The 52513-nt window shown below is 74.0% G+C and carries 48 protein-coding genes (1 of these 48 only partly in view); 23 read left to right on the forward strand and 25 right to left on the reverse strand.

Annotated features, from left to right (window positions below; all coding sequences use genetic code 11):
* Nucleotides 1-805, forward strand: partial view of a hypothetical protein gene (locus ACZ4M8_RS27035; RefSeq protein ID WP_467611647.1) — the 3' portion only. Its footprint begins 206 nt before the window's first position; the window shows 805 of its 1011 coding nt (coding positions 207-1011); the start codon falls outside the window, past its left edge; its stop codon occupies nucleotides 803-805.
* Between the two features lie 7 nt (nucleotides 806-812).
* Here the strand turns inward: ACZ4M8_RS27035 and ACZ4M8_RS27040 are convergent, their stop codons facing one another.
* Nucleotides 813-1655, reverse strand: a complete 843-nt coding sequence (locus ACZ4M8_RS27040; protein ID WP_467611650.1) for a (2Fe-2S)-binding protein — start codon at nucleotides 1653-1655, stop codon at nucleotides 813-815.
* Between the two features lie 127 nt (nucleotides 1656-1782).
* Between ACZ4M8_RS27040 and ACZ4M8_RS27045 the strand changes: the two genes are divergently transcribed.
* Nucleotides 1783-2550: a GntR family transcriptional regulator gene (locus ACZ4M8_RS27045; protein ID WP_467611653.1), complete on the forward strand. Its 768-nt coding sequence runs from the start codon at nucleotides 1783-1785 to the stop codon at nucleotides 2548-2550.
* 47 nt (nucleotides 2551-2597) lie between these two features.
* Here the strand turns inward: ACZ4M8_RS27045 and ACZ4M8_RS27050 are convergent, their stop codons facing one another.
* The 3 genes from ACZ4M8_RS27050 to ACZ4M8_RS27060 form a co-directional block, all read right to left on the reverse strand.
* Complete coding sequence (locus ACZ4M8_RS27050; RefSeq protein ID WP_467611656.1) at nucleotides 2598-3464, reverse strand: hypothetical protein; 867 nt, start codon at nucleotides 3462-3464, stop codon at nucleotides 2598-2600.
* A gap of 321 nt (nucleotides 3465-3785) precedes the next feature.
* Complete coding sequence (locus tag ACZ4M8_RS27055) at nucleotides 3786-4709, reverse strand: hypothetical protein (RefSeq protein ID WP_467611659.1); 924 nt, start codon at nucleotides 4707-4709, stop codon at nucleotides 3786-3788.
* Nucleotides 4710-5371: 662 nt separating this feature from the next.
* Nucleotides 5372-7027 (reverse strand): PucR family transcriptional regulator, encoded by a 1656-nt coding sequence (locus tag ACZ4M8_RS27060; protein ID WP_467611662.1) that lies wholly within the window; start codon nucleotides 7025-7027, stop codon nucleotides 5372-5374.
* A 314-nt stretch (nucleotides 7028-7341) separates the two neighbouring features.
* On the opposite strand from ACZ4M8_RS27060, the gene ACZ4M8_RS27065 reads away from it, so the two are divergent.
* The 5 genes from ACZ4M8_RS27065 to ACZ4M8_RS27085 all read left to right on the forward strand — a co-directional run bounded on the left by ACZ4M8_RS27065 (nucleotide 7342) and on the right by ACZ4M8_RS27085 (nucleotide 14046).
* Nucleotides 7342-8229, forward strand: a complete 888-nt coding sequence (locus ACZ4M8_RS27065) for an FAD binding domain-containing protein (RefSeq protein ID WP_467611665.1) — start codon at nucleotides 7342-7344, stop codon at nucleotides 8227-8229.
* The gene (locus ACZ4M8_RS27070) at nucleotides 8220-8825 is read left to right on the forward strand and encodes a (2Fe-2S)-binding protein (RefSeq protein ID WP_467611668.1); all 606 of its coding nucleotides are present in this window, start codon (nucleotides 8220-8222) and stop codon (nucleotides 8823-8825) included. Before ACZ4M8_RS27065 ends, ACZ4M8_RS27070 begins: the two co-directional genes overlap by 10 nt.
* Nucleotide 8826: 1 nt before the next feature.
* Nucleotides 8827-11211, forward strand: coding sequence for a xanthine dehydrogenase family protein molybdopterin-binding subunit (locus ACZ4M8_RS27075; RefSeq protein WP_467611671.1), 2385 nt, complete (start codon nucleotides 8827-8829; stop codon nucleotides 11209-11211).
* 162 nt (nucleotides 11212-11373) lie between these two features.
* Complete coding sequence (locus ACZ4M8_RS27080) at nucleotides 11374-12831, forward strand: NCS2 family permease (RefSeq protein WP_467611674.1); 1458 nt, start codon at nucleotides 11374-11376, stop codon at nucleotides 12829-12831.
* Between the two features lie 39 nt (nucleotides 12832-12870).
* Nucleotides 12871-14046 (forward strand): XdhC family protein, encoded by a 1176-nt coding sequence (locus ACZ4M8_RS27085; protein WP_467611677.1) that lies wholly within the window; start codon nucleotides 12871-12873, stop codon nucleotides 14044-14046.
* Nucleotides 14047-14114: 68 nt separating this feature from the next.
* Here ACZ4M8_RS27085 and ACZ4M8_RS27090 read toward each other — a convergent pair whose 3' ends face one another.
* The 5 genes from ACZ4M8_RS27090 to ACZ4M8_RS27110 form a co-directional block, all read right to left on the reverse strand.
* Nucleotides 14115-15338: a beta-ketoacyl-[acyl-carrier-protein] synthase family protein gene (locus ACZ4M8_RS27090; protein ID WP_467611680.1), complete on the reverse strand. Its 1224-nt coding sequence runs from the start codon at nucleotides 15336-15338 to the stop codon at nucleotides 14115-14117.
* Nucleotides 15335-15595 carry an acyl carrier protein gene (locus tag ACZ4M8_RS27095; RefSeq protein WP_467611683.1) on the reverse strand — a complete coding sequence of 87 codons (261 nt, stop codon included), beginning with the start codon at nucleotides 15593-15595 and terminating at the stop codon, nucleotides 15335-15337. Before ACZ4M8_RS27095 ends, ACZ4M8_RS27090 begins: the two co-directional genes overlap by 4 nt.
* Before the next feature lie 11 nt (nucleotides 15596-15606).
* Nucleotides 15607-16740 carry an SDR family oxidoreductase gene (locus ACZ4M8_RS27100; protein ID WP_467611686.1) on the reverse strand — a complete coding sequence of 378 codons (1134 nt, stop codon included), beginning with the start codon at nucleotides 16738-16740 and terminating at the stop codon, nucleotides 15607-15609.
* A gap of 652 nt (nucleotides 16741-17392) precedes the next feature.
* A complete protein-coding gene (locus ACZ4M8_RS27105; RefSeq protein ID WP_467611689.1) occupies nucleotides 17393-17947 on the reverse strand; it encodes a GNAT family N-acetyltransferase in 555 nt (184 codons plus the stop codon).
* A gap of 96 nt (nucleotides 17948-18043) precedes the next feature.
* Nucleotides 18044-18895, reverse strand: coding sequence for a helix-turn-helix transcriptional regulator (locus ACZ4M8_RS27110; RefSeq protein ID WP_467611864.1), 852 nt, complete (start codon nucleotides 18893-18895; stop codon nucleotides 18044-18046).
* Between the two features lie 128 nt (nucleotides 18896-19023).
* Between ACZ4M8_RS27110 and ACZ4M8_RS27115 the strand changes: the two genes are divergently transcribed.
* The gene (locus ACZ4M8_RS27115; protein ID WP_467611692.1) at nucleotides 19024-20721 is read left to right on the forward strand and encodes an AMP-binding protein; all 1698 of its coding nucleotides are present in this window, start codon (nucleotides 19024-19026) and stop codon (nucleotides 20719-20721) included.
* Complete coding sequence (locus tag ACZ4M8_RS27120) at nucleotides 20718-22382, forward strand: AMP-binding protein (RefSeq protein ID WP_467611695.1); 1665 nt, start codon at nucleotides 20718-20720, stop codon at nucleotides 22380-22382. Before ACZ4M8_RS27115 ends, ACZ4M8_RS27120 begins: the two co-directional genes overlap by 4 nt.
* 209 nt (nucleotides 22383-22591) lie before the next feature.
* On the opposite strand, the gene ACZ4M8_RS27125 is transcribed toward ACZ4M8_RS27120, so the two are convergent.
* A complete protein-coding gene (locus ACZ4M8_RS27125; RefSeq protein ID WP_467611698.1) occupies nucleotides 22592-23437 on the reverse strand; it encodes an alpha/beta fold hydrolase in 846 nt (281 codons plus the stop codon).
* A gap of 127 nt (nucleotides 23438-23564) precedes the next feature.
* Between ACZ4M8_RS27125 and ACZ4M8_RS27130 the strand changes: the two genes are divergently transcribed.
* Complete coding sequence (locus tag ACZ4M8_RS27130) at nucleotides 23565-24497, forward strand: LysR family transcriptional regulator (RefSeq protein WP_467611701.1); 933 nt, start codon at nucleotides 23565-23567, stop codon at nucleotides 24495-24497.
* Nucleotides 24498-24644: 147 nt separating this feature from the next.
* Here ACZ4M8_RS27130 and ACZ4M8_RS27135 read toward each other — a convergent pair whose 3' ends face one another.
* From ACZ4M8_RS27135 to ACZ4M8_RS27165, 7 genes are all read right to left on the reverse strand, one after another.
* Nucleotides 24645-25025 (reverse strand): MmcQ/YjbR family DNA-binding protein, encoded by a 381-nt coding sequence (locus ACZ4M8_RS27135; RefSeq protein WP_467611704.1) that lies wholly within the window; start codon nucleotides 25023-25025, stop codon nucleotides 24645-24647.
* Nucleotides 25026-25234: 209 nt separating this feature from the next.
* Nucleotides 25235-25747, reverse strand: coding sequence for a GNAT family N-acetyltransferase (locus ACZ4M8_RS27140; RefSeq protein WP_467611707.1), 513 nt, complete (start codon nucleotides 25745-25747; stop codon nucleotides 25235-25237).
* A gap of 60 nt (nucleotides 25748-25807) precedes the next feature.
* Nucleotides 25808-26533, reverse strand: coding sequence for a hypothetical protein (locus tag ACZ4M8_RS27145; protein ID WP_467611710.1), 726 nt, complete (start codon nucleotides 26531-26533; stop codon nucleotides 25808-25810).
* Between the two features lie 537 nt (nucleotides 26534-27070).
* Nucleotides 27071-28543, reverse strand: coding sequence for a catalase (locus ACZ4M8_RS27150; RefSeq protein WP_467611713.1), 1473 nt, complete (start codon nucleotides 28541-28543; stop codon nucleotides 27071-27073).
* A gap of 207 nt (nucleotides 28544-28750) precedes the next feature.
* On the reverse strand, nucleotides 28751-29866 hold the full coding sequence (locus ACZ4M8_RS27155) for a thiamine pyrophosphate-binding protein (RefSeq protein ID WP_467611716.1): 1116 nt from the start codon (nucleotides 29864-29866) through the stop codon (nucleotides 28751-28753).
* 8 nt (nucleotides 29867-29874) lie between these two features.
* Complete coding sequence (locus ACZ4M8_RS27160; RefSeq protein ID WP_467611719.1) at nucleotides 29875-30771, reverse strand: 2-hydroxy-3-oxopropionate reductase; 897 nt, start codon at nucleotides 30769-30771, stop codon at nucleotides 29875-29877.
* A gap of 52 nt (nucleotides 30772-30823) precedes the next feature.
* Nucleotides 30824-31660: a TIM barrel protein gene (locus tag ACZ4M8_RS27165; RefSeq protein WP_467611722.1), complete on the reverse strand. Its 837-nt coding sequence runs from the start codon at nucleotides 31658-31660 to the stop codon at nucleotides 30824-30826.
* Nucleotides 31661-31829: 169 nt separating this feature from the next.
* Here ACZ4M8_RS27165 and ACZ4M8_RS27170 point away from each other — a divergent pair, with 169 nt between their 5' ends.
* From ACZ4M8_RS27170 to ACZ4M8_RS27205, 8 genes are all read left to right on the forward strand, one after another.
* Nucleotides 31830-32096 carry a YkoF family thiamine-binding protein gene (locus ACZ4M8_RS27170; protein ID WP_467611725.1) on the forward strand — a complete coding sequence of 89 codons (267 nt, stop codon included), beginning with the start codon at nucleotides 31830-31832 and terminating at the stop codon, nucleotides 32094-32096.
* Entirely contained in the window at nucleotides 32093-32473 is a 381-nt protein-coding gene (locus ACZ4M8_RS27175) for a helix-turn-helix domain-containing protein (protein ID WP_467611728.1), read from the forward strand. Before ACZ4M8_RS27170 ends, ACZ4M8_RS27175 begins: the two co-directional genes overlap by 4 nt.
* Nucleotides 32474-32644: 171 nt before the next feature.
* On the forward strand, nucleotides 32645-33166 hold the full coding sequence (gene uraD, locus ACZ4M8_RS27180) for a 2-oxo-4-hydroxy-4-carboxy-5-ureidoimidazoline decarboxylase (protein ID WP_467611731.1): 522 nt from the start codon (nucleotides 32645-32647) through the stop codon (nucleotides 33164-33166).
* The gene (gene uraH / locus ACZ4M8_RS27185; protein WP_467611734.1) at nucleotides 33163-33570 is read left to right on the forward strand and encodes a hydroxyisourate hydrolase; all 408 of its coding nucleotides are present in this window, start codon (nucleotides 33163-33165) and stop codon (nucleotides 33568-33570) included. Before uraD ends, uraH begins: the two co-directional genes overlap by 4 nt.
* Nucleotides 33571-33577: 7 nt before the next feature.
* On the forward strand, nucleotides 33578-34537 hold the full coding sequence (gene pucL / locus ACZ4M8_RS27190) for a factor-independent urate hydroxylase (protein ID WP_467611737.1): 960 nt from the start codon (nucleotides 33578-33580) through the stop codon (nucleotides 34535-34537).
* Between the two features lie 150 nt (nucleotides 34538-34687).
* A complete protein-coding gene (locus tag ACZ4M8_RS27195) occupies nucleotides 34688-36091 on the forward strand; it encodes a nucleobase:cation symporter-2 family protein (protein ID WP_467611740.1) in 1404 nt (467 codons plus the stop codon).
* A 43-nt stretch (nucleotides 36092-36134) separates the two neighbouring features.
* Nucleotides 36135-37544: an 8-oxoguanine deaminase gene (locus tag ACZ4M8_RS27200; protein ID WP_467611742.1), complete on the forward strand. Its 1410-nt coding sequence runs from the start codon at nucleotides 36135-36137 to the stop codon at nucleotides 37542-37544.
* Between the two features lie 416 nt (nucleotides 37545-37960).
* Nucleotides 37961-39502 (forward strand): nucleobase:cation symporter-2 family protein, encoded by a 1542-nt coding sequence (locus tag ACZ4M8_RS27205; RefSeq protein WP_467611745.1) that lies wholly within the window; start codon nucleotides 37961-37963, stop codon nucleotides 39500-39502.
* A 117-nt stretch (nucleotides 39503-39619) separates the two neighbouring features.
* On the opposite strand, the gene ACZ4M8_RS27210 is transcribed toward ACZ4M8_RS27205, so the two are convergent.
* Nucleotides 39620-40489 carry a chitosanase gene (locus tag ACZ4M8_RS27210; RefSeq protein WP_467611748.1) on the reverse strand — a complete coding sequence of 290 codons (870 nt, stop codon included), beginning with the start codon at nucleotides 40487-40489 and terminating at the stop codon, nucleotides 39620-39622.
* Nucleotides 40490-40947: 458 nt separating this feature from the next.
* Between ACZ4M8_RS27210 and ACZ4M8_RS27215 the strand changes: the two genes are divergently transcribed.
* Together ACZ4M8_RS27215 and ACZ4M8_RS27220 are read left to right on the forward strand one after the other, a co-directional pair.
* Nucleotides 40948-41427, forward strand: a complete 480-nt coding sequence (locus tag ACZ4M8_RS27215; protein ID WP_467611751.1) for a hypothetical protein — start codon at nucleotides 40948-40950, stop codon at nucleotides 41425-41427.
* Entirely contained in the window at nucleotides 41424-42935 is a 1512-nt protein-coding gene (locus tag ACZ4M8_RS27220; protein WP_467611754.1) for a WXG100-like domain-containing protein, read from the forward strand. The genes ACZ4M8_RS27215 and ACZ4M8_RS27220 overlap by 4 nt, the downstream gene beginning before the upstream one ends.
* Before the next feature lie 352 nt (nucleotides 42936-43287).
* Here the strand turns inward: ACZ4M8_RS27220 and aceB are convergent, their stop codons facing one another.
* The 3 genes from aceB to ACZ4M8_RS27235 all read right to left on the reverse strand — a co-directional run bounded on the left by aceB (nucleotide 43288) and on the right by ACZ4M8_RS27235 (nucleotide 46273).
* Complete coding sequence (gene aceB, locus ACZ4M8_RS27225) at nucleotides 43288-44931, reverse strand: malate synthase A (protein WP_467611757.1); 1644 nt, start codon at nucleotides 44929-44931, stop codon at nucleotides 43288-43290.
* Nucleotides 44932-45252: 321 nt separating this feature from the next.
* On the reverse strand, nucleotides 45253-45831 hold the full coding sequence (locus ACZ4M8_RS27230) for a nucleotidyltransferase family protein (RefSeq protein WP_467611867.1): 579 nt from the start codon (nucleotides 45829-45831) through the stop codon (nucleotides 45253-45255).
* Nucleotides 45832-46018: 187 nt separating this feature from the next.
* The gene (locus ACZ4M8_RS27235; protein ID WP_467611760.1) at nucleotides 46019-46273 is read right to left on the reverse strand and encodes a hypothetical protein; all 255 of its coding nucleotides are present in this window, start codon (nucleotides 46271-46273) and stop codon (nucleotides 46019-46021) included.
* Between the two features lie 351 nt (nucleotides 46274-46624).
* Here ACZ4M8_RS27235 and ACZ4M8_RS27240 point away from each other — a divergent pair, with 351 nt between their 5' ends.
* Complete coding sequence (locus tag ACZ4M8_RS27240) at nucleotides 46625-46963, forward strand: DUF5955 family protein (protein WP_467611763.1); 339 nt, start codon at nucleotides 46625-46627, stop codon at nucleotides 46961-46963.
* A gap of 135 nt (nucleotides 46964-47098) precedes the next feature.
* Here the strand turns inward: ACZ4M8_RS27240 and ACZ4M8_RS27245 are convergent, their stop codons facing one another.
* The gene (locus tag ACZ4M8_RS27245) at nucleotides 47099-47902 is read right to left on the reverse strand and encodes an IclR family transcriptional regulator (protein WP_467611766.1); all 804 of its coding nucleotides are present in this window, start codon (nucleotides 47900-47902) and stop codon (nucleotides 47099-47101) included.
* A 542-nt stretch (nucleotides 47903-48444) separates the two neighbouring features.
* Between ACZ4M8_RS27245 and allB the strand changes: the two genes are divergently transcribed.
* Nucleotides 48445-49788 carry an allantoinase AllB gene (gene allB, locus ACZ4M8_RS27250; RefSeq protein WP_467611769.1) on the forward strand — a complete coding sequence of 448 codons (1344 nt, stop codon included), beginning with the start codon at nucleotides 48445-48447 and terminating at the stop codon, nucleotides 49786-49788.
* Between the two features lie 74 nt (nucleotides 49789-49862).
* Here allB and ACZ4M8_RS27255 read toward each other — a convergent pair whose 3' ends face one another.
* The 3 genes from ACZ4M8_RS27255 to ACZ4M8_RS27265 all read right to left on the reverse strand — a co-directional run bounded on the left by ACZ4M8_RS27255 (nucleotide 49863) and on the right by ACZ4M8_RS27265 (nucleotide 51571).
* Nucleotides 49863-50147, reverse strand: a complete 285-nt coding sequence (locus ACZ4M8_RS27255; RefSeq protein WP_467611772.1) for a hypothetical protein — start codon at nucleotides 50145-50147, stop codon at nucleotides 49863-49865.
* Nucleotides 50148-50678: 531 nt separating this feature from the next.
* Nucleotides 50679-50876 (reverse strand): DUF6126 family protein, encoded by a 198-nt coding sequence (locus tag ACZ4M8_RS27260; RefSeq protein WP_467611775.1) that lies wholly within the window; start codon nucleotides 50874-50876, stop codon nucleotides 50679-50681.
* 71 nt (nucleotides 50877-50947) lie between these two features.
* Entirely contained in the window at nucleotides 50948-51571 is a 624-nt protein-coding gene (locus ACZ4M8_RS27265) for a helix-turn-helix domain-containing protein (RefSeq protein ID WP_467611778.1), read from the reverse strand.
* 362 nt (nucleotides 51572-51933) lie between these two features.
* Between ACZ4M8_RS27265 and ACZ4M8_RS27270 the strand changes: the two genes are divergently transcribed.
* Entirely contained in the window at nucleotides 51934-52365 is a 432-nt protein-coding gene (locus tag ACZ4M8_RS27270) for a guanyl-specific ribonuclease (RefSeq protein WP_467611781.1), read from the forward strand.
* The last annotated feature ends 148 nt before the right edge of the window (nucleotides 52366-52513 follow it).

Here is a 52513-nt window from a genome sequence, read left to right on the forward strand (position 1 = left end):
CGAACTCACCCGCCGCACCGGCCGCGGTTGGCCCACGCTGCTGCTGCTCGCCACGGCGGCGGGGCTGATCCAGGCGGGCTGGGTGGACCAGTCGCTCTTCAACCACCGGGACTTCGCCGACGGGCCGCTGCCCACCCTCCTGCCCTGGCTCGACGCCGACGCCGGCCAGTTGCTGACCTTCGTCGTCGGCCATGTGGTGTGGAGCTTCGGCGCGCCCGTCGCCGTGGTCGAGTCCTGCGTACCGGACCGCGCCGGACGCCCCTGGCTGGGCCGGTGGGGTACGGCGGTGCTCGCCGCGGTGTACCTGGCCGGGACGGTCTTCTTCACCTACCAGCTGGTCGTCCTGCCGGGCTTCCACGCCCGGCCCGGACAACTGGTGGCCGTCGGGGCGGCGGTGGCGGCGGCCGTCGGCGCCGCCTTCGCGCTGCCGCGGCGGGCCGCGCGGACGACCGGCTCCGCCCCGCCGCCGTGGTGCGCGGGCGGCGTCGCACTGGTGCTGCTCGCGGTCTTCGTCACGCTCAACGACCAGTGGGCGTGGCGCGGGGTGGCCGTCGCGGTGGCCGCGCTGGCGTTGCTCGGGGCGCTCCTGGCGTCCTGGTCGCGCCGCCCGGGGTGGGGCCGCGGCCACCGGCTGGCCGTCGCCGGCGCCGCACTGCTCCTCTACGCCTGCCTCGCGTTCGTGGTGAACCCCGAGAACGTCCCGCAGTCCGTGCTCCTCACCGCGCGCGGCGCCGTCCTGCTGGGCGTGGTGGCGCTGCTGTACGGCGCGGCGCGGCGCGTGGCGCGGGCCCGTACGGCGGGCTGATCCGGGCTCAGGCGGTGGCGGCCAGCCGGGCGACGCGGTCGCTGTCGCAGGTGCGGGGGCAGGTGACGCAGGTGTCCTCGGGGCGCAGCGTGTAGAACATGCAGCAGCTGGCGCGGTCCCGGGTCGGCAGCACCTCGCCGTTCGGCCCGGTCAGCTCGCGGAAGGCGGCGGAGCCGACGAACGGGGCGGTGGCGCCGGGCAGCAGCCGCTGCAGCTCGGCGACGGCGCGCCGCTCCTCGCCGAGCAGGTGCCCGAGGTACCACAGCCCCTCGGCGATCTCGTCGGACGCCATGCCCCACAGGGCGCGCGGACCGCGCCGGGTCCGGCGGCGGAAGCCGTCCAGCACCGGCCCCAGATGTGCGGCCACCGCCTCCCGTACCGCCGCGCGCAGCGCCTCCTCGTCGGGGACCACCCGGGCTCCGGGCAGCTGTGCCGCCGGGTCCTCGGGAAGGCACGCGAACGAGCGAACGCGTACCGCCATCCGGCCCTCGCCGCGGTGGAAGGCGACGTCGGCGGTGGGCAGCGACGGCACCCGGCGGTGCAGGAACCAGGGGACGGTGATCAGCAGGCAGGCGGGCCAGGCGTAGCGGTGCAGGGCGAAGGTGGCCACGACGTCGGGCCGGGCGCGGGTGCCGTAGTCCCGCTGGACCTGCGCGTCGTCCCAGCTCAGGAAGGTCTCCAGGGCCTCGCCGCCCGCGGCCAGGGCCGCGGCGCCCACCCAGCCGTCGCCGTCCGGCAGGGCGGCGTCCGTCTCGGTGACCCGCAGCGACGGGAGCACCTCGGTGAGCCGGGCGTAGGCACCGGAGAAGGGGGACGTGGGGGCGGACGTGGCGAGGGCAGCAGAAGGCATGCGGGGACCACCGAATCGCGATCGTTAGCAGGTAAGGCTTACCTTAGCGGAAGCGTACCCGCGGGGTGCGAACTGGGAACCTTCGCCGTTGACGCCTAAAGTTCTGGGGATGTCAGGAGGCACCCCCATGGAACAGGGCAGAGCGGACCACGGCCCGGCGGCCCGTCCCCGGGTGCCCGCCCAGGCCGGTTCCGCCGCGGACCGGACCGGGCCCGCCGCACCCGGACACACCGCCCCCGGGGCAGCCGCCGCACCGCCGGTGATCCGGCCGCGGCGGCACTCCGTCCGCGGGCAGATCCTCGCGGCGCTGCGGCAGGCGCTCCTCGACGGGGAGCTGACGCCGGGGGAGCTCTACTCCGCGCCCGCCCTCGCCACCCGGTACGGCGTCTCGGCGACCCCGGTCCGGGAGGCGATGCAGCAGCTGGCGGGGGAGGGCGCCGTCGAGGTGGTACCCAACCGCGGTTTCCGGGTCGCCGAGCACAGCGTCCGTGACCTCGCCGAGGTGGCGGAGGTCCGGGCGATGCTGGAGGTCCCGGCGGTGGTCCGGCTGGCGGGCGGGGTGCCGTGCCCGGAGCGGTGGGACGGGCTGCGGCCGCTGGCCGCCGCCGGGGTCGCGGCCGCGGCGCGCGGCGACCGCGCCGGGTACGCCGAGGCGGACCGCGCCTTCCACCACGCCCTGATGTCCCTCACCGGCAACCGCCGGCTGGTCGCGGTCGTCGACGATCTGCTGCGCCGCGCCCGGCGTCCGGCCGGCGGCCCCCGCCCGCGCCCGGCGGAGCTCCAGGCGGACGCCGCGCAGCACGTCGCGCTGCTGGACGCGCTCTGTGCCGGCGAGCCGGAGCGGGCCGGACGTCTCGCCCGGGAACACCTCGCCCCCGGCGGCCGGCGGCACTGAGCCGCACCGCCGCGCGGGCGCCCGGCACCGCCCGCGCGGCGGTGCGGTCAGTCCGTCACCAGCTTCTCCAGCGGCAGCGCGGCGGCGTCCGCGGCCGGACGGGAGAGGTACAGATCGGCGTGGTAGTAGCCGTCGGCCTCCTTGCCGGTGGTCGGCAGGGCCCGCTCGGCCAGCGCCGCGAAGGCCGCCCGCCGCTCGTCGCCGTCCGCGAACCGGCGCTGGCGAAACGTTCGGGCAGGCAGTTTCTCCGTCACCAGCCCGGCGCGCGCCAGCAGTTCGGTCACCGGACGGTACGAGACGGTCCGCAGGACGAACGCGGCGATCCACGGCGGCGCGGTCACCGCGTCGAGGAGATGCCCGAACGTGCGGGCCGTGATGTAGCCGACGCCGCCGGTGACGGTGATCAGGTCGGTGCCGGCCAGCGCGGCGCGCAGTGCGGCGCTGGGCCGTGCGGTCTCCAGGTTCTCCGCGAAACCGGCGTCCAGCAGACCGGCCTCGCGTCCGTAGCGTACGGCCCGGTCCGCCGCGTCGATCCCGGTGAGGTGGACCGCGTCCGCCCGGCGCCGGGCGGCGAAGTACGCCCGGTCGGCCGCGACCTGCTCCGCACCGTCCGGGCCGGGGGCGGTGTAGCGGGCGTAGAGGTCGGTGAGGGTCAGGTGGTGGTTGAGCAGGGCGGCGTTGATGCCGTACGAGCAGCACAGGTCGACGACGCGCAGCGGCGGCCGGTCGGCGCGGCGGCGGCGCAGGGCGTCGGTGGCGGCGCGGAAAAGGGCCTGGCCGTGGTGCGGGATCTGGTAGTCGAGCGGCTGGAGGGTGGTGAAGTAGCGGCGTGGATCAGGGCAGTTGTAAATCGCCTCGAAATCAGCCTTGCCCCAGTCGGACGAGGTGATGGGGCGGGTCGCTTCAGTTGCCACGGATGCCTCCTGAAAGCTCTGCCGAAGGGCGGGGATCCGCACCAGCATCCAGTCCCCGATCCGGCCCGGCACCGTCACTTGCGGCCATTTTCGGCGTTCCGGCCGGAGCGCGGGCCACCTCGGGCGGCCGTTCCGGCGGAGGCGAGGTGCGCTGGCAGCGCGCGTGCGGCGGTCGGCGGCGGCGGCCGTTCCGGCCCCGACACCGTAGGTTTTCGGCCGATGACGGCAGGGGTGGGCATGGCCGGTGTCAGGCGCTTGACGGGGTGCCCGCGCTGCCCCGTGCGGCCCGTCCCGGGCTCCGGGGCGTACCGCACGGGCGGGTCACGCCCGCTCCCCTCCCGGCTCCCCGCGTCCCGCCGCGTCCCCGGCTCCGCCCTCGTCCAGGAGGGCGCGCGGGAAGCGGCCGGTGAGCCAGGTGGGGAGGCCGCCCATGAGACGGAAGAGGCGGGCGGCCTCGGTGAGCAGCCGGGCGGCGTCGGCCTCCGGCGCCGCGTCCGCCAGCGCGACCAGCGCGGGCGCCGTACCGACCAGGAAGCCCAACTCCTCCCGGATCCGCAGCGATTCGGAGAATCCGTGCCGCGCCTCGGCGACCTCGCCGTTGCGCAGGGCCAGTCCGGCGAGATGGCGCCAGGTGGCGGAGAGGAGTAAGGAGTCCCCGGCGGCGGTGGCACCGGCGTGGGCCCGCAGGTAGGCGGCGCGCGCGGACTGCGGGCTGTCCGCGACGTGTTCGGAGAGCAGCCCGCGCCGGAAGTCCAGCAGCGGCCGGCCGGGCGCCCCGGGCGCGAGGAGCGCCGCGGCCCGGCCCAGCGCGGAGCTGGCCTCGTCGGCGCGGTCGCGGACGCCCAACACGGTCGCGGCGTAGGCGAGATGACCGCGTTCGCAGGCGGCGGCGGCGCGCTCGTCGTCGCCGTCGGCCAGCGCCTCGGCGGCGCGCAGCGCGTCCTCCGCCGCCGCCCAGCCCGCGGCGGTGTACATGCAACGCTCCACCAGGAGGGCGGCGCGGTGCAGGGCGGACGGTGCGTGGGTCGCGGCGTACGGGGTGAGCAGCGCCGCCGCGTCGTCCCAGCAGCCGCGGGAGCGCAGCCGCCACACGGCGTGGTCGAGGGGGGTGTCGCCGGGCGCCCGCGCCGCGGGGACCGGGGGCGGGGCCGGGGCCCGGCGGGCCGCTGCCGAAGTCGTGGATCGCGGGGATGCGCTGGGCGCCGGAGCGTCCGGGGATCCCTCGGGTTTCGCGGATTTCGGCATAGCGGTATCCGCCACCTTGCCCTCCCGAGCGCGCCATTGAGCTGGAAATCGAGCGGTAATTGGAAGCCGTGGGCGCATCTCAGCACGGATCCCGCGGCCGGGCCAAGGGTCCGGGTGAATGTTTTCACAAACGCCCCGAACCGCTCCGGCGCCGGGAAACACCCCGCGATCACCGGGCCCCCGGCCCCGGCGCACGTACGGCGCACCCGGCGCACACCACCCCGGCGTCGCCCGATCGTGGTACCCCGAACGGCCGCCCGCCCGCCCGGGGACGGCCGGACGCGGCCACCCGGTGCGCGGCGTTCCCGCCTCCGCGCGGGCCGGTTCCGTAGCGGTGCCGCCGCCGGCCCGGTGCCGTCGCCCCGGCGTGCGCCCCCCAGCGGTGGTACGGATTCCGTGGGGGTGCGGCGGTACGGGGGGAGGTGTGGGGGCGCCGCAGGATCCGGTTCGCGGCATGGCGGTGTCAGGCCGGCTCAGGGGCACAGCGCCCGGTTCGGCGGCCACCGGGCCGCCCCCGAGGCACGGCATCGCGCGTTCGTGGCGGCGGCGGCCCACCCCGGGGAACGGCGGTGTCCGGTCGGTACGAGGCACGCCGGCGCCAGGTCGGTTCACGGCGTGGCGTCCCGCCCGCGCGGTGCCGCCGGGCCGGTGCCCGCGTCCCGTCAGCTCATCCGCAGGGCGAGGAAGAAGTCGAGCTTGTCCTCCAGGCGGGAGAGGTCGCGGCCGGTCAGCTGCTCGATGCGGCCGACGCGGTAGCGCAGGGTGTTGACGTGCAGGTGGAGGCGGGCGGCGCAGCGGGTCCAGGAGCCGTCGCAGTCGAGGAAGGCTTCGAGGGTGGGGATCAGTTCGGCGCGGTGGCGGCGGTCGTAGTCGCGGAGCGGGTCCAGCAGGCGGGCGGTGAAGGCGCGGCGGACGTCGTCGGGGACGAACGGCAGCAGCAGGACGTGCGAGGCGAGTTCCTCGTGGCCGGCGGTGCAGACCCGGCCGGGGCGGGCGGCGGCCACCCGGCGGGCGTGCCGGGCCTCCTCCAGGGCGCCGCGCAGGCCATCGGCGGAGTGCACGGGGGCGCTGACGCCGATCGTCAGCCGGCCGTCGTCGCCCAGCCCGTGGCCGAGCGGTTCCTCGACGGCGGCCAGCAGCGCGGCGGCGCGCAGTCCCTCGCTCCCGCCGTCGTCGGCGGTGGCGGGCAGCGGGACCAGCGCCACGGCCTTGTCGTCGGTGTGCGCCACGGCGATCCGGTCGGACGGCTCCGTACCGGACGTGCCGGGGGCCGCCAGCACCTCCTCCAGCAGAGCCTGCGCCACCGGGCCGCCCGGCTCCGCCGCACCGCCGCGTTCGACGCGGGCCACCACGATCTGCCACTGCGGTGCGGCGCCGGGGCCGGGCAGCAGCACCGGGGCCGCCAGCCGCAGCCGGGCCGCGATCTCGGTGGGCGCGGCGCCGGTCTGGATCAGCTCCAGGACCTCCTGGGCGAGCCGCCGCCGCACCGTGCGCGCGGTGTCCCGCCGCTCGCGCTCCACGGCGATCAGCTGGGTGACGCCCTGGAGCAGGTCGAGCCGTTCGGCGGGCCAGTCCGCGATGTCCGCCTCGACGGCCAGCAGCCAGTCCGACAGCGGCGTCCCGTGCGCGCCGGGGCCCTCCGGCCGTACGGGGAAGAGCGCGTACGCGGTGTCGTCGAGGGTGACGCGGTACGGGCCGCGGCGGCCCTCGCGGCAGGCGGCGAGGTGGGCGCCGGCCAGCCGCGCGCCGACACCCTCGGCGAGGGCGGGCCCCTGCCCGGTCAGGGTGGATCCGGCGATCTGCCGGCCGGTGGGGGAGAGCACCCAGGCGCGCAGGTCGAGGTCGGAGCCGAGGAGGTCGAGGACGACGTCCGGGCCGCCGCCGGCCGGGCCGGACGTCATCAGGCGGCGGTGGCGGTCGACGACGGCGGCGAGATCCCCGGCGCGTTCGGCGGAGACCTGCCGGACGACGTACTCGGTGATGGAGGCGAACGAGACGGCCTCGGCGACGGCGAAGAGCGGCAGCCGGTGGCGGGCGCAGGCCGCGATCAGGTCCTCGGGGACGGGGCCCAGCTCCGCCGTGCCCGCGGCCAGTCCGGCGACGCCCTCGGCGGCCAGGACGCGGACGAAGTTCTCGGCGTCGCCCGGCTCGCGGCGCCAGGCCAGGCCGGTCAGGACCAGTTCGCCGCCGGAGAGGTAGCGGCTGGGGTCGCGCAGGTCGGTGGTCATGACGGCGCGGACCGTACGCTCCAGCTCGTCCTCGCCGCCGAGCAGGCTCAGGCCCAGGGATGCCGTGTCCAGGAGTGCGCGGAGCCGCATGACCTCGCCCGCCGATCTGTGCTGTGGGGTTGCCGTGACATACCGCGAGGTGTGGCGACCCCGCCTTTCGTTCGAATCTACAAGACATGCCGTGCGGCCAGCCAACCGCTTCATGGTTTCGGTGACTGCACCCCCGGGGCGGTGCCGCGTTGACTGGCAACTGACGGCATGAACAGGACATGAACAGCTCGCCGGCGGCGCGACCGGTGGTGATCCCACCGTGGGTGGCGAGCGAGAGTCTTCTGTGAGATTCCCGTACTTTGCCCTACTTCGCCCTATTCCTGTATCGCCACTATTCCCGGAAGAGAGCCGTGATGGACTTCCTTCGCCCCGCCACCTGGGAGGAGGCGCTCGCCGCAAAGGCCGCGCACCCCTCGGCGGTCCCCCTCGCGGGCGGCACGGACGTGATGGTCGAGATCAACTTCGACCACCGCCGCCCCGCGTACCTGCTCGACCTCGGACGCATCGCCGACCTGGCGGAGTGGGAGACCGGCGAGCGGACCGTACGCCTGGGGGCGTCCGTGCCGTACACGAAGATCATGGAGAATCTCCGCGCCGAGCTGCCCGCACTGGCGCTCGCCGCGCACACCGTGGCCTCCCCGCAGATCCGCAACCGCGGCGGCGTCGGCGGCAACCTCGGCACCGCCTCCCCGGCGGGCGACGCCCACCCCGCGCTGCTGGCCTCCGGCGCCGAGGTCGAGGCGGAGTCGGTACGAGGCCGCCGGATGATCCCGATCGACACCTTCTACCGCGGCGTCAAACGCAACGCCCTGGAGCCGGACGAGCTGATCCGCGCCGTCCACATCCCCCGGGCCACCGGCCCGCAGCAGTTCTCCAAGGTCGGCACCCGCAACGCCATGGTCATCGCGGTCTGCGCGTTCGGCCTGGCGCTGCACCCGCACGCCCGCACCGTCCGCACCGGCATCGGCTCCGCCGCGCCCACCCCCGTACGCGCCACGGCCGCCGAGGAGTTCCTCGCCGCGGCGCTGGCGGAGGCCGGGCTGTGGGAGTCGGGCGGTCCGCTCCCGCCGTCGCTGGTGAGGGAGTTCGGGCAGCTGGCGGCCGGTGCCTGCAACCCCATCGACGACGTCCGCGGCAGCGCCGCCTACCGCCGCCACGCGGTGGGCGTCATGGCCCGCCGCACCCTCGGCTGGACCTGGGAGTCCTACCGCGGACAGGAAAGGAGCACCCGGTGCGCGTGAACATCACCGTCAACGGCCGCCCGCAGCAGGCCGACGACGTCTGGGAGGGCGAGAGCCTGCTGTACGTACTGCGTGAGCGGCTGGGCCTGCCCGGCTCCAAGAACGCCTGTGAGCAGGGTGAATGCGGTTCCTGCACGGTCCGCCTCGACGGTGTGCCGGTCTGTTCCTGCCTGGTCGCCGCAGGCCAGGCCGAGGGCCGCGAGGTCGTCACCGTCGAGGGGCTGGCGGACTTCGCCGAGGAGCGCGCCGGACACGGCGGCGCCCCCGCGGCGGCCGGTACCCCGGGCGCCGGCGGCACCGACCCGGACGCCGCGCGCCGGTGGCAGGCGAAGCCCGCGCCCGGCGACGGCGCCCGGCTCGCCCCCGTCCAGCAGGCGTTCATCGACGCCGGGGCCGTCCAGTGCGGTTTCTGCACCCCGGGCCTGCTGGTCGCCGCCGACGAACTGCTGGAACGCACCGCCGAGCCCTCCGACGCCGACATCCGCGAGGCGCTGTCCGGCAACCTCTGCCGCTGCACCGGCTACGAGAAGATCCTCGACGCGGTCCGCCTCGCAGCCGCCCGCGCCGCCGCCCCGACCAGCGGAAAGGAGGTCTGACATGGCCCAGGTCACCCGCACCCCCACCGGACTCACCCAGGGCTCCACCGCCCCGGCGGGCATCGGCGCCTCCACGCTCCGCCCGGACGGCACGCTGAAGGTCACCGGCGAGTTCGCGTACGCCTCCGACATGTGGCACGAGGACATGCTCTGGGGCCACACCCTGCGCTCCACCGTCGCGCACGCCGAGATCGTCTCCCTCGACACCTCCGAGGCGCTGGCCACCCCCGGCGTGTACGCGGTGCTCACCTACGACGATCTGCCCACCGAGGTCAGGCACTACGGGCTGGAGGTCCAGGACACGCCGGTCCTCGCCGACGGCAAGGTCCGCCACCACGGCGAGCCGGTCGCGCTGATCGCCGCCGACCACCCGGAGACCGCCCGCCGCGCCGCCGCCAAGATCAAGGTCGAGTACGCGGAGCTGCCGGTCGTCACCGACGAGGCGTCCGCGACCGCCGAGGGCGCCCCGCTCGTCCACGCACACCGCACGGATCACCACGCCCCCCACGTCCCGCACCCGAACATCGTCCACCGCCAGCCCGTCATCCGCGGCGACGCGGACGCCGCGGCCCGGCGCGCCGATGTCGTCATCACCGGCGACTACACGTTCGGCATGCAGGACCAGGCGTTCCTCGGCCCGGAGTCCGGGCTCGCGGTGCCCGCCGAGGACGGCGGGGTGGACCTCTACGTCGCCACCCAGTGGCTCCACGCCGACCTGCGGCAGATCGCCCCCGTCCTCGGACTGCCCGAGGAGAAGGTCCGGATGACGCTCTCCGGCGTCGGCGGCGCCTTCGGCGGCCGCGAGGACCTGTCGATGCAGATCCACGGCTGTCTGCTGGCGCTCCGCACCGGCAAACCCGTCAAGATCGTCTACAACCGCTTCGAGTCCTTCTTCGGCCACGTCCACCGCCACCCCGCCAAACTCCACTACGAGCACGGCGCCACCGAGGACGGCAAGCTCACCCACGTCAAGTGCCGCATCGTCCTGGACGGCGGCGCCTACGCCTCCTCCTCCCCGGCGGTCGTCGGCAACGCCGCCTCCCTCGCCGTCGGCCCGTACGCCGTCGACGACGTGGCGATCGAGGCGCTCGCGCTCTACTCCAACAACCCGCCCTGCGGCGCGATGCGCGGCTTCGGCGCCGTCCAGGCGTGCTTCGCGTACGAGGCGCAGATGGACAAGGTGGCGGCGGCGCTCGGTATGGACCCGGTGGAGTTCCGGCGGATCAACGCCATGGAGCAGGGCACGCTGATGCCGACCGGGCAGCCCGTCGACTCCCCGGCGCCCGTCGCCGAACTGCTGCGCCGTGTCAAGGCGATGCCGCTGCCGCCGGAGCAGCAGTGGGAGACCACCGAGGGCGCCGACATCCGGGCGCTGCCCGGCGGACTGTCCAACACCACCCACGGCGAGGACGTGGTGCGCGGTGTCGGCTACGCCGTCGGCATCAAGAACGTCGGCTTCTCCGAAGGGTTCGACGACTACTCGACGGCCCGGGTGCGGCTGGAGGTGGCCGGCGGTGAACCGGTCGTCACCGTGCACACCGCGATGGCGGAGGTCGGCCAGGGCGGCGTCACCGTCCACGCGCAGATCGCCCGGACCGAACTCGGCGTCCGGCAGGTGACGATCCACCCCGCCGACACCCAGGTCGGCTCGGCCGGTTCGACCTCCGCCTCCCGGCAGACGTACATGACCGGCGGCGCGGTCAAGCACACCTGCGAGGCGGTACGGGAGAAGGTGCTCCAGCTGGGCCGGGAGCGGTTCGGGACGTACCACCCGGCGTGGGCGAGTGCCGAACTCCTGCTGGAGGGCGGCAAGGTCACCACCGACGGCGGTGAGGTGCTCGCGGACCTCGCGGACGTCCTGGGCGAGGAGGCCGTCGATCTGGAGCTGGAGTTCCGGCACCGGCCCACCGAACCGTTCGACCTGCGCACCGGCCAGGGCCGCGGCCACGTCCAGTACTCGTTCGCCGCGCACCGCGCCGTCGTCGAGGTGGACACCGCCCTCGGTCTGGTCAAGGTCGTCGAACTGGCCTGTGCGCAGGACGTCGGCAAGGCGCTCAACCCGCTGTCGGTGGTCGGCCAGATCCAGGGCGGCACCACCCAGGGCCTGGGCGTCGCCGTGATGGAGGAGATCCTCGTCGACCCGGTGACCGCGAAGGTCCGCAACCCCTCCTTCACCGACTACCTCATCCCCACCATCCTGGACACCCCGACCATCCCGGTCGACGTCCTCGAACTCGCCGACGACGCCGCCCCGTACGGGCTGCGCGGTATCGGCGAGGCCCCGACCCTCTCGTCCACCCCGGCCGTCCTCGCGGCCATCCGGGACGCGACGGGCCTGGAGCTGAACAGGACACCGGTGCGGCCCGAACACCTCACCGGCACCTGAGCCACCGGGCCGGGCGTGCGCCGCACCCCGGCCCGGTCGCCGTCCGCGCCGTGCCGGACGGCCCCCTTTCCGTCTCGGGCCGTCCCCCGGGTCGTGCAGCCGATGTTCCGTCCCGGGCCCGCCCAGGCGCGGGCTCCCTCAGCACCTTGGGAGCCAGGCACCATGACCCATCAGTCCACCCGGCCACCGACGACGGCGGACGACGCGGGCCGCGGCTCGCGTCAGCCCGCCGGACGCGCGTGGCTCGACCGGTACTTCCACCTCACCGACCGGGGGTCGACGCCCGCCCGCGAAATACGCGGCGGCCTGACGACGTTCATGGCGATGTGTTACATCCTGCTGCTCAACCCGCTGATCCTCGGCACGCCCGACGTCACGGGCCACGCGCCGCCGCACGCCGCGGTGGTCACCGCGACGGCGCTGGGCGCCGCGCTGTGCACGCTGCTGATGGGGTTCGTCGGCAAGGTGCCGCTCGCCCTCGCCGCCGGGCTGAACGTCTCGGCGGCGCTGACCACGCAGGTCGTCCCGCACCTGACGTGGCCTCAGGCGATGGGCATGTGTGTGCTCTACGGCGTGGTGATCATGCTGCTGGTGGTCACCGGCCTCCGTGAAATGATCATGAACGCGATTCCGCAGGCCCTCAAGCACGCCATCACCATGGGCATCGGCATGTTCGTCGCCCTCCTCGGACTGGTGAAGGCCGGATTCGTCGGCAAGGGCGAGGGCGGTCCGCTCACCCTCGGACTCACCGGCCACCTCTCCGGCTGGCCGGTGCTCTTCTTCTGCCTCACGTTGCTGCTGATCTTCATGCTCCAGGCCCGCAAGGTGCCCGGCGCCATCCTCATCGGCATCGTCACCGGCAGCGTCGTCTCCGTCGCCGTCACCAAGGCCGCCCATCTGACCGACAAGGACTGGCAGGGCACCGCCCCCGCCCTGCACGGCAGCGCCGTCGCCGCCCCCGACTTCGGGCTCTTCGGCCACGTCGAGTTCGGCGGCTGGCAGTCCCTGGGCGGCCTCGGCGTCGGCATGATCGTCTTCACGCTGGTGCTCGCCGGGTTCTTCGACGCGATGGCCACCATCATCGGCGTCGGCACCGAGGCGCGCCTCGCCGACGACCAGGGGCGGATGCCGGGCCTGTCCCGCGCGCTCTTCGTGGACGGCGCCGGCGGCGCGATCGGCGGGCTGACCGGCGGCTCGGGCCAGACCGTCTTCATCGAGTCGGCGAGCGGCGTCGGCGAGGGCGCCAGGACCGGCCTGTCCGCGGTGGTCACCGGCCTGCTCTTCGCCGCCTGCCTCTTCTTCACCCCGCTCACCCAGCTGGTCCCGGCGCAGGTCGCCTCGGCCGCCCTCGTCGTGATCGGCTCGATGATGATGAGCGCCGCCGCCCACGTCGACTGGAGCGACCGGGCGACGGCCGTCCCGGTGTTCCTCACCGTCGCCCTGATGCCGTTCACGTACCAGATCACCGCGGGCGTCGGCGCCGGCGTCCTGTCCTACACCGCCATCCGCGCGGCACAGGGCAGAGGACGTGAGGTCGGGGGCTTCATGTGGGCGCTGACCGTGGTCTTCGTCGTCTACTTCGCCCTCCACCCGATCGAGAACTGGCTCGGCGTCGGATAGCCTCCGCCCGCCACCCGTCCCGTCCCTGAGGAGAACGAGATGCTGGACATCGCCGACGACCTGCACCGGTGGGTCGAGCAGCGGCGCGACTTCGCGGTGGCCACCGTCGTGGCCACCCACGGCAGCGCCCCGCGCCGCCCCGGAGCCGCGCTCGCGGTCGACACCGACGGCACGGCCCTCGGCTCGGTCTCCGGCGGATGCGTGGAGGGCGCGGTCTACGAGCTGTGCCAGGAGGCGCTGGCGAGCGGCGAGACGGTCCGCGAAACCTTCGGCTACAGCGACGAGGACGCCTTCGCCGTGGGCCTGACCTGCGGCGGAACGATCGACATCCTCATCACACCGGTCCGCGCCGCCGACCGGGAGGGCGCCGGGGCCCCGGGCGGCGCGGGCCCGGCGGACACCGACGCGGTCGCCGGGGCGCTGGCCGCCGCCGCGAGCGGGCAGGCGGCGGCCCTCACCCGCGTGGTGCAGGGCCCGCCCGCCCTCCTGGGCCGCGCCCTGCTGGTACGCCCCGACGGCACCGTCACCGGCACCCTCGGCGGCCACCGCGAACTGGACCGCACCGCCGCCGCCGAGGCACGGGCGCTGCTGGAGGCGGGGCGCACCGCCACCGTCGGGATCGGCGCGGACGGCTCGCGGTGCGGGGAGCCGGTGACGCTGCTGGTGGAGAGCGCGGTGCCGGCGCCGCGGATGCTGGTCTTCGGCGCCATCGACTTCGCCGCCGCGCTGGTCAGGGTCGGCAAGTTCCTCGGCTACCACGTCACGGTCTGCGACGCCCGCCCGGTCTTCGCCACGGAAGGCCGCTTCCCCGACGCCGACGAGATCGTCGTCGACTGGCCGCACCGCTACCTCGACTCCCAGGACCTGGACGCCCGCGCGGTGCTCTGCGTCCTCACGCACGACGCCAAGTTCGACGTCCCGCTGCTGGAGCGCGCGCTGCGGCTGCCGGTGGCGTACGTCGGCGCGATGGGCTCACGCCGTACCCACCTCGACCGGCTGGCGCGGCTGCGCGACGCCGGGCTGACGGAGCTGGAACTGCACCGGCTGCGCTCCCCGATCGGCCTCGACCTCGGCGCCCGTACCCCGGAGGAGACCGCGCTCTCCATCGCCGCCGAGATCGTCGCCGACCGCCGCGGCGGCAGCGGCGTCCCCCTCACCGGCGCGCACACCCCCATCCACCGGGACCCGCCGCCGCGGATGGGTTCGGTCGCCTGACCGGATGCGCCACAACGGCCGTCGCCCCGCCTGACCGGAGGGGCGACGGCCGTTCCCGGCGGGGAGGATCAGGCGGTGGTGAACGCGGACACCGCGTTCTGACCGCCGAACCCGAACGAGTTGCTGAGGGCGGCCCGCATCCGCGTGGGGCGGGGCGCCTTGTGCACGACGTCCAGATCGATCTCCGGGTCGAGGGTGTCGAGGTTGGCGGTGGGCGGGATGGTCTGGTGCCGGAGTGTGAGGACCGTCGCCGCCGCCTCGATGCCGCCGGCGCCGCCGAGGGAGTGCCCCAGCACGCTCTTGACGGCGGTGACGGGCGGCGGCGTGCCGAACACGGTGCGCAGGGCGAGGTGTTCGGCCCGGTCGTTCAGCTCCGTCGAGGTGCCGTGCGCGTTGACGTGGTCGATGTCGGCGGGGCCGAGACCGGCGTCGTCCAGCGCCTGCCGGATCGCCTGGGCGGCGCCCCGGCCCTCCGGGTGCGGTGCCGTGACGTTGTGCGCGTCGGTGGACATCCCGCAGCCCGCCAGCCGGGCGTGGACCTTCGCCCGCCGGGCCGCCGCGTGCTCGGCGCGCTCCAGCACCAGGATCCCGGCGCCCTCCCCGAGGACGAATCCGTCCCGGTCCCGGTCGAACGGCCGGGATGCGCCCGCGGGGTCGTGGTTGCGCCCCGACAGCGTGCGCATCTGCTGGAAGCAGGCGACCGTGACCGGGGCGGTGCCCGATTCGGAGCCGCCGGCCAGCACGATGTCGCAGGTGCCGCTGCGCAGCAGGTCCCGCGCGATGCTCAGGGCCGTCGTCCCGGAGGCGCAGGCGGTGGAGACCGCCAGGCTCGGGCCGCGGATGCCGAGGTCGAGGGCGACCTCGGCGGGCACCATGTTGGGCACGCTGCGGACGACGGCGAGCGGGGATATCCGCTCGGCCCGGTCGTCGTTGAGTCGGCCGAACTCCCGGTGGTACTGCTGGAGGCTGTTGCAGCCGACGCCGAGGACGACACCGACGCGGGTCGCGTCCCACTCCTCGGTGTTCAGCCCGGCGTCCGCGACCGCCTCCCGCGCGGCGACGAGCGCGAGATGGGCATGGCTGTCCAGCCGCCAGGCGAGCGCCCGGCCGAGGACCTTGCCCGGCTCGAAACCGGGCACCCGGCAGGTGAAGTTGATGTTCAGCTTCTCCAGCCGGGGGTCGGTGGCGGCGGTCGGCCGGCCGTCCAGGAGCCCCTGCCAGGTCGCTTCGGTGCCGACGCCGGCCGGGGTGACCAGGCCCGTGCCGGTGACGGCGATCGCGTCGCGGCTCATGCCACGGCCTCGGTGTCCGCCGCGCCCGCGGTGGACCGCTCCGCGTCGAGCAGATCGGCGGCCTGGGCGAGGGTGGCGTCGGCGGTCAGGCCCTCCAGCTCTATGCCGGTCTGCTCCAGGACGACGACCTGGAGTTCGGCGAGGGTGAGCGAGTCGAGACCGAGCTCGGAGAAGGTCGCGGTGGGGGACAGCTCGTCCCGGTCCTGACCCAGTTCCTCGACGAGCATGTCGGCGAGCTTGTCGTAGGTGGTGGACATGGTGGGCTCCTTCAGGGGGTGGGGGTGAGAGCGGCGGAGGGGGCACTGCGCAGCACCGCGGAGAGATAGGCGCGGTCCGGCTCGGGGGGTTCGGGGAGGGCGTGGTCCAGGGCGTCGAGCAGCGCGGTCCGGTCGTAGGAGCGGTGCAGCTCGGTGTACGGGTGGATGCCGCCCAGCAGGTGGGTGAGTTGCCGCACACCCTCCTCGGAGGTGGGGGCGGGGGCGTCGGGCCGCAGCCGCACGTCCAGCCAGGGGCACAGGTCGCGCATCGCGGCCAGGCAGTCGGCCACCGGGGTCTCCCGCGGATGCGTGACGTGGAAGGTCTCGACGAGCCGCGTCGCGGGCCGCCGGGCGACGCGTACGGAGGCTTCCGCCGCGTACTCGACCTGGAGGAGGTTCATCCGGGCGTCGGTGCGGCCGGGGACCTCGACGCGCATCGGGTTGTCGGCGGTGGCGCCGGGGACGAGCCGGGAGGGGCCGAGCCGGGCGAGCAGCGCCAGCCGGGCGCCCACCTCGGCGAGGGGGTGCAGCGGGGCCTTGCGGGGCAGCGCCCGGTCGGTGGTGAGGACGCTGGGCCGCAGCACCGTCACGGGGTGGTGGTGGTCGTGGGCCCAGGCGCGGAGCGCCTGTTCGGCGTCGTGCTTGGACTGCTCGTAGGGGGTGCGGAAGCCGTGGCTGTCGTCGAGGTCGTCCTCCAGGACCGTCCCCTCCAGGCGCCCGCCGGCCACGTACGAGGTGCTGGTGTACAGGACGCGGGGGAGCGGTCCGGGGGCGGCGGCCGAGGCCAGTTCGAGGATGCGGCGGGTGCCTTCGGTGTTGACCCGGGTGACCTGGTCCAAGGGCGCCGCGAGGTCGATGACGGCGGCGTTGTGCCAGATCGTGTCGGCCCGGGAGGCCAGGTCGCGGTGGGTTTCGGGGCTGAGGCCGAGAAGCGGCTCGGTGACGTCGGCACGGACCAGCCGGACCCGGCTGTGCAGATCGTCGGGGAGGGGTTCGCCGGTGGCGCGCAGGGCGTCCTCCAGGCGGCGCCGGCCCGCCGCGCCGTCCTGGCGCACGAGGGCTATCACCTCGCCCGGATACCGGAGGAGTCGTATGAGCAGGTGGGAGCCGAAGAATCCGGTGGCTCCGGTCAGTACGGTCAGCACGGGGGAGCGTCCTTGGGTGGAGCCTCCTGCCGCGTGCGGGCAGGAGTTCGGAATGTGGGGAAGGGACGACCTCGCCGCCGTGGGGCGGCGGCACGCGGAGGACGGGGATCCGGGCGGGCCCGGCGCCGGGGAGGCCCGGTCAGAGAGCGGGCGGGTGGCGCCGACCGGTACGTCGCGCCGGACACCGCGGGGATGTGGCGGGGTGCGTCGGCCACCGCGCCGCGCTGGACGGCGTCCGGCCGTCACGTACGCGGGAGTTCAGGGGGATATTGGTGTGTGGGGCGGTTGTCACCGGCTGTGCGGTCGGCCTGTCGGCCGTACGGCACGGGCGGGTGTGCCGCCGCCGGAGTGGGCCGTTCCCGTGAGGTCCGGCAGGCGCTCCGCCGTGCCACGCGGCAGCGGGGAGCGCGCCGTTCACAGCCGCGACGAGAAGTAGACCCAGCAACATACGGGCGAGAGTCCTCTCGTCTCGACGGGGCGACGGACGGCCGTCACTCTAACACGCTGTAATGAAATGGCTACTAACTGTCTTATTTCTTCTCGGAATTCCCTTCCGCGAGTGTCGGCAGCCCCTGGCAAAGCGTCATGAGTCTCACGGGAAGCGGCATTTCGGGCGGGGAATCGCGGCGGGGGTCCGTCGTCCCGGACGCCGTCACCGGACCCATTCGGTGCGCAATACAGCCATCACCAGGACGTCGTGCCAGGCGCCGTCCCACCGCAGCGCCTGCCGCATCCGCCCCTCCACCGTGAAGCCGCAGCGTTCGTACGCGCGCCGGGCACGGTGGTTGTGGGCGAAGACCTCCAACTGGACGCGGTGCAGCCGGACCCGGTCGAAGGCGTGGCCCAGCAGCAGCCGGATCGCCTCGCTGCCCAGCCCGCGGTCGGTGGCCCCGTCGACCAGGAGGATGCGCAGCGTCGCGTGGGCGTTGTACGGATCGACGTCCATCAGCGCGACGTCCCCGAGGAAACGGCCGCTCTCCCGGTCCTCGACGGCGAGGTCGAGCCGCCCGGCCCGGTCGGCGGCCCCGGCGCACCACGCCTCGATCTCCTCACGGGTGAAGTCGCGGTGGCTGCCCGTCAGCCGGCGGATCTCCGGGTCCCGCGTCGCGTCCAGATAGGCGGCGGCGTGCCGGACGTCCAGCGGTACGAGCCGGATCCGGTCACCGGTCAGGGTGGGCTTCCCGTCCAGGGCGGAGGTATCGATCATGCGGGGATGATGACGGCGCCGCCCGGACCCGGCAACGGTGTTTCCCCGGCCGGGGCGGTGTCGTCCCTGGTAGGGCGGGTCCGTGGCCGCCCGCCCCTACGGCAGCAGCCCCGATCGCCGCGCCGCGATGACCGCCTGCATCCGGGAGTGCGCGCCCAGCTTCCGCATGGCCGAGCGCAGATAGCTCTTGACGGTCTCCGGGCGCAGTCCCAGGCGCCGCGCGGCCTCGGCGTTGGCGGCGCCCGCCGCGACGCACACCAGGACGTCCACCTCACGCGGTGACAGCGACGGCGGCTCGGCCGCCGCGGACGGCGCGGGCTCCCCGCCCGGCGCGAGGGCGCGGTCCGCCGGAGCGACGCGGTCCGGTGAGGCGGCGGCGAGCCGTCCGCAGGCCGTCAGCAGCTCCTGGCGCAGCAGCGGATCGGTGACCCGCTGGGCCAGCGCCCGCAGATCGCCGTGGGCCTCGCGGACCTCCTCCCAGCGCGCGGGGCCCGCGGCCGGCTGCCGCGCCGCCGCCAGCAGCCGCGCCGCCTCGTCCTGGAGCAGCAGCGCCTCCTCCAGCTCCCGCGCCGCGTCCATCACCGCCGACAGCGGGCCGTCCCCCAGCCGCACCGGGGTGCGCAGCGCGCCGTACAGGACCCCCCGCACCCGGCGCCGCACCACCACCGGCGCCGCCACCACCGACCGCAGCCCCTCGGTGGCGACCACCGCGTCGTACTCGTGGCTGATCACCGCGGAGGCGTGGTAATCGGTGACCGTGAACGGGCGGCGCAGTGCGACCGCCTTGCCGCCCACGCCGTTGCCGTGGTGGATGTCGAGGCCGCGCAGCGCGGCGGTCGCCGTACCGGCCAGGGAGTTGAGCCGGTAGCGTCCCTGACCTGCCTGTAGCCCGCCGAAGGCCACCGGCAGCCCGCTGTAGCGCCGCAGCCGCGCGAGAGCCGCCCCCAGATCCGCGGTCGTGTCCGCCCCCGGCTCGCCGTACACCCGTAACCTCCGCTTCCCCCCGTACGGGGGTGGTGAGACATGCGTCACTGATTACACGATGTCAACCAGGTGCGGGGCAATGAGGAGGACACATGTCGGACAGTACGCAGGAGGGCCGCTCGCCGGACGCGACCGAGGAGTTCCGGGCCGCCCGGGATCTGCTGGTGCGCTTCGGTGACGACTACGAGGGCGCCCGCGCGCACTTCCGCTGGCCCCGGCCCGCGCACTTCAACTGGGCGCTCGACTGGTTCGACGTCATCGCCCGCGGCAACGACCGCACCGCCTTGCACATCGTCGAGGAGGACGGCACCGAGGACCGCGTCAGCTTCGAGGAGATGCGCCGCCGCTCCGACCGCACGGCCTGCTGGCTCGCGGCCCGCGGGGTCCGCCCCGGCGACCGCATCGTGGTGATGCTCGGCAACCAGACCGAACTGTGGGAGATCGCGCTCGCCGCGATGAAGCTGCGCGCCGTGGTGATCCCCGCGACGCCGCTGCTCGGCCCCGCCGACCTCACCGACCGCATCACCCGCGGCCGGGCCCGTTTCGTCGTCGCGCGCACCGAGGACACCGCCAAGTTCGAGAAGGTGCCCGGCTCCTACACCCGGATCGCGGTCGGCGGCGCCCCCGCGGGCTGGCTGGCGTACGAGGACACCGCCGGTGCCCCGGACACCTTCCGGCCGACCGGCCCGACCCGCGCCGACGACTCGCTGATGCTGTACTTCACCTCCGGCACCACCGCCCGCCCCAAGCTCGTCGAGCACACCCACACCTCGTACCCGGTCGGGCATCTGGCGACGATGTACTGGATCGGGCTGCGCCCGGGGGATGTGCACCTGAACATCTCGTCACCCGGCTGGGCCAAGCACGCCTGGTCCAATCTCTTCGCGCCGTGGAACGCCGAGGCGACGGTCTTCATCCACAACTACACCCGCTTCGACGCGGGCCGGCTGATGGCGGAGATGGACCGCGCCGGGGTGACCAGCTTCTGCGCACCGCCGACGGTGTGGCGGATGCTCATCCAGGCCGACCTGTCGGTGCTGCGGAACCCGCCGCGGGAGATCGTCGCGGCCGGCGAACCGCTCAACCCAGAGATCATCGAGCAGGTCCGCGCCGCCTGGGGCGTGACCATCCGCGACGGCTTCGGGCAGACCGAGACCGCCGTCCAGGTCGCCAACACCCCGGGCCAGGAGGTCGTGCCGGGCTCGATGGGCCGCCCGCTGCCCGGCTACGACGTGGTGCTGCTCGACCCGGCCACCGGCGCCCCCGCCGACGAGGGCGAGATCGCGCTCGCGCTGGCCCCGGCGCCGGTCGGCCTGATGGCCTGCTACCACGGTGACCCCGAGCGCACCGCCGAGGCGATGGCCGGCGGCTACTACCGCACCGGCGACATCGGCTCCCGCGACGCCGGTGGCCGGATCACCTACGTCGGCCGCGCCGACGACGTGTTCAAGGCGTCCGACTACAAGATCTCCCCGTTCGAGCTGGAGAGCGCGCTCCTGGAGCACGAGGCGGTCGCCGAGGCGGCCGTCGTCCCGGCGCCCGATCCGCTGCGGCTCGCCGTCCCCAAGGCGTACATCGTGCTGGCCGAGGGGTGGGAGCCGGGCCCGGAGACGGCGAAGGAGCTGTTCGCGCACTCCCGCGAGGTGCTCGCCCCGTACAAGCGCATCCGGCGGCTGGAGTTCGCCGAACTGCCCAAGACCGTCTCCGGCAAGATCCGCCGTATCGAGCTGCGCGAACGCACCGCGCAGGGGGACGGCGGCGCCGAATACCGGGAGGAGAACCACCGATGACCCCACCCGCCACGGAGACCGCGGCCGCCCCGTCACCGGACGGCACGGCGCCCGCCCACGACCGTGGCGACACCGCGCGGCCGCTGATCGACCGCACCATCGGCGCCGACCTCACCCGCACCGCCGCCCGCCACGGCGACCGGGAGGCGCTGGTCGACGTCCCGTCCGGACGGCGCTGGACCTACACCGAGCTGGAGCTGGCCGTCGACGAGGTGGCGCTCGGCCTGCTCGCCCACGGCATCGGCAACGGCGACCGGGTCGGCATCTGGTCGCCCAACTGCCCCGAGTGGGTCCTCCTGCAGTACGCCACCGCCCGCATCGGCGCCGTCCTCGTCAACGTCAACCCGGCCTACCGCACCCATGAACTCGGCTACGTCCTGCGGCAGTCGGGCACCCGACTGCTGGTCGCCGCGACCGGCCACCGGACCAGCGACTACCGGGCGATGGCCGCCGAGGTGCGCGGCGACTGCCCCGCGCTGGAGACGGTGGTGCACATCGGCGACCCGGGCTGGGACGACCTGCTGGCGTCCGGCGCCGCCGTGTCCCGGGAGCGGCTGGCCGCCCGCGCCGCCGAGGTGGCCGCCGGGGACCCGGTCAACATCCAGTACACCTCCGGCACCACCGGCTTCCCCAAGGGCGCGACCCTCTCCCACCGCAACATCCTCAACAACGGCTACTGGGTGGGCGAGACCGTCGGCTACACCGAGCACGACCGGATCTGTCTGCCGGTCCCCTTCTACCACTGCTTCGGCATGGTGATGGGCAATCTCGGCGCCACCTCGCACGGCGCCTGCGTCGTCATCCCCGCCCCGTCCTTCGAGGCGGAGGCCACGCTCCGCGCCGTCCAGGACGAGCGCTGCACCTCGCTCTACGGCGTCCCGACGATGTTCATCGCCGAGCTGGAACACCCCGGCTTCGCCACGTACGACCTCTCCTCGCTCCGTACCGGGATCATGGCGGGCTCGCCGTGCCCGGAGGAGATCATGAAGCGGGTGGTCGCCGAGATGCACATGGCGGAGGTGTCCATCTGCTACGGCATGACGGAGACCTCGCCGGTCTCCACCCAGACCCGCCGCGACGACGATCTGGCGCACCGGACGGCGACGGCGGGCCGGGTGCTGCCGCACATCGAGGTCAAGATCGCCGACCCGGCGAACGGCGCGACCGTCCCGCGCGGCGCGACCGGTGAACTGTGCACCCGCGGCTACAGCGTGATGCTCGGCTACTGGGAGGACCCCGGACGCACCGCGGAGGTCATCGACGCGGAGGGCTGGATGCACACCGGCGATCTGGCGGTGATGAACGACGACGGCTACGTCCGGATCGTCGGCCGCATCAAGGACATGATCATCCGGGGCGGTGAGAACGTCTATCCGCGCGAGATCGAGGAGTTCCTGCACGGCCACCCGAAGATCTCCGACGTGCAGGTGGTCGGCGTCCCCGACGCGAAGTACGGCGAGACCGTCGCCGCCTGCGTCATCCTCCGCGACGGCGCCGAACCGCTCACCCTCGACGAGCTGACCGCGTACTGCCGCACCCGCCTCGCCCACTTCAAGATCCCGCAACGGCTGGAGCTGGTCGAGGACTTCCCCATGACGGTCAGCGGCAAGGTCCGCAAGGTGGAACTGCGGGAGAGGCTGGCGGGGGAGGGGACTCGCTGATCCTTCCGGGGTGAGACGCGCGGACGGCGGAGGCGGACGAGGCCGCGGACCGGCTCCGTGCCGGGGCGCGGATCCGCGCGACGGTGACGCCGAGCACCCGCACGGGTGCCGCGCTCAGCACGGCCGGCGGGACGAGCCGCCCGCCGCCACCGGCCGCGCGCCGGCCCCGCCCGGGTGCCGGGAACCCTTCCAGGTCCCCAGGTGCCGGCTCACGAGGCGAGGGCCGTGGCCAGCTCGTCCGGCCGGGCCGCGAACGGAGTGTGGCCGCCGGGCAGGGTGCGCACGGTGAACGGGTTGCCGGGGAAGGCCCGGTCGGCCTCCGCGATCATCAGGTCCTGCGCGGCCGGTGCCAGCGCCCGGTCCTCGGCGCAGCGCAGGAAAGTCCGTGGAACGCGCCCCCACCGCGCCGCGGTCAGGGTGACCGGAGCCGTCGGGATCGCCAGGGGCAGATCCGGGCTCAGCGCGGACCGCCACCGGTCGAAGCGGTCGGGCGGGGTGTCGTGGTAGTGAGTTTCCCGCAGTTCGTCGAGGTAGGCGGGGTCCGGCGAGAGCGGATTGATCCGTACGGCGCCCAGGGCCTCCGGGTCGCCGAGGGTGAGGTTCCGGCCCAGCGCGGTGGCGTTCTCGGGTGAGCCGAGGTAGTCGGAGAACCGCGGTCGCCCGCCCGGGACGAACGCGGACAGGTAGACGATCCGGTCCACCAGCTCGGGCGCCCGCTCCGCGGCCAGCGACGCGGGGCCGCCGCCCGCGCTGTGCGCGACGAGCACGACGGTGCGACGGCGACGCACCCGGCGCAGGACGCTCAGTACCGCCTCGGCGCAGTCGTCCATCGTCAGGGTCGCGAGCGGCGACTTCTCGGTCAGCAGGCCCGGCTGGCCGGGCAGCAGGTATCCGGTGGGCAGGGGGGCGTCGAAGCCGTGCCCCGGCAGGTCGACGGCCACGCTCGTGGCGCCCGTTCCGGCCAGCGCGCGCTGCGTCGCCGCCCACTGTCCGGAGCCGTGCCAGGCACCGTGCACGAGAACGAAGACGGTTCCGGTCGGAGAGAGGTTCTTCATGGCCCCATCCCAGACCGGAACCCCAGCGCCGTCCCCTCACAGATCTGACAAGTGACCTGGCGATATCTTCGAGGTATTACCGGCAGTCGACGGGACCGACGGAACCGACGGGGCGGAGGGGCGGGGCATGGAAGCGCGGCACCTGCGGTACGCGGTCGCTCTCGCCGAGCACGCACACTTCGGCCGGGCGGCCGGCGCGCTGGGCATCGCGCAGCCGCCGCTTTCCAAGCAGATCGCCGACCTGGAACGCGAGGTCGGGGCCCGGCTGTTCGACCGCACCCGTCAGGGGGTGTTCCCGACCGCCGCCGGTGAGGCGTTCCTCGCGCGGGCACGCCGGGCGCTCGACGAGATCGCGGCGGCCACGGCCGACGCGGGCCGGGCCGCGCGCGGTGAGACGGGGCGTCTGCGCCTCGGTTTCATCGCCTCGGCACTGCTCGACCCGCTGCCCGGCGTCCTGAGCCGGTTCGGCCGCGAACGGCCCGACGTACGACTGGAACTGCACGAGATGGCGACCGGCCGCAGCAGCCCGGCTCTCATCGCCGGGGAGCTGGACGTGGCCCTCACCCTCGGCCCGCCGCGGGGCGCCGGGGCCGAGCGTCTCGTGTCCGTCCCCGTAGGACGCGACCACATGATCGCCGTGGTGAGTACGGCGCATCCGTACGCGGGTCAACGCTCGGTGAGCGCCGGGCAGTTGCGGCGGCAGCCGCTGATCGTGTCGGCCGGTGAGGACGAGCCCGCGGTGGGCGCCGGACTGCGCACCCTGCTGGGCGCGGACTCACCGGCTCTCGGCGGCGCGACCGTCGCGAGGGATGTGCACACGATCATCGGCCTCGCCGCCTCGGGCGTGGGCGTCGGCCTGGGGCCGTCCCGTATGAGGGCGGTCCCGCATCCGGGAGTGCGGTTCTGTGACGTGACCCCGCGCACGCCCCTGCCCGATCTCGTCCTGTCCTTCGCGGCCGGCGATCACTCCCCGGTGCTGCGCGCCTTCCTCGACACCCTCCGGAAGAACTGCCCCGACGTCGGGGCCGCACTCGACGGCCGGCTCCGGTCCCCGACGTGAGGCGGGCCGGTCATCCCCACGTACGCACGTGCCGGGCCTTCGGCCGGACGTACCGCCGGTCCGGGTACGGGGCGGCTCCCGCCCGGCCCGGCCGGTGGTGTCGCCGTCGGCGGGGGCGGCCGGGGGCTGACGCCGGCCGCCGGACCGTCAGCCGCGGCGGGGCCGGTCCCGGTCGAGGCGGAGCCGCTGGGCGCGTGGCAGGCCCGCGACGACCAGGTCGTAGGAGTCCTCGATCATCTCCCGCACCAGCCGGTCGGGGAGCGCGCCGGTGAGCGTGACGGTGTTCCAGTGCCGCTTGTTGAGGTGGTAGCCGGGGACGATCTCCGGGTGGGCGGCGCGGAGCTGCGGGGCGAGTTCGGGATCGCACTTGAGGCTGACGGAGAGCGGCTCGGCCGTCAGGTTCGTCAGCGCGAAGATCTTGCCGCCGACCTTGAAGACGGAGAGATCCGGACTGCTCGGGAAGGGGAACTCCTCGCCCGCACCGTTCTGTTCCAGGCAGACGGCGCGCAGCGCCTCGGCGTCGATCATGGCGGCATTATGCCGGGCGGGGGACGGCGGCCTTCGGACCGGGCGGGGGACGGCGGCGGGGCGAGCCGGGGACGTCGCCCGCGGCCACCCGGGCCGGGGCCGTGGCGAGGGGCGCCTCCCGCTCCCGGGCCCGCTCGGACCGGACCCGACCCGCGCGGCGGGGGCACGCGCCCGCCCCGCCGCCCGCCTGCCGCCCCGGCCCGTACCGCTCAGCCGCCCGCCGTCTCCCGTCGCATGCACAGCCGGGGCCAGCGGTCGAGTCCCAGCTCCGCCTCGTGGGCGCGGATGGCGCGCAGGCCGGGCGTCAGGTCCGCGTCAGGGAGCGGGCGGAAGCCGAGCCGGGTGTAGTAGGGCGCGTTCCACGGCACGTCGCGGAAGGTCGTCAGGGTCAGCGGGCGGTCGCCGCCGTCGTGTGCGGCCCGGTCGATGAGCGCCCGGCCGATACGGCGGCGGGCGTACGCGGGCGCCACCGACACCTGCTCGATGTGGGTGGCACCGTCGACCGGCTCCCACATCAGGTAGCCGGCGGGGCCGCCGGTGTCGTCCGCGGCGTCCGCGACGAGCAGCCGCCCGGCGCGCAGACTCGCCGCGAGGACGGGGAGGGCGGGCGGTTCGTCGTCCGCCACGGCGGCCATCCCCACGTCGTGGAAGGGGGCGCCGGCGGCGCGTTCCAGGGCACGCAGGGCGGGAAGTTCGGTCTCGTGGGCCGGCCGGATGATCACCCGCGGAGTCTGCGACGGCAGGCCCCGCTCCCGCAACCGGATTCCCGGGCGCCCGCCTCCTCACCCGGGCCCCTGCGCCCCCGTCCGGATCAGTTCGTCGGCGGCGTCGTTGACCGGTTGCGGGGTGCCCGTGAGGTCCATGACGAAGAGCGGGATGTGCAGGTCGTCGGCGCGGCAGCGGGCGTCGTGGGCGTAGCCGGCGAGGGAGAAGAAGACGGCGATCGCCGAGTCCTGGAGGCCGTTGAGCCAGACGCACTCGATCTCGCGCAGCGCCGTGGACCGCGTCGTCGGGTCGACCTGCGCGACGACGCCGGTGCCGCGCAGGTCCACCCCGGACGCCGTCCGCTCCTGCGCGCGGCGGACGTCGGTGAAGCCCAGCCACTTCAGGTACTGGGCGGCGGCGGTGACGCAGTCGCGGGCGGTGCGGATGGTGACCGGCCGGAACGCCGGGCGCAGCACCTGGGGCGGGGCGGCCGGGGCGGTACCGCGGCCTGCGGGGCCGGTGCCGCGCGGCGGTGCGGGCGGGGCGGGCACCACGGGGACGCGGACGACGGTGCCGCAGACACAGCCGGACTCCGGCGCCGGCCACTCGTCCTGGCGTCCGCAGACCTCGCAGCGCACCGCCACCCAGGACCCCTGCCAGGTGCGGTGCACGATCTCGACGGGGGCGCCGCCGCGCAGCACCGGCACCGTCAGCGGCGCTCCGCACGCGCAGGGGAAGGTCGGCGGGGTGAAGGCGTTCTCGCGGCGGCACGTGGGGCACCGCACCGGCACGCTGTCGGCCATGGTCGCTCCTGGCGGTCTGTCGGCGGACGGCGGTCTCCCGGCGCCGTCCGCCTGCTGTTTTCTGCCATCGTGCCCTCGAACGGGCCGTCCGGGGGCCAATTCGCGCCGATCACCGCCGGTCGGCCGGGACATCGGGGGAGCGTGCGGTGGCCGCCGGGCCGTGACCCGGGCGCAGGGGGCGCGTACGCGGGCGCGTGCGGTGCGCCGGGCCCGGCCGCGTACGCCGCCCGGGGCCGGGCGCGCGGACGGCCCGGATCCGTGACCGTGCGGATCCGGGCCGTACGCGGGTGGTTCCCGTCCGGCGACGCGCGTTTCGGGCGCGACAGGACAGCGCGGCGCCGGACGGAGCTTCGGGGGGTGCGGGGGAAACAGGGGCGGGAGAGGCGGGCTCCGCGGTGGGGAGGGCGCACCTGCCGGGTGCGCGTGCCCACCGCACCGGGCTCCCCCAAGGCCGCGGAGCGCCGCACTTCCCCTCCGTACCGGCCGGCCACCCCTCAGCGGACCGGCCGGTACGGATGCGCGGGGAGCGACCTCCCGTCAGTCCTCGCGCAGTTCGCGGACCTTCGCCTCGACGCGCTTGCCGTACTCGGGGTCGGCGGCGTGGAAGTGGGCGAGGTTCTTCTCGATCACGTCCTCGCGGCTGACCTGCGCGAGGCCGCCCGCGATGTTGGCGATCAGGCGCTGCTTCTCCTCCTCGGACATCAGGCGGTACAACTCACCCGCCTGGAAGAAGTCGTCGTCCTTGGAGTGGGCCGGCGCCGCGTGGGTGCCGAGGTGGCCGGCCACGGCGAGCGGCGCCGCGAGCGGCCGGTCGCTCTGCACGGGGCCGCCGTACGAGTTGGGCTCGTAGTTCTTCGCGTGGCGGTCGTAGGCGTTGGTGGCCATCAGACCGTCGCGCCCGTAGTTGTCGGCGACGGTCGCCTTCGGGGCGTTGACCGGCAGCTGGGTGTGGTTGACGCCCAGGCGGTAGCGGTGCGCGTCGGCGTAGGCGAACAGGCGGCCCTGGAGCATCTTGTCGGGCGACGGGCCGATGCCGGGTACGAAGTTGTTCGGCGAGAAGGCGGACTGCTCGACCTCGGCGAAGACGTTGTCGGGGTTGCGGTCCAGCACCATGCGGCCGACCCGCTGGAGGGGGTAGTCCTTGTGCGGCCACACCTTGGTGAGGTCGAACGGGTTGAAGCGGTAGTCCGCCGCCTCGGCGACCGGCATCAGCTGTACGTACAGCGTCCAGGACGGGTACACCCCGCGCTCGATGGACTGGAGCAGATCGGTCTGGTGGCTGTTCGGGTCGGTACCGGACAGCTCGGCGCCCTGCTCGGCGCTGAGGCAGCGGATGCCCTGGTTCGTCTTGAAGTGGTACTTGACGAAGAAGGACTCGCCCTCGGCGTTCGTCCACTGGTAGGTGTGCGAGCCGTAGCCGTTCATGTGGCGGTAGGACGCGGGGATGCCGCGGTCGCCCATCAGCCAGGTGATCTGGTGGGTGGCCTCGGGGGCGTGGGCCCAGAAGTCCCAGACGTTGTCCGGCTCCTGCTTGCCGGTGAACGGGTCGCGCTTCTGCGAGTGGATGAAGTCCGGGAACTTCAGCGGGTCCTTGATGAAGAAGACCGGGGTGTTGTTGCCGACGAGGTCGTAGTTGCCCTCCTCGGTGTAGAACTTCACGGCGAAGCCGCGGGGGTCGCGGGCGGCGTCCGGACCGCCGAGGTTGTCGGCGACGGTCGAGAAGCGGATGAACAGCTCGGTGCGCTTCCCGACGGCGCTGAGGAAGTCGGCGCGGGTGAAGCCGGTGACGTCGTCGGTCACCTCGAAGTGGCCGTAGGCGCCGGAGCCCCGGGCGTGCACGACGCGCTCCGGGATGCGCTCGCGGTTGAACCGCGCGAGCTTCTCCAGCAGGTGCTGGTCCTGGAGGACGATCGGGCCGCCGACGCCGGCGGTGGAGGAGTTCTGGTTGTCGGCGACGGGGGCGCCGGACTCCGTGGTGAGAACGCGCGCGGTCGGCGTGGGCTTCGTCATGATGACCTTCCGTACGAGAGCGCGGAAGTGGGCTTCCGCATGTCGGGAGCGTAGGAACCGCCCCGACCAAACGTCAACAGTTTGTTGAAACAAGTGCGGGTAAAGAACCCCGGGTGGAGAAAGGGGTGTTCCGGACGGCGGCCGCGCCTGGGCGCGACAGGACAGGTGTCGGCGCGGACGCCGTCCGGAAGTCTCGGTCCCGGGCCGTCAGCCCGGGGTGGTACGGAGCGGCCCGCCGGGGCCGCACGCGGCGTACCCGGCCCGGACCAGGACCGGCCGCCGCGTGGAGACCGCTTCCTTACGGGCCCAGGTGAGCGCGGAGCGCAACTCCCCGGGCCCGGCGGCGGTGCGGCCCGCGCAGCCGTAGGCCGCGACGAGCTTCACCTGGTCGGTGTGGGCCGGATCCTCGTCCGCCCCGGCCGGGCCGTGACCCGGCAGGGCCAGCAGCACCAGCGGGACGCCGCGGTGCGCCGCGAGGGCCAACTCACCGGCGAGCGCCGGGAAGCCGTACGGATCGTCGAGGAGCACCACCACGTCCGCCCCGTCCGCACCGGGCGGCTCCGCCGCGTCCAGCGCCGTACGGACACCGATCGCGGTGGGGATCTCCCACCCCGGCGGGCCGCCGCCGGCGGCCACCGCCCGCAGCCGCCCGCCCCCGGCCGCCGCGTACGCCGCGGCCGGCGCCCCCACGAGAAAGGTGTCCGCCCCGTCCGCCAGCCAGCCGGCGATCTCCGGGTGCGCCGGGGGCGGCGGAGGTACGGGCGGTGCGGGCGGTCGCGCCGGGCCGGGCGGTGCGGGCGGCCGGTCGCCGGAGCCGTCGGCGGGGACGGTGGCCGCGGCCACCGCCGCCGGCAACTCGATCAGCACCGGGCCCGCGCTCCCCTCCCGCGCGGTCCACAGCGCCTCCCGGAAGGCCCAGGCCAGCCGGGCGGGCTGCTCGACCCGGACCGCCCACTTGACCAGCGGCCGGGCCGGCCGCACCAGATCCGGCGCACTGCCCGCGCCGGTCGTCCCGCCGGTGCCGACGAGGCAGACCAGCGGCACCTCGTCGGCCAGGGCCACGCCCAGCGCCGGGAGGACCCAGGCGGCACCGGCGTCGGCCGGTACCGCCGCGAGTGCCGCCCGGCCCCGGACGCGGGACCAGCCGATCGCCATGTGCGGCGCGCTCTCCGCGTGCCGTGCCGTGACCCGGGCGATGCCCTCCCCGTCCAGCGCCGCGTAGAGCGGACCGAGCGCGGCGCCGGGGCAGCCGAAGACGGTGTCGCAGCCCGCGTGGCGCAGGGCGCGGACCGCCGCGCGCACGGCGGTGACGCGCCGGGGCACGCCGCCCATCAGGCGCCGGCGGGGTGCCCGGAGAGCCGCTCCACGCCGCGCAGCAGGGCGGAGTGGTCGAGCCCGCCGTCACCCTGGGCGCGCAGCGAGGCCACGAGGCCCGCGACGACCGAGCCGACCGGCAGCGCCGCCCCGACGTTGCGGGCCGCGTCGGTGACGATGCCCATGTCCTTGTGGTGCAGGTCGATACGGAAGCCGGGCGCGAAGTCGCGCTTCTTGAAGTTCTCCTTCTTCCGTGCCAGGACCGTGGAGCCGGCCAGTCCGCCGCCGAGGACGTCGAGGGCCGCGCCGAGGTCGACGCCGGACTTCTCCAGGAAGACCACGGCCTCCGCGCACGCCTGGATGTTGACGGCGACGATCAGCTGGTTGGCGGCCTTGACGGTCTGGCCCGAGCCGTGCGGACCGCACAGCACGATGGTCCGGCCCAGCGCCTCGAAGAGCGGCCTGGCCGCGTCGAAGTCGGCCTGCCGGCCGCCGACCATGATCGACAGTACGGCCTCGATGGCCCCCGCCTCACCGCCGGAGACCGGGGCGTCGAGCACCCGGATGCCCTTGGCGGCGGCGTTCGCGGCCAGATCGATGCTGGTCTGCGGGGTGATCGAGGACATGTCGATCAGCAGCGCGCCGTGCCGGGCGTTCTCCAGGATGCCGTCCGGGCCGTACGCGACGGCCTCGACCTGCGGGGAAGCCGGGACCATCGTGATCACCACATCGGCCTCGCGGACCGCGTCGGCGACCGACGCCGCGGCGGTGCCGCCGGCCGCGGCCAGCCGGTCGAGCTTGTCGGCCTCCAGGGTGTAGCCGGTGACCTCGTAGCCGGCCTTGATCAGGTTCTCGGCCATGGGTGAGCCCATGATGCCGAGGCCGATCCACGCGATCTTGGGAAGGTTGCTCATCGTGAAGCCTCTTTCGCAGTCGGCGGGGGCTGGGATGCGGCGGTGGGCGGGGTCAGTGCGCGGCGCGCAGCGGCGCGGGCAGCCAGCCGAACGCGCCCGCGGAGGGACCGTCGCCCGGCTTGTACTCCAGCCCGACGTAGCCGCCGTAGCCGTTCTTCCGCAGCCGGGCGAGGAGTCCGGCGAGGTCGAGGTCGCCGGTGCCGGGGGCGCCGCGGCCGGGGTTGTCGGCGATCTGCACGTGCGCGGTCACGCCGGTGTACCGGTCGATGACCTCGTCGAGGTCCTCACCGTTCATGGACAGGTGGTAGAGGTCCATCAGGAAGCGGGCGTTGTCCAGACCGGTCGCGGCGTTGACCGCCTCGACGACCTCCACCGCCCTGGGCGCGGAGACGATCGGGCAGTGCGGCGACTCGGGGGCGTTGAGCGCCTCGATCAGCAGGGTGCCGTCCGGGCCGACCGCCCGCGCCGCGAGGGCGAGGTTCTCCAGCGCCAGCGCGTCCTGTGCGGCCGGGTCGACGCCCTCGACGCGGTTGCCGTACAGCGCGTTGAAGGTGGTGCAGCCGAGCGAGCGGCCGAACTCCACCGCCACCGGGACGTTCGCCCGGAACCGTTCGGACTCCTCGCCGGGGATCGACAGGGCGCCGCGGTCCGGCCCCGGCAGCTGTCCGGCGTAGAAGTTCAGGCCGGTCAGGGCGGTGCCGGCGTCCCGCAGGGCGTGGCGCAGGGCGTCCAGTTCGGACTGCGGGGGGACCGGGGCGCCGGTCCACGGCCACCACAGCTCCACCGCCGTGAACCCCGCGGCCCGCGCGGCCGCCGGGCGCTCCAGCAGCGGGAGTTCGGTGAACAGAATCGACAGGTTGACGTTGAAGCGTGTGTCCGTGAATCCCATGAGGCCCGGCGCTCCTTCCGGCTGAGGTGGGGAGTCGATCCGGACAGATTCCGAATCGTGGAATATTCTTTCTGCTTAACGGAACAGTGCCTGGCGGCCGTGGCGGCTGTCAAGAGGGGGCCGGGGCATTTTCTGGTGGTGGCGGCGGTGCCCGCGTAGGTTGAGCGGCGTGCGATTGAGAGTGGAGTTCACGACCGAACCGTTCGATCTCGACGAGGCGCCCGCCCACGCGGTGGTGGCGCGGGAGATCGTCACGGGCGCCGGGCTGGACGCCGTCGACGTCGGCCCGTTCGGCAACACCGCCGAGGGCGACGCCGGGCGGGTCCTCGACGCGGTGGCCGCCCTGCTGCGCGACACCCTGGAGGCGGGCGCCACCCGCGTCTCCCTCCAGGTCAACGTGGTCGGCGACGCCGGGCCCGAGGGGGGCGCCAGGTGACGGACCCCGCGGACCACCCCTTCGTCCGGGCGGTCAAGCCGTTGGTGGACGCGATGGGCGGGCAGATGGTCGCCCCCCATCTCGCCCGGGGGGACGACGTCGTGCTCACCTGGGAGGGGGAGGACCGGGTCGCCGTACGGCTGCCGCACCTGGCGGAATCCCTCGATCATCTGCTGGCCGAGCTGGAGCGCCGCCACGGTGTGCCGCTGGCCGATCTCGACCGCAGGACCAAGCAGTCCGTCGTCCGCATCCTGGAGGCGCGCGGCGCCTTCTCCGTCCGGCACGGCGTGGAGACCGTCGCCGGCGCGCTGGGCGTCAGCCGCTTCACCGTCTACAACTACCTGAACAGGGAGAACGCCGCGAAACAGGAGGAGTGATCCCCCAACGGCCGCGCCAGGGCGGCCGATCGGTGCCGAGCCGTCGTCCCAGGATCCGGGCGGCGGCTTTTCCGTTGCCGACTTTTCAACAAAGTGTTGACGTGATGTTGCCGGAGGTCTTAGCTGTTCCCCAGCCAAGCAGCCATCAGCATCAGGCCACGGAGGCTTCCCGTGTCTTCGAGTACGACCCCGGGCCTTACCCGGTTCAACGCTGCCGACGACGGTACGGCTCTCGCCGCACTGCACGAGGTCTGCGCCAGCAGGGCATGGGGGAGCGCACTCGCCGCCCGTCGCCCCTACGCCACCCCCGACGCCCTGTACGCGGCGAGCGACGCCGCCACGGCGGAGCTGACCGCGGACGATCTGGCGGAGGCGATGGCGGGGCACCCGCCCATCGGCCGGCCGAAGCCCGGCGACCCCACCTCCTCGCGCGAGCAGAGCGGTATGGCCTCCGCCTCCGCCGCGCTCAAGGCGGAGATGCTCGAACTCAACCTCGCCTACCAGGAGAAGTTCGGGCACACCTTCCTCATCTGCGCCTCCGGACGCACCGGGGAGGAGATGCGGGACGCCGTCCGCGACCGTCTCGGCAACCCGCCGGAGAAGGAACGCGAGATCGTCCGGGAAGAGCTGGGAAAGATCAACCGCATCCGTCTGCACCGTATGACGCAGACCGCCGAAGGAGACAGCGCATGAGCAGCAGCGAGACGGCCGCACCGACGTCGGTGTCCACCCACATCCTGGACACCAGCGTGGGCCGCCCCGCCGAGGGCGTCGCCCTCACGCTCGCCGTGCGCTCCGGACGCGACGGCGACTGGCACGCCCACGGTGCCTCCGCGACCGACGCCGACGGACGCTGCAAGGACCTTCCGGCACTGCCGGAGGGCACCACCCACGTACGACTCGACTTCGCGGTCGAGGGGTACTTCGAGTCCCGCACCCGTCAGCAAGCCGAGGAACAGCAGGACGCCCCCCGCGTAAGGGACAGCGATGCGTTCTTCCCGGAAGTGGCGATCACCTTCGCCGTGAAGCCGGGCGAGCACTACCACGTACCGCTGCTGCTCAACCCGTTCGGCTACTCCGTATACCGAGGGAGCTAGCACCGACATGACCGCCCAACCGCACCGCCCCGCCCGCCCTGTGATGCTCGGCCAGAACCAGTACGGCAAAGCGGAGAACCGCGTCGTCAAAATCACCCGGGACGGCGACACCCACCACATCAAGGACCTGAACGTCTCCGTCGCCCTCTCCGGCGACCTCGAAGAGGTCCACCTCTCCGGCTCGAACGCCAACTGCCTGCCCACCGACACCACCAAGAACACGGTGTACGCCTTCGCCAAGGAACACGGCATCGAGTCGGCGGAGCAGTTCGGCATCCACCTCGCCCGCCACTTCGTCACCAGCCAGGAACCGATCAAGCGGGCCCGCATCCGCATCGAGGAGTACGCCTGGGAGCGGATCGCCACCTCCGACGGCAACTCCCGCTTCATCGGCGCCGACGACGTCAAGCACTCCTTCGTCCGCAAGGGCCAGGAGACCCGCCTGACGGAGATCACCTACGACGGGGAGAGCTGGAGCGTCATCTCCGGGCTCAAGGACCTCATCGTCATGAACTCCACCCACTCGGAGTTCTGGGGCTACATCAAGGACAAGTACACGACCCTCAAGGAGGACTACGACCGCATCCTCGCCACCGAGGTCTCCAGCCGCTGGCGGTTCAACTGGACCGGCGACGACCAGCGGATGCCGCACTGGGAGCGCTCCTACGCCCAGGTCAAGAAGCACATGCTGGAGGCGTTCGCGGAGACCTACAGCCTCTCCCTCCAGCAGACCCTGTTCCAGATGGGGTCCCGCATCATCAACAACCGTTCCGAGATCGACGAGATCCGCTTCTCGCTCCCGAACAAGCACCACTTCAAGGTGGACCTGGAGCCGTTCGGTCTCAAGAACGAAGCCGCCGACGGCGCCGTCTACTACGCGGCGGACCGCCCGTACGGCCTGATCGAAGCCACTGTTCTGCGCGACGGTGTCGAAGCCCTGATCCCCCAGGATCTGACGAACCTCTGACGGCTTGGACGCAGCGCCGTGCCCAGGGACGTGTCCGTGCACCCCCGCCCGCACCCTGTCCGGGCGTACGGCACGCGGTCGCGGACACGCCCCGGCGCCCCTCCCCACGCCCAGGGGGGAGGGGCCGCGAATCCTTGAGGGGACCCACCCATGGCACAGCTCCCGCACGATCGGCACCACCCCGCCCCGCAGGTCCACCCCGTGGACGAGAAACCGGGCCCCAAGCGGCTGATTCCCGCCGCCCTCCAGCACATCGCCGCGATGTACGCGGGCGTCGTCACGCCCCCGCTCATCATCGGCCAGGCCGCCGGGCTGGACGCCGCCGGCCGCACCCGCCTCATCGCCGCCGGACTGCTCATCGCCGGCTGCGCCACGCTCCTGCAGACCCTCGGCATCCGTAAGGCCGTCGGCAACCGCCTGCCCTTCGTCAACGCCGCCAGCTCCGCCGGCATCACCCCGATGCTCGCCATCGCGGAGACCACCGCCGAAGGGCATCAACTTCCCGCCATCTACGGGGCGGTGATGGTCGCCGGAGTCTTCTGCCTCGCCGTCGGACCGTTCTTCGGCAAACTGCTCCGCTTCTTCCCGCCGCTGGTCACCGGCGTGGTCATCACCCTCATCGGCGTCACCCTGATGCCGGTACCGGTCGGCTGGGCCCAGGGCGGCGACAAGAGCGCCCCCGGCTTCGGCGACATGAAGAACCTCGCCCTCGCCGCCTTCACCCTCCTGGTGATCCTGCTCATCCAGCGCTTCGCCAAGGGCTTCGGCAAACAGGTCGCCCTCCTGCTCGGCCTGGTCATCGGCACCCTCGCGGCGATCCCGTTCGGTATGGCGAGCTTCGACGGACTGCGCTCGGCGCCCATCGCCGCGCTGCCCACCCCCTTCGCGTTCGGCCCGCCGGAGTTCCAGCCCGCCGCGATCCTCTCGCTCTGCATCGTGATGCTCGTACTGATGACGGAGTCCGCCGCCGGGATGCTCGCGCTCGGCGAGATCTGCGACCGCCGCTGCGACGGTGACACCCTCACCCGCGGCCTGCGCACCGACGGCCTCGCCACCCTCCTGGGGCCGGTCTTCGGCGGCTTCGCCACCAGCGCCTTCGCCCAGAACGTCGGCGTCGTCTCCCTGACCCGGGTCCGCAGCCGTTACGTGGTCGCCGCCGCCGGCGGCACCCTCCTCGTCCTCGGCGCGTTCCCCGTCCTCGGCGCCGTCGTCTCCCTCGTCCCGATGCCGGTCCTCGGCGGCGCGGGCATCGTCCTCTTCGGCTCGATCGCCGTCAGCGGGATCCGCACCCTCGCCGAAGCCGGGCTCGACGACAGCTCCAACATCATCCTGGTGGCCGTCTCGCTCGGCGCCGGCATCATCCCGCTCGCCGCGCCGACCTTCTACGCCGGCTTCCCCGCCTGGGCGCAGACCGTCCTCGGCTCCGGCATCAGCGCCGGCGCCCTGGTCGCCGTCCTGCTCAACCTGTTCTTCCACCATCTCGGCACCCGGAGCACCTCACGGACAGCGGTACTGTCAGCCGCCCCGTCCGGCTCCGGCACTCAAATCCCGTAGGGCCCTGCCGTGCCCGACCGCCGTAGCGAAAGCAGGAAGTCCCATGACAGCACCGGCAGCACCGGCAACCCCTGACAGCGTGACCGAGCGGTTCGTCATCGAGAACTGCGCCGTCGCGACCGTCGACGCCCACGACACCGTCCATCCCACCGGCTACGTCGTGATCGCCGGCTCCACCATCGAGGCGGTGGGCGCGGGCCCGGCGCCCGAGGACCTCGCGCACGTCACCCGCCGTATCGACGGCACCGGCCACCTGCTCACCCCCGGGCTGGTCAACACCCACCACCACTTCTACCAGTGGCTCACCCGCGGTCTGGCCACCGATCACAACCTCTTCGACTGGCTGGTCGCGCTCTACCCGACGTGGGCCCGGATCGACGCGCCGATGCTGGCCGCCGCCACCCAGGGCTCCCTCGGCATGATGGTCCGCGGCGGCGTCACCACCGCCTGCGACCACCACTACGTCTTCCCCCGCGGCGCCGGCGACCTCGTCGCCGCGGAGCTGGAGGCGGCAGCCGCGATCGGCGCCCGCCTCACCCTGGCCCGCGGCTCGATGGACCGCGGCGAGAAGGACGGCGGACTGCCGCCGGACTTCGCCGTCGAGACCACCGAAGGCGCCCTGACCGCCACCGAGGAGGCGATCGACACCCACCACGACGCCTCCTTCGGCGCCATGGTCCACATCGCCGCCGCCCCCTGCTCACCCTTCTCCGTCTCCACCGAACTCCTGCGGCAGAGCGCCGAGCTGGCGCGCCGTAAGGGCGTACGGCTGCACACCCACGGCTCGGAGACGGTGGAGGAGGAGAAGTTCTGCCACGAGCTGTTCGGCATGGGGCCCACGGCCTACTTCGAGACCACCGGCTGGCTCGGCGACGACGTGTGGATGGCCCACTGCGTCCACATGAACGACGACGACATCGACGCCTTCGCCCGCACCGGCACCGGCGTCGCCCACTGCCCGTCGTCCAACGCCCGCCTCGCCGCCGGTATCGCCCGCGTCCCCGACATGCTCGCCGCCGGTGTCCCCGTCGGCCTCGGCGTGGACGGCACCGCCTCCAACGAGTCCGGTGAACTCCACACCGAGCTGCGCAACGCCCTGCTCATCAACCGGCTCGGCGCCCACAAGGAAGCCGCGCTCACCGCCCGCAAGGCCCTGCGGCTGGGCACCCACGGCGGCGCCCGGGTGCTGGGCCGCGCCGCCGAACTCGGCTCGCTGGAGCCCGGCAAACTCGCCGACCTGGTGCTCTGGAAGCTCGACGGGCTCGCCCACTCCTCCATCGCCGACCCGGTCACCGCGCTGGTCTTCGGCGCGGCGGCACCCGTGACCCTCTCCCTCGTGGGCGGCCGCCCGGTCGTCGAGGACGGGCGCCTCACCCGCGTCGACGAGGACACCGTCGCCCGCGCCGCCCGCGACGAGGCCCGGCGGCTGGCCCGGATCGCCGCCGGGGACTGACCGGCACCCCACCCGCGGCGCCGCCGGTCCTTTGCGGCGCCGCCCACCGACCCGGCCGGGAGGGACGGCTCCCGGCCGGGCTCGCGGAGCCCCCGAGGTTTTCCGTGAGCGCCGGACCCCGGGGACGCGGGGCGCACCCCGCGTCCCCGGGCCGCCGGACCACCGCCCCGGCGGCCGTGCCGCCACGAGCACCGCACCGCCGCCCCGCTTCCCCCGCACTCCGCCCACCGGCGCCCCGCATCCCGTACCCCGCCCACCGGCGTCCCGTGCCGCACCGCCGCCCCTCCGCGCGGCCGTTCCCGCACACCCCCACCGCGCCCTTATCCCGGCGCGCGCACCACCCGCACCACGCCCTCCGTGACAGCAAAGCGCGGCTGCTCCACAAGAGCCGCGCGGAAATCGACAGGAGGCCCGCAGTGGCCGCAATCCCCGAGCGGACGCCCGAGGACCGGAGCGTCCATCCGGTCGACGAACTCCTCCCGCCCGTCAAGATGTTCACCAGCGGCCTGCAGCACGTGGCCGCCATGTACGCGGGGGTGGTCGCCCCGCCGATGATCGTCGGCCCGGCCTGCGGGCTGGGCCCCACCGAGACGGCGTTCCTGGTCGGAGCCAGTCTCTTCACCGCGGGCATCGCCACGCTCCTGCAGACCCTCGGCTTCTGGAGGATCGGCGCCCGGCTGCCCTTCGTCAACGGGGTGTCGTTCGCCGGGGTCACCCCGATGGTCGCCATCGGCAAGGCGCAGGGACCGGGGCACGCGCTGCCGGTCATCTTCGGCGCGATCATCGTCGCCGGGGTGCTGGGCTTCCTCCTCGCCCCCTACTTCTCGAAGCTGGTCCGCTTCTTCCCGCCGGTGGTCACCGGCACCGTCATCACCCTCATCGGGATCTCCCTGCTGCCGGTCGCCTTCACCTGGGCGCAGGGCGGCGACGCCTCGTCACCGGACCACGGTTCACTCACCCACATCGCGATGGCGGCGGTGACGTTCGTGATCGTGCTGGTGCTGCGGCGGGTGCTGCGCGGCTTCCTGCGGCAGATCTCCATCCTGCTCGGCCTCCTCGCCGGCACGCTGCTGGCGATCCCCGCCGGACTCACCGACTTCTCGGTGCTCACCGCCTCCGCGCCGGTCGGCTTCCCGACGCCGTTCCACTTCGGCGCCCCGCGGTTCGACACCGCGGCCGTCGTCTCGATGTGCATCGTGATGCTGGTCTGCATGACCGAGTCGACGGCCGACATGCTCGCCCTCGGCCGGATCGTCGGCCGCCCCGCCGACGAGCGGACCATCGAGGGCGGGCTGCGCGCCGACACCCTCGGAACCGCCCTCAGCCCGCTCTTCAACTCCTTCGCCACCAGCGCCTTCGCCCAGAACATCGGGCTGGTGGCGATGACGAAGGTCCGCAGCCGCTTCGTGGTGGCGGTCAGCGGTGTGATCCTGCTGGTCCTCGGGCTGAGCCCGGTGGCCGCCTCGGTGATCTCGCTGGTGCCGCTGCCGGTGCTGGGCGGCGCGGGCATCGTGCTGTTCGGCTCGGTCGCCGCCAGCGGCATCCAGACGCTCGCCACGGCGGCGCTGGAGAAGGGCGAGAACGCGCTGATCGTCGCCGCCGCCGTCGGCATCGGTCTGATCCCCATCGCCGCGCCGGACTTCTACCACGCCTTCCCCAAGGACCTCCTCGTCGTCCTGGACTCCGGCATCAGCACCGGCGCCCTGATCGCCCTCGTCCTCAACCTGGCCTTCAACCACCTCGGGCGGCGGCCGGCCACGGAGACGGCCACGGAGACGGAGGATACGGAGGCCGGGGGCGGGGACGGCGGGCCCCCGCCCGCTCCGGCGGATCCCGCGGCGGACCCCCCGGCCACCGCCGCCCCGCAGCCCGCGCCCGGCGCCGCCCCGGCCGTCCCGCCGCAGGCCGCCCGCCGCTCACCCGACGGCGCGCCCCCGCTGCCGGACCGCCGCCGCTAGACCGCACCGGCGGCCCGCGCCCGCACGCACCGGCGGCCCGCGCCGGACCCGGCCGGGACCGGATCCGCCGCGGGCCGCCACCCGCTTCCCCTCGGGGTTTCCCCCTCCCGCACCGGCTCAGCCGATGTGGAAGTCCTCGCCGTAGACCTTCCACTTCAACGGCGTGTGCAGATCGAGATTGCCGTCCTTGAGGAAGACCCGCTGCGCGGTGTCGACGCGGCTGGTGTCGCTGTGCGCCTCCTCCTGCTCCATCGCCCACACCCGGGCGTCCAGGAACGCGTTGAGGTACTTCTTCTCGTCACCGCCCTGCGACGGCGGCTTCGCCTTCTTCAGCGCCCGCTCGCGGATGCTGGAGAAGCTGGTGTCCTCGTCGCCGTCGCCGTGCATGACGATCGCGTCGTAGTACGCGAACTGCCCCAGCACGCCGATCTTGTCGGCCTTGCCCTGCTTGACCGCCGGGTTGAAGTAGACCCGGTCCCGCTCGTCGTTCTGCGCCTTCTGGAAGTCGGGGTCCTGCGCCGCCTTCTTCCAGTCCTTGACGTACGCGTTGCCGAGCCCCTCGTGGGAGTCGGAACCGTCGACCTTGCGCAGCGCCGGCAGGTACTTCGCCAGGATGTTGCCGGGCTTGCGCTTGGCGTACAGCTCGACGAGTTCGAGCATGTCGTGGGTGCCGGAGCAGAAGCCGATGATGCCCGCGGTGTAGCCGCGGCCGTCACCGATGTCCTCGATGTACTTGTACTGGTCCTTCCAGTCCAGCGAGGAATTCTCCGCACTGGAGACCAGCTTCATCGCGATCTCTTTCTTCGCCGGGTCGTCGAGCCCCGTCGCCGCACGCGAGGGGTGCGCGGAGTGCGGGGCGGATGCCGACCCGCCGCCCGGGATGGCCGTCGCCGCGACTGCGGTCGCGGGAACGGCGAGCAGTGCCACGCCGAGGATGACGCGGGTGGATATTTTGGTCACACGTGACCCTATCGACTGGGAGCGCATACGATCCTCCGGTTCCGGAGTGGGCTGTGGGGGGTTCCCCAATCGTTAGGAAGCTTTCCTACCAGAGTTGAGGGGTGGCGTATACCCGTCGCGCATACCCGTTCGGGCGCTGATTCCCTTGCGCGTAAGGGGAGTTACGGGGTAAGCGCCGTGGTGCGGGAGCGGCCGGAAGGGCCGCCCCGGGGCGCCCACCAGGGAGAACGGGGCCGCCCGGGGGCGCGGCGAGTGCCGCCCCGACGCGAGCCTGATGCCGTGGTGCCGCTTCGGGGCCGGGCGGGCCGGGAGCCGCGCCGTGCCCCGCGCGGGGCGGGCGTCAACGGTGCGCCAAGGGGCGGCCGGTCCGCGTACGGAGGCTGTCAAGGGCTCCGGTGCCCGGCGCGCCCGGTGGTGGACTGCGGGTGACCGGGCCGGTGCCGTGATCCGACGGCGGCGGCCGACACCTGCCACGAAGGACACCCATGCCGCCGGAGCACGGAAAAGAGCCTCAGCCCGCCGTACCGGGGCCCGCCGGCGGCTACCGGAACGCCCCGGTCTCGGCCCCGTCTTCGGATCTGGCGCCGCCCGGCCCGCCCGCCCCGCCGGACGGCCAGGGGCTGCTGGCGGTCGACTTCACCGCACTGCTCGCCGCGATCGAGGCCGCCGGATCCGCCGCCGGACAGGCGCAACTGGCCGCGACGCGGGCGGACGACGCCACGGCCCGCTCCGGACCCGCGCCCTGGGGCGACGACCCCGCGCTGGGCCAGACCTTCGGCGCCGCCTTCGCCACGCCCCGCGACGACCTCGTCCGCACGATCGGCCAACTCCCCGCCGTCCTGCGGAACCTGGCGGACGATCTGGCCGCCACGCGCGCCGCCTTCGGCCGCGCCGAGGACACCGCGCTGGAGTCCGTCGCCCTCCTCGGGCGCCGCCTCGCCGACCTGACCGGACCCCTCTCGTGATCGACGCGCACCACGTACCGCCGGAGCTCCAGAACCTCCTCCTCATCGTCGTCGGAAACAAATGGCCCACCGGGGACGAGACGGCCCTGCGCGCCGAGGCCGCCGCCTGGCGCGAGGTGGCCGGATCGCTCGACGGGTGCGCCCGCGACGTGAACCGGGCATGGCGGGCCGTGGACGCCGGACTGGAGGGCGCGAGCCGCGCGGGCATCGACGCGTTCCTGGCCACCCTGGTCGGGCGGCCCGGAGCCGAGGAGAACGCGGTGCTTGTGCGCGCGATCCGCTGCTGCGACGGCGCGGCCGACACGCTGGACGCCCTGGCGAACGAGATCGAGACGCTCCGCATCGAGATCCTCGGGGCCCTGATCGTCCTCGCCGTCCAACTGCTCGTGGACGCGGCGCTCTTCCTCTTCGGCGGCGCCGAAGCCGCAGCCGTCGAGATCGCCGCCGTCCGGGTGCTCTGCCTGGCCTTCCTGCGCGGGGCGGCCGTACGGGTCCTGACCCGGGTCGCCGAATCGGTGCTGGCACAGGAGGGGTTCGCGCTGCTGGCGCAGGTCATCGAGGTGGCGCAGGGTCACCGCACCACGCTGGACGGGCAGCAGCTGGCGACCGCGGCGGTCAACGGCGCGGTCGGCGGCGCCGTGGGCTTCGGCGCGGGCGTGGCCGGTGGCGCCCTCGGCCACCAGCTGGGCAAGGGGCTCCGCACGGCCGGGTGGGGCAGCGCCGCCCGCGGCGCCGCCGGTCTGGTCCGGCAGGGCGGCTACGGTGCGGTGGCCGGTATGGCGGAAGGCGCCGCGCAGGACGCCGTGTTCGGCCTGTCCGGCGACTGGATCTCCGGCGCGGCCAACGGTGCGTTCAACGGTGCCTGGGGCGCCCGGCACGCGGCGATGAACCCGAAGAACCTCGGCTCCCTCTCCCCGGCGGACCACCTGGAGGGCGCACTCGACGGACTGCTGCGGCGGCCGAGGGGCGGAAGCGGGCACGGGAGCGGCGCCGAGGGCGGTGCAGGGGAGCCGCCGCCGGCCGATGCGCCGGGGCTGCCCCCGGAGCCGTCGCCGGGCCCGACGTCAGGCGTGACACCGCCGACGGCCGCAACGGCCTCTTCCGGGGGCCCGCCCACCACCTCGCCGTCCGGCTCTTCACCCTCCGGCCCGCCGTCCACGTCCATGTCCACGTCCTCGTCCATATCTACGTACACGGCCACGTCCACGGCGTCGTCTTCGCTGCCTTCGTCGTCCGAGCCGACTTCCTCGTCCGGGCTGTCCCTGTCGCCCTCGCCGGCCCCGTCCTCCTCCTCTTCCTCGTCCTCCGGGGCGTCCTCCTGGCACGGTGACGGGGGCGCCGGCGCGGGGGAGCGGGCCGACGGACCCACCGGGCTGGAGGGGCCCGAGGTGTGGCAGGACGGTACGGGGTGGCAGGGCGTCGCGCCCGGAACGGGCCACGAGGAAGGCCCCGGGCCGATGGCCTCGTTCACGCCGGAGCGGAATCCCTGGGCCGAACTGTCCGGATGAGCAGGGCGACGGCGCCGGCCGCCCGGCCGGGCCGGGCGGCTCTCACCTCAATGGTGCGATGAGCTGCCGCGATCCGATATGATCATGGTGCAGGTTCGCCCCCGGGAACGCGGGCGGAACGTGCGTCTGTGGTCCAAGGAAAGATGCCCACCTGCCGGTGGGAGATGCAGGTGCAAGGCCTGCCGGGCGCTCTGGACGAGGTCCCTTCCCCTCACGGGGAGGGGACCTTTTTCGTGCGCGCGCCCGGTTTCGTGCGCGCGCCCGGATCACCGCCGCCCCCGCCGCCCGGAAAGGGCGTACGGGGGCGGCGGCGCGACGTCGGCCCGGCGGCCCGGACTGCCAAGCGGCGGACTCAGCCCTCCAGCAGGGCGTACGCCGGGAGGGTCAGGAAGTCGGCGTAGTCGGCGTCCAGGGAGACCTGGAGCAGCAGGTCGTGGGCCTGCTGCCAGCGGCCGGAGGTGAACGCCTCCTCGCCGACCTCGGCGCGGATGTCGGCCAGCGCGGTGGCGGCGACGGAGCGCACCAGCTCGGCGGTGACCTTCTCGCCCGCGTGGCCGTCCTCCTCGAAGACGACGCCCGCGTCGACCCACTGCCAGATCTGCGACCGGGAGATCTCGGCGGTCGCGGCGTCCTCCATCAGACCGAAGATCGCGACGGCGCCCAGGCCCCGCAGCCACGCCTCGATGTAGCGGGTGCCGACCTGCACCGCGTCGACCAGCCCCTGGTACGTCGGCTTCGCCTCCAGCGAGTCGATCGCGATCAGATCGGCCGCCTTGACGTCGACGTCCTCGCGCAGCCGCTCCTTCTGGTTCGGCCGGTCGCCGAGGACCGCGTCGAAGGAGGCGCGGGCGATCGGCACCAGGTCGGGGTGGGCGACCCAGGAGCCGTCGAAACCGTCCCCGGCCTCCCGGTCCTTGTCGTTCGCGACCTTCGCCAGCGCCTTCTCGTTGGCCTCCGGGTCGCGGCGGTTGGGGATGAACGCGGCCATCCCGCCGATCGCGTGCGCACCGCGCTTGTGGCAGGTGCGGACGAGGAGTTCGGTGTACGCGCGCATGAACGGCGCGGTCATCGTCACCGCGTTGCGGTCCGGCAGCACGAACTCGGCGCCGCCGTCCCGGAAGTTCTTGACGATGGAGAAGAGGTAGTCCCAGCGGCCGGCGTTCAGCCCCGAGGCGTGGTCGCGCAGCTCGTAGAGGATCTCCTCCATCTCGTACGCGGCGGTGATCGTCTCGATGAGGACGGTGGCGCGGACGGTGCCCTGGGGGATGCCGACGTAGTCCTGGGCGAAGACGAAGATGTCGTTCCAGAGGCGGGCCTCCAGGTGCGACTCGGTCTTGGGCAGGTAGAAGTACGGGCCCTTGCCGAGGTCCAGCAGGCGCTGGGCGTTGCGGAAGAAGTACAGGCCGAAGTCGACCAGCGCACCGGGGACGGGCGTGCCGTCGACCGTCAGATGCCGCTCGTCGAGGTGCCAGCCGCGCGGCCGCATGACGACGGTCGCCAGCTCCGCGGCGTCCTTGAGGGCGTACGACTTGCCCGAGCGGGGGTCGGTGAAGTCGATGCGGCGCTCGTAGGCGTCGGTGAGGTTGAGCTGGCCGCCGATGACGTTCTCCCAGGTGGGAGCGGAGGCGTCCTCGAAGTCGGCGAGCCAGACCTTGGCGCCGGAGTTCAGCGCGTTGATGGTCATCTTGCGGTCGGTCGGGCCGGTGATCTCCACCCGGCGGTCGGTGAGCGCTGCGGGCGCCGGGGCGACCCGCCAGGTGTCGTCGGCGCGGAGGTGCGCGGTCTCGGGCAGGAAGTCGAGGGTGGAGGTCCGGGCGATCTCGGCGCGGCGTTCGGCGCGCCGGGCGAGCAGCTCGTCACGGCGCGGGGTGAACCGGTGGTGCAGCTCGGCCAGGAAGGCGAGCGCGGCGTCGGTGAGGACCTCGTCCTGACGCGCGGGGGCGTGGGCGGGGTCGACGTCGGCGAGGGCCAGCGGGGACGGCGCTGGTGCGGACATGAGCTGTCACTCCATTCAGCGGCGGTGCCGAGCGGCCGCCGGGGCAACGCGCGGCACGGGGTGCCGCAGGGTCGGACGTACGGTCGCGGGCGCCGTTCGGGATCAGGGCGCTTCTGACCAGTGGAGACTAGTTTCCTTATCGCGGAAGTTCAATCGTTTGTTGATGTCGAGATTCTCGGGGTCGGCAGAAGTGGCCCCTCGGTGGCTCCCGGTGCCACCCCGTGCACGGGGCGTGGGGGAGCGGCGGAACGGTCCGCTCCGCGCCGGCGCCCCCCGGGAGGCGCGGCACACCGCCCCAACTCCCCTTTTCCCGGTCGCCGTTCAGTCGAGGAGGCGCAGATCTTCCGGGGTGTCGATGTCGTACGCCGCGGCGACGTCCCCGCACTCGACGAGAGTCAGCTCACTCCGGTGAGCGCGCAGATAGTCCCGCGCGCCGCGGTCCCCCTCGGCGCGCGCCGCGATCCGCGCCCACCTCTCCGCGCCGAAGAGCACCGGATGTCCCCGCCGCCCCCCGTACGCGGCTGCCGCCAGCGCCCCCGGACCGTCGTACGCCGCCGCCACCCGCGCCACCGCCTCCGGCCCGATACCCGGCTGGTCCACCAGCGCGACCAGCGCCGCGCCGCACCCCGAACCGGCGAGCCCGGCAAGACCGGTCCGCAGCGAGGAGCCCATCCCCGAGGCCCAGTCCGGGTTGGTGTGCACGGCGCATCCGGCGAGGTCGGCGCGGGCGCGCACCTCGGACGCCGCGGCGCCCAGGACGAGGTGGACGGGGCCGCAGCCGCCCTCCCGCAGCACCCGCACCGCATGCTCCACCAGCGGCCGGCCCCGGAACTCCAGCAGCGCCTTGGGTCGCCCGCCCAGCCGCCGCCCGCCCCCGGCTGCCAGCAGCAACCCCGCCACCTGCCCGGGGCGGGGCGGGTGTCCCGGAGGCGGCGCGGGGGCGGAGGGGCGCGGTGTCGGTGTCATGGGGAGTGCATACCCCATGCCGCGGCCCGGCGGTCCGGGTGCGCCGCCGGGCCGGACGGCGTGCGGGGTGGCGCGCCACGGAGACGGCGCGGCACCGGTGGCACGCCGGGCCCCTTGCGTGTCAGCCCGCGTCGCCCGCCGTACGCTGCCGGGGGATCCACGGCCGCAGCGCGCCGCGGATGCCGTGCGTGCGCTGCTCGGCGAGGCGGCGCTCGGTGACGTAGCGGTGCATGTGCTCGATGGTGATCTCCGAGGCGTCCGCGAGCCCGTAGGCCCGGCAGATCAGCTGGACCACGCTGGTGTGGCGCCGGTCGGGGGCCGGGCCCCGGACCTGCTCCGGGTCGGGGTCGCCGTACGGGTCGCGTTGAGCGTCCATCGCGTTCTCCGATTCTGGATATACCGGATATGCCCGGAAGGGAGACTGCTCCGCCCCGACGCCCCGTACGCCTGTCCCGGCGGACGCTCACGCGGAAGGCGGTGCGGGGGAGCAGATGTACGGAGAGTGGCCCGGACCCCTACGGGGAACCCCGATCGGCTCTCCGGGGCGCACCGCGCGGGCCGTGCGCCGTGCGCGACGGTGCGCGGCGGGAGGGCCGGGCGCCCGTCACGCCCGCCGGACGGGTGCGGTCCGCTCCGCGTCTCCGCCGGAAGCGGATCGTGTCCCGCGTATGGCGCATTCACCGCACCGTGGCGTTAACTGTCCGCCATTGTCGAAGGCTCAACTTCCTTGGAGGGCGCCGTCGTCGTGGAGCACGGGCAAGGGGGACGCGGAGGCCCCGGCGCGACCGGGACCGATCCGCGAAGGCGTGAACTGCACACCGCGGTGCTCCGGCTCCGCCGCGAACTGGCCCTGCTGTCCTACGAATTACCGGACCGCGCGGTGGCCGACGACGAACTGGCCGCCCTGGCGGCGATGGTCCGCGAAGGGCTCCCGGAAGTGCCCCGGCTGCGCCGCTCGCTGCTGCTGATCACCGGAGCCGTCGGGTCGGTCAGCGCTCTGTCCCCCGCGCTGGCCGACGTCCGCGCGGGCGTGGAACGGTTCGGCGGGCCACCGGGGCGCGGCTGAGGCACCGGCCCGCGCACCGGCTGGCACGGTCCGCGCCCGGAAAGAACGACCGGCCCCGGGGTGGATGCCCCGGGGCCGGTGCGTGTCCCCGCCGCGAGCGCCCCGGCGGACCGGGACCGCGGCGGAGCGCAGACGTCAGGCCGGTGTCTGGTTGGCCAGCGCCACCGACAGTTGGGCGGCGACGTCCTGGAGGACCGGCACGATCTTCTCCGTGGACGCCTCGGTGACCCGGCCGGTCGGCCCGGAGATGGAGATCGCCGCGGAGGTGGGGGAGTCGGGGACCGGTACGGCGAAGCAGCGGACGCCGATCTCCTGCTCGTTGTCGTCGACCGCGTAGCCCAGGCGCCGGACCTCGGCGAGCGCGTCGAGGAAGGCGTCCGGGTCGGTGATCGTCTTCTCCGTCGCCGCGGGCATGCCCGTCCGCCCGAGCAGGGCGCGGACCTCCTCCGGCGGGTGGCCGGCGAGCAGCGCCTTGCCGACGCCGGTGGAGTGCGGCAGCACCCGCCGCCCGACCTCGGTGAACATCCGCACGGCGTGCCGTGAGGGGACCTGTGCGACGTAGACGATCTCGTCGCCGTCGAGCAGCGCCATGTTGGCGGTCTCGCCGGTCTCCTCGACCAGCCGGGCCAGGAACGGCCGGGCCCAGGTGCCCAGCAGGCGCGAGGCGCTCTCGCCCAGCCGGATCAGCCGGGGGCCGAGCGCGTACCGGCGATTGGGCTGCTGGCGGACGTAACCGCAGGCCACGAGGGTGCGCATCAGGCGGTGGATGGTGGGCAGCGGGAGGCCGCTGCTGGCGGACAGCTCGCTGAGGCCGACCTCGCCCCCGGCGTCGGCCATCCGCTCCAGCAGGTCGAAGGCGCGCTCTAGGGACTGGACGCCGCCGCTCGCGCCCGCGGGCTTGGCATCGGCGGCGGAAGTGCTGGCGCTGGACGGCGGCACGTCGCTTTCCTTTCGGGGCGGAGGGGTCGGTCTCGGCTGGTACGGGCGCCGGGCCCGACCGGAGCAGCCTACCGGTCCCGTTTCCCGGACACACGGTGTATCGCACAGTCGTTCGCGCCGGTCAGCGCCTCGGTCGCGGAACTCCGGCCCGATCGGTGATCTCGGTATCCGGGATCCCTTGACCTGACCAGTGGCCATAGCTACGTTCTGCTACGCGAAACTTATTATCCATTTCGTGGAATCATCCAGTCCCGGGAGCGGGCTTTTCCGGCCGCCGCGCCGCAAGCGCCGGCTCCGCGGCCTCCCGCCCCGTCCCGGCGTCCGGCGTCCGGCCCGTCCGGGAGCCGCGGGGGCCCGGCGCCCCGGCCGGAAGGGTCTTGACGGGCCGGTACCGGGCCGTGAAACTCATTCAACAGTCTGTTGAAGACCTGGTGAGACGCCCTGCGCGGCCCGGTCGCCCGCGGTGCGGGACCGCCGCGCGGACCCGTTCCCGTACGGCGGCCACGAAGCCACGAGAGCACGAGAGACGAGGAGGGGACCGGGTGTCCGAAGGAGAGCTGGTGCTGCGGAGCACGCGCGTCATCACCCCCGAGGGGACGCGCGCCGCGTCCGTCGCCGTCAGCGGCGGGACGATCACGGCGGTCCTGCCGTACGACGCCGCCGTACCCGAGGGCACGCGGGTCGAGGACTTCGGCGACGACGTCCTGCTGCCCGGTCTGGTGGACACCCACGTCCACGTCAACGACCCCGGGCGCACCGAGTGGGAGGGCTTCTGGACCGCCACCCGCGCGGCCGCGGCGGGCGGTATCACCACGCTCGTGGACATGCCCCTCAACAGCCTCCCGCCCACCACCACCGTCGCCCACCTCGACACCAAGCGCGAGGTCGCCGCCGCCAAGGCCCATGTCGACGTCGGCTTCTGGGGCGGCGCGATCCCCGGCAACGTCAAGGACCTGCGCCCGCTCCACGACGCCGGGGTCTTCGGCTTCAAATGCTTCCTGTCGCCCTCCGGCGTGGACGAGTTCCCCGAGCTGGACCAGGACCAACTCGCCCTCGCCCTGGGTGAGATCGCCGGCTTCGGCGGTCTGCTGATCGTGCACGCCGAGGACCCGCACCACCTGGACGCGGCGCCGGTGCCGAGCGGCCCGAAGTACGCCGACTTCCTCGCCTCGCGCCCCCGCGTCTGCGAGGACGACGCCATCGCCGCCCTGATCGCACTCGCCCGGCGCCTGAACGCGCGGGTGCACGTCCTGCACCTCTCCTCCTCCGACGCGCTGCCGCTGATCGCCGCCGCCAGGGCCGAGGGCGTACGGATCACCGTCGAGTCCTGCCCGCACTTCCTGACCCTGACCGCCGAGGAGATCCCCGACGGCGCCACGGAGTTCAAGTGCTGCCCGCCGATCCGGGAGGGCGCCAACCAGGACGCGCTGTGGCAGGGGCTGGCCGACGGCACCATCGACTGCATCGTCTCCGACCACTCGCCGTCCACCGCCGACCTCAAGACCGCCGACTTCGGCGCCGCCTGGGGCGGCATCTCCTCCCTCCAGCTCGGTCTGCCCGCCATCTGGACGGCGGCCCGCGCACGCGGCCACTCCCTGGAGGACGTCGTCCGCTGGATGGCCACCGGCCCCGCGAACCTGGTCGGCCTGGGACGGAAGGGCGCCATCGAGCCGGGCCGCGACGCCGACTTCGCGGTCCTCGCACCGGACGAGACCTTCACCGTCGACCCGGCCGCCCTCCAGCACCGCAACAAGATCACCGCGTACGCCGGCAAGACCCTGTACGGCGTCGTCCGTTCCACCTGGCTGCGCGGCAACAAGATCAACGACGGCGCCACCCTCGCCGCCCCCACCGGGGAACTCCTCCTCCGCCCCGAACGCGGCTGACGCCCCGCCCGCACCCCGCCCGGCCACCCGTCCACGGTGGCCGGGCGGCGGCGTGCGGCCCCCGGGTGCGCCGGTCAGTCCTCCAGCGCCTCCCAGAACATCACCTCGTACGCCTGGAGGAGCCGCCCGTGCCGGTGTGCCTCCAGCGGCCGGGCCTGGCCGGTCTCCAGTCCGTGCGCGACGGCCGCCAGCGCCCGCCGGTCCAGCTCCGGCGAGGGTGTGGCGAAGAGATCGAAGAACCCGCAGGCCGCGTCCGGCAGCCCGTAGTGCTCGCGCAGCGCCCGGCCCACCGTCGCGCAGTACGCGCCCCACGCCGCGAAGTTCGCGGTCAGCGCGATCACCACGTCCACCGGCTCCACCCCGCGGCTGATATCCGTCGAGGGTGGCCGGGGCGATCCCCAGCGCCCCGTGCAGCGCGGCCAGCCGTTCCAGAGCCACGCTCTCGCCGTCCGCGAGGAGTTCGAAGAAGGCGGCGACCGGCGGATCGGCGTCCGCCCGGTGCGTCAGATGCCGGAAGCTGAGCCGGTCCGAGGCGATCACCCGCTGCTGCTCCAGCGCGAACGTGGTGAGCACCGTCCGCGGCGCCCGCCCGGCGGCGATCCGCACGACGGTACGGTTCGCACCGGTATCCAGGGCGAGGGCGCGGACGGCGGCGTCGAGAACGGCGTCCGCGGTCGGCCGGGGCGCGGCGTCGGCGGGTCGGACCATGGCGGCATCTCCTCCGGTACGGCGGTCGCCCGAGGCGCCGCACCGTACGGGGCGCCGAGGGGTGTGCCCCCAGGGTGCGGGCCCGCCACCGGGCGCCCCGCCGACGCGCCGGGAAGCCCGGGGCGGCACCGCCCGCACGGGCCCGCACGGCGGCCGGCGCGCTCCCGGGCGCCCCGGCGGGATCAGCGCGTCTTGGCGATGATCACCAGCAGGCTCATGAACGCCAGCAGCACATGCGTCGCCACGACGTAGATGAACACCCGGACGTACAGCCCGCGCGGCGGCTTGTTCTCGACGTACTTCCGGGCGGGTGTCCCCGGCGGCGTGACGGCGTCGGGGCCGGTGGGCGTCCCGGGGGCGGGGGTGGCGTGGTCGGGCACGGCGTTCGTCCTTCCCTCACGAAGCGGTGCGGTGCGCGGCGGCTCCGCGGCACCGATGACGGCGGGCGGCCTCACAGACCGCGTCGCGGGGTGTCGTCCCCCAGGCACAGCTCGGCGGCGCCGCTCTGCAGCAGGGTGTGGACGAAGAGCAGCTCCGCACCGGCCCGGGTGGTCGCGGCGATACGGTGCGGGGTCAGCGAGTCGAAGTGCGCCGCGTCCCCCGGGCCGAGCAGGTGCGCCGCCTCGCCGAGCGTCAGCCGCAGCTGTCCGGTGAGGACGTACAGCCACTCCTCGCCCGGATGCACCCGCACCAGATCGCCCTGGGCCCGCTGCGGGACGTGCACCCGCAGCGCCTGCATGGCCCGCCCGGGGCCGCCGACCGTCCAGTACGTCCAGCCGCCGGCCTCCGACGGCTCGGTCCGCCCGGCCCGCATGATCGGATCCCGCTCGGGCGCGGTCTCGCCCAGCAGGTCCGATACCGTGGTGCCGTACGTACGGGCCAGCGCCAGCAGCATCGGCAGCGACGGCTGACGGCGGTTGGTCTCCAGCCGGGACAGGTGCGCGGGCGACAGCCCGACCCGCCGGGCGGCGGACTCCAGCGTCAGCCCGCTGCGGCGCCGCAGGTCACGCAGGCGGGGCGCGACGGTGGGCAGATCCGCCGCTTCGGCGGGGGCGTCCTGCGGGGTCTCGGTCATGTACCCGGTATAGCCAGCCCTGACCTCCCAGGCAAAAGTTTTGCCGGAGAGGCAAAACCGCGCGCGCCCGCCCGCTTCCGCAGCCCGGCTCTCCTGCGCCTCCCGGGGCCGGTCCCGTACGGGCGGACCCGCAGGGGGTGCCGCGTTGCGGGGGAGCCGGGGTGCGGGGTGAGCCGCGCAGGGGAGGCGCGGGCCGAACGCGGTCCCGGGGGAGCGGGGTTGAAGTGCGGTGACGGGGCGTCGGGGCGCGGGGCGCGGGCCGGGGGGCGCGTTGCGCCGTCCGGGGGGTTCTTGTGAACGGCCGGGAAACTTCCGCTCCTTGGCATTGACAGGGCCATGTCTACGCGCGTCATTCTTGGGTCATGAGAATCCCCCCACGGATCACCAGGATCGGCGCCGCGGGCGCCCTCGCATCGGCCCTTCTGCTCGGCGGCACCGCCGTCGCGGCCACTCCGAGCGCCGCGACGGCGCATCCGGCGGTCTCCGCGCAGCAGGCGCGGGTGGCGAGCGTCGGCTCGATCTGTCAGTCCAAGCTGCCCGCCGAGGCCCACGACACCCTCGACCTGATCGACAAGGGCGGGCCCTACCCCTACCCGAAGGACGGCACGGTCTTCTCGAACCGCGAGGGGATCCTGCCGAAGCAGAGCTCCGGCTACTACCACGAGTACACCGTCGTCACCCCCGGCTCCCCGGACCGCGGCGCGCGCCGCATCGTGACCGGTGAGAAGAAGCAGGAGGACTACTACACCTCCGACCACTACGCCTCCTTCGACCTCGTCGACTTCGGCTGCTGAACGGGCGCCCGGTCCACCGGGCGCGGACGGCGGCCGGGGAAACCGCGGGGGGTTCAGACGGCATCTCGGCTTTCCGGGGCCAGAAGAAGGGGGGGGTGGGCTTGGGTTGCTTTCGGGTGAACCCTTAAAAGTCCCGGTGTTTCTACCC

This window comes from Streptomyces sp. NPDC027185, assembly GCF_055567035.1.

Excerpts from the sequence above, each read along its gene's own strand:
- ACZ4M8_RS27040 (WP_467611650.1), bottom strand. The coding sequence starts at position 1,655 with ATGCCTTCTGCTGCCCTCGCCACGTCCGCCCCCACGTCCCCCTTCTCC.
- ACZ4M8_RS27045 (WP_467611653.1), top strand. The coding sequence starts at position 1,783 with ATGGAACAGGGCAGAGCGGACCACGGCCCGGCGGCCCGTCCCCGGGTG.
- ACZ4M8_RS27055 (WP_467611659.1), bottom strand. The coding sequence starts at position 4,709 with ATGCCGAAATCCGCGAAACCCGAGGGATCCCCGGACGCTCCGGCGCCC.
- ACZ4M8_RS27060 (WP_467611662.1), bottom strand. The coding sequence starts at position 7,027 with ATGCGGCTCCGCGCACTCCTGGACACGGCATCCCTGGGCCTGAGCCTG.
- ACZ4M8_RS27065 (WP_467611665.1), top strand. The coding sequence starts at position 7,342 with ATGGACTTCCTTCGCCCCGCCACCTGGGAGGAGGCGCTCGCCGCAAAG.
- ACZ4M8_RS27075 (WP_467611671.1), top strand. The coding sequence starts at position 8,827 with ATGGCCCAGGTCACCCGCACCCCCACCGGACTCACCCAGGGCTCCACC.
- ACZ4M8_RS27080 (WP_467611674.1), top strand. The coding sequence starts at position 11,374 with ATGACCCATCAGTCCACCCGGCCACCGACGACGGCGGACGACGCGGGC.
- ACZ4M8_RS27085 (WP_467611677.1), top strand. The coding sequence starts at position 12,871 with ATGCTGGACATCGCCGACGACCTGCACCGGTGGGTCGAGCAGCGGCGC.
- ACZ4M8_RS27090 (WP_467611680.1), bottom strand. The coding sequence starts at position 15,338 with ATGAGCCGCGACGCGATCGCCGTCACCGGCACGGGCCTGGTCACCCCG.
- ACZ4M8_RS27095 (WP_467611683.1), bottom strand. The coding sequence starts at position 15,595 with ATGTCCACCACCTACGACAAGCTCGCCGACATGCTCGTCGAGGAACTG.
- ACZ4M8_RS27105 (WP_467611689.1), bottom strand. The coding sequence starts at position 17,947 with ATGATCGATACCTCCGCCCTGGACGGGAAGCCCACCCTGACCGGTGAC.
- ACZ4M8_RS27115 (WP_467611692.1), top strand. The coding sequence starts at position 19,024 with ATGTCGGACAGTACGCAGGAGGGCCGCTCGCCGGACGCGACCGAGGAG.
- ACZ4M8_RS27120 (WP_467611695.1), top strand. The coding sequence starts at position 20,718 with ATGACCCCACCCGCCACGGAGACCGCGGCCGCCCCGTCACCGGACGGC.
- ACZ4M8_RS27125 (WP_467611698.1), bottom strand. The coding sequence starts at position 23,437 with ATGAAGAACCTCTCTCCGACCGGAACCGTCTTCGTTCTCGTGCACGGT.
- ACZ4M8_RS27130 (WP_467611701.1), top strand. The coding sequence starts at position 23,565 with ATGGAAGCGCGGCACCTGCGGTACGCGGTCGCTCTCGCCGAGCACGCA.
- ACZ4M8_RS27135 (WP_467611704.1), bottom strand. The coding sequence starts at position 25,025 with ATGATCGACGCCGAGGCGCTGCGCGCCGTCTGCCTGGAACAGAACGGT.
- ACZ4M8_RS27145 (WP_467611710.1), bottom strand. The coding sequence starts at position 26,533 with ATGGCCGACAGCGTGCCGGTGCGGTGCCCCACGTGCCGCCGCGAGAAC.
- ACZ4M8_RS27150 (WP_467611713.1), bottom strand. The coding sequence starts at position 28,543 with ATGACGAAGCCCACGCCGACCGCGCGCGTTCTCACCACGGAGTCCGGC.
- ACZ4M8_RS27160 (WP_467611719.1), bottom strand. The coding sequence starts at position 30,771 with ATGAGCAACCTTCCCAAGATCGCGTGGATCGGCCTCGGCATCATGGGC.
- ACZ4M8_RS27165 (WP_467611722.1), bottom strand. The coding sequence starts at position 31,660 with ATGGGATTCACGGACACACGCTTCAACGTCAACCTGTCGATTCTGTTC.
- uraH (WP_467611734.1), top strand. The coding sequence starts at position 33,163 with ATGAGCAGCAGCGAGACGGCCGCACCGACGTCGGTGTCCACCCACATC.
- pucL (WP_467611737.1), top strand. The coding sequence starts at position 33,578 with ATGACCGCCCAACCGCACCGCCCCGCCCGCCCTGTGATGCTCGGCCAG.
- ACZ4M8_RS27195 (WP_467611740.1), top strand. The coding sequence starts at position 34,688 with ATGGCACAGCTCCCGCACGATCGGCACCACCCCGCCCCGCAGGTCCAC.
- ACZ4M8_RS27200 (WP_467611742.1), top strand. The coding sequence starts at position 36,135 with ATGACAGCACCGGCAGCACCGGCAACCCCTGACAGCGTGACCGAGCGG.
- ACZ4M8_RS27210 (WP_467611748.1), bottom strand. The coding sequence starts at position 40,489 with ATGCGCTCCCAGTCGATAGGGTCACGTGTGACCAAAATATCCACCCGC.
- ACZ4M8_RS27215 (WP_467611751.1), top strand. The coding sequence starts at position 40,948 with ATGCCGCCGGAGCACGGAAAAGAGCCTCAGCCCGCCGTACCGGGGCCC.
- aceB (WP_467611757.1), bottom strand. The coding sequence starts at position 44,931 with ATGTCCGCACCAGCGCCGTCCCCGCTGGCCCTCGCCGACGTCGACCCC.
- ACZ4M8_RS27235 (WP_467611760.1), bottom strand. The coding sequence starts at position 46,273 with ATGGACGCTCAACGCGACCCGTACGGCGACCCCGACCCGGAGCAGGTC.
- ACZ4M8_RS27265 (WP_467611778.1), bottom strand. The coding sequence starts at position 51,571 with ATGACCGAGACCCCGCAGGACGCCCCCGCCGAAGCGGCGGATCTGCCC.
- ACZ4M8_RS27270 (WP_467611781.1), top strand. The coding sequence starts at position 51,934 with ATGAGAATCCCCCCACGGATCACCAGGATCGGCGCCGCGGGCGCCCTC.